Source organism: Paenibacillus sp. OK003, from assembly GCF_900109515.1.
Taxonomy (GTDB): domain Bacteria; phylum Bacillota; class Bacilli; order Paenibacillales; family Paenibacillaceae; genus Paenibacillus; species Paenibacillus marchantiae.
In genome coordinates, this window is the sequence record NZ_FOBD01000006.1 from 57,672 (window position 1) to 115,342 (window position 57,671).

The following is a 57,671-nucleotide window of genomic DNA, read 5'->3' on the forward strand; positions in this document are numbered from 1 at the left end:
TCAACAACTGTCCGTAAAACTGTATGAGCAAGCACAAGCGCAAGAGCAAGCAGCTCAAGGTGCTGAAGAGCAACAAGGTTCTGCAAAACGTGACAACGTCGTAGACGCTGATTACGAAGTTGTGGATGAAGATAAAAAACAAAACTAATTCGCGATTTCTTGTGAATTAATCATCGGTGACGTTCGGATCGAAGGGAAAGTCATAGCCGGGGCTCCCGTGCTTTGGCTTTCCTTTTGTCACGATGTGCGATAAGGTGAATGATATGGGGGTGGAAGAGTGGCTGAAAAACGTGATTATTATGAGGTGCTTGGCGTCGGCAAAAATGCCAGCGACGAGGAAATCAAAAAGGCATACCGCAAGCTTGCCCGTCAGTATCACCCTGACGTAAACAAGGCTGCTGACGCGGAAGCCAAGTTTAAGGAAGTTAAAGAAGCTTATGATGTGGTCAGTGACGGCCAGAAGCGGGCGCAGTATGATCAATACGGTCATATTGATCCAAATCAGGGCGGATTCGGCGGCGGTGGCGATTTTGGCGGCGGCGGCTTTGGCGACATCTTCGATATGTTCTTTGGCGGTGGCGGTGGACGACGTGATCCAAATGCTCCGCAACGGGGGAACGATCTGCAATACACCATGACGATTGAGTTCAAGGAAGCGGTATTTGGCAAGGAAACCGACATTACCATTCCTCGTACTGAAGGCTGTGATACTTGTCATGGCTCAGGTGCGAAACCGGGAACCAAACCAGAAACCTGTTCCGTCTGCCAAGGTAGCGGTCAACAGGAAGTGGTTCAAAATACACCGTTTGGCCGTATGGTCAACCGTCGTGCTTGTTCGAACTGTAATGGTTCTGGACAAATTATTAAGGAAAAATGTACAACGTGCAGCGGCAGCGGTAAAGTACGCAAACAACGCAAAATTCATGTTCGCATTCCAGCGGGTGTAGATGACGGCGCTCAATTGCGTATGACGGGTGAAGGTGAAGGTGGTCTGCGCGGAGGACCAGCAGGAGATCTGTATATTGTTATCCGTGTGAAATCACATGATTTCTTCGAGCGTGAAGGCGATGATATCTATTGCGAAATTCCGCTTACCTTTGCTCAGGCGGCATTGGGAGATGAGATTGAAATTCCAACGCTGTCCGAAAAAGTGAAGCTGAAAGTACCTGCCGGTACACAGACAGGAACGTACTTCCGTCTCAAAGGCAAAGGCGTACCACGCCTGCGCGGTATGGGGCAAGGGGATCAGCATGTGAAAGTCGTTGTCGTTACGCCTAGCAAGCTGAATGACGAGCAGAAAGATCTGCTTCGCCAAATCGCTGCGCTGGATGGAGAACAAACTCATGAGCATGAGCAATCCTTCTTTGACCGGGTGAAACGGGCTTTCCGTGGAGACTGAGTCGTAATCATTTATTTAAAAAGGACACCACAGCGGTTTTTCCGCAGGGTGTCCTTTTTTGCATAATATGGGCACGCTTGCGGAAAGATACCAGACATGAGCATTCAGTGGTTTACTGATGCCGAAACTAGGGAAGCAGGTGAACCGGATGACCGAAAAAAATATTTTGGCTTATTTCCATAGCCCGGAGCAAGCGGAAGGGGCAGCCAAAAAACTGGAGGCATTGCGAGTGGAAGACCTGTCTATCAATCGATTCAGTCGTTATGCGGGTGTCGGGCCAAGCGGAGCATCCTATACACCAGGCGTATCCGGCAGTTTTTCTTCCTGGGTACCAGGTGCCCTGGGCACAAATGCGAGCGCGGGGATCATGGCTGCAGCAGATCCTTCTGCCAGTGGTATGAGCGATGGCGGACAAGAGGGCCCAACAGGCAGAGATGTATTACTGACTGTCGTCGTTGACGAGGCGTTGCATCACCGCGCCCTTTCCATTATCGAACAAGCCGGCGGTATGATTTAGTTTTTCAATTAATTTCTATTCACTGAGCATCTATATAAGTTTCAACCTAAACATTTACACGATAACGGAGAGGACAGAAAAAACTTGGAGAAGCGAAGCGTTCGCCTGAAAGCTTTCGTAAGAAAGCTACTTCGGAAGCATACGCTATCCCTGGATTTTCCCTTTTAAGGAAGGAAATCAAAAAAATCTGGGGATAACAGCGATCGGAAGGTTGTTCTGTCATCGGAGTGTCAGTGTAAATACTCTTTAGTTGAACTTATACAATTTGAAGGAGGAACATAACGATGGCAGAACATGAACGTCCAGGCAAGATTTTAACGAAAACGGAAAAGATGAAGCGAATGCAGTCCGCCAAAAATGAGGATGTGGAATTCAGTGCCGAAGCTGCGGATCATGAAGATATAGAGGCTTTGCGCCGCAGTGAAGCGGCCGATCGTCGTCAGGGTCGGGAGATTCATGACTGAAGATCGCTCTGCAGTGATTATCGAAGCGGTGTTTACGAGCTGGTCCGAGGCTGAATCTGCACGCAGAGCTCTGGAATTGCTGCACCCGAACCAACTGAGTATTGAAAGTCTGAATGATCCATCGTCTTCAGTGGATCTGGAAGCGCCTGAGAGCACAGATAATTCGACTATGGCTGTGATTGGGGGATTCAGTGGTGAGCTGAATGTACTTTCCCTCATTAGCGATGAGACCGAGGTGTTGTCGGGTGGACAAGTGTATGACGATCCGGATGCTGGCTCTGAAGGCAGGTCCAAGCAAGAAATCTTGCTGACCGTATCCGTATCCAGTGACTCTCTCCCGCAAGCTGCAGAGATGATTACGCAGAACGGTGGACGCTTTTGTTAACAAGTTAATCGAGTTTAGTCATAGTTAAAACAGGGTATTCGAGCAGTCAGGCTGCGGGTATCCTGTTTTTGTTGTTTCTTTTACTGCCGCGGTTTTGTACTCCTGCTCGCTTGTGTAGTACAATGGTTGGGATGTTTGAAAAATGAGGAGGAAAAACGAAGTATGTTATGGCATGAACTAACAATACATACCACAGAAGAAGCTGTGGAGATGATTTCAAATTTTTTACATGAAGCGGGTGCTGGAGGGGTCTCCATTGAAGAGTCCGGTACTTTAAATAAAAAACGGGATACAACGTATGGCGAGTTGTACGAGTCTCCATTGAATGATATTCCTGAAGGTTTTGCGGTCATCAAAGGATATTTCTCTGAAGGTACGGACATGGATGCATTGCAATCTGAAGTAAGTCCTCGCATTGCGCAGCTTTCCGAATTCGATATCCAAACGGGTGAGGTTCGTTTTGAGACGCGAACTGTGGATGAAAATGACTGGGCGAACGCCTGGAAACAATATTTTAAGCCAGTACGTGTCTCGGAACGTCTAACCATTAAACCGACATGGGAAGAGTATACGTCGGAAAGCCCAAATGAGAAAATTATTGAGCTTGATCCAGGAATGGCGTTTGGTACAGGAACACATCCAACCACTTCGCTATGCCTGCGTACACTGGAATCGGTCATTCAGGGTGGCGAGGAAGTTATTGACGTTGGTACAGGCTCTGGTATCTTGGCCATTGGAGCTGTCCATCTCGGTGCAAAACATGTGCTGGCACTGGACCTCGATCCGGTTGCGGTAGCAAGTGCTAAGGAAAATGTGGAACTGAATGGGCTGACACAACAAATTACGGTGAAAGAGAGTGATCTGCTGTCTGTTCTGGGTAGTCAGGACCCTGCCCTGGGCGTGAAGCTTCCGGTGAAAGTTATCGTTGCCAACATTTTGGCTGAGATTATTATGCTGTTTGTGGATGATGTTTATCATGCGCTTGAGTCTGGCGGCGTTTATATTACTTCAGGCATTTGGAAAAATAAAGAGCAGCTCGTCCATGATGCGCTCGTTGCTTCCGGCTTCGAAATAAGTTCGGTTCATCGCGATGAGGACTGGATCGCGTTTGTGGCCAGAAAGAGGTAACCGATGGACTTAAACTCGTTCTTTCGTTATCCACTGGATCAACTGCCGTTTTTCCTGTTGACGATCCTGATTGCTTTTACGGTGCATGAATTTTCTCATGCGTATTTTGCCAACAAATTCGGTGATCCGACGGCCAAGCTGCTAGGTCGGGTTACCCTCAATCCGGTCGTACACTTTGACTTGTTTGGGGTGCTATTGCTCGTTATTGCTGGCTTCGGTTGGGCACGACCCGTTCCAGTTAATCGGGCGAACTTTGACAAACCAAGATTGATGGGTGTTATCGTCTCTGCAGCAGGGCCACTAAGCAATCTGCTGCTTGCGATTATCGGTACAATTATTTACGCTTCATTGGTTGGTTCGGGAGCGCTGGGGAGTATAGAAAATGAGCGATTGCTCACAGCGATATCCATGTTTTTCTCTATTTTTAACCTGACGAACTTTTTCTTGTTTCTGTTTAACCTTATACCGTTGCCACCCCTGGATGGTTATCGGATTCTTGAAGACGTATTGCCACCATCTATCAGTCGCAAGCTGCAAGGAGTGGAGCAATGGTCGATTTTTATCTTCCTGCTGATTCTGGTTATACCTCCGCTGCAAAATGTGACGATTCAACCGTTGTATGAGTTTGCACAAACGATGTATGTGGATCTGGCAAAACTAATCATTGAATTATATCGATAAGCAACACGTACCTAGGGGTGAAATACTGGTCAGATAGACATAAAAGTTGTATGATCATCTGTGGCGATTGGATTCACGCCTGCCATCAGGCGGGGTGAATTCCAGTCATAACAGGACAGAATGGGTGGATAGACGAATGCAGCGATATTTTGTATCTGCAGAACAGTTTAATGAACATTCCGTGGTCATCACGGGTGATGATGCGCGCCATATCGGTAAAGTGATGCGTGGTAAACCTGGAGATAAACTGATTGTCAGTGACGGAAACGCCAAAGAAGCTTTGGTGGAGATTGAAAGCATCGAAGCCCAGCAAGTAACAGCGAATATTGTGGAATCTCTCGAAATGGACCATGAAGCGCGTTTACGCGTAACCGTGGCTCAAAGCTTGCCAAAAGGCGACAAGATGGAGACAGTCATCCAAAGATGTACAGAGATCGGAGCGGTTTCCTTTGTTCCTTTCCTGTCTGAACGTACAATTGTGCAATATGATGCCAAGAAAGAAGGCAAACGGTTGGAGCGGTGGCGGAAAATCGCCAAGGAAGCCGCCGAACAAAGCCATCGGAACCGCATTCCATCCGTCGAGCAGCCACTTTCCTGGAAAGGGCTGCTATCTTCTTTTGAGGGCTACAGTCTGGTATGTTATTGTTATGAAAAGGAAAACGGCAAGCAGTTAAGAGACGCATTGAAGCCGTTTGTGGAGCAGCTTGCACCTGGTGCGAGCGCTGAAGTGTTGATCGTTGTTGGACCTGAGGGCGGATTCTCGGAGAGGGAAACGATTGAAGCCGATCAGGCGGGTGCTGTATCCGTTGGACTGGGCAAACGCATCTTGCGGGCCGAGACAGCTGGAATGGCGGCGCTAACTTGTGTCTTATATGAATCCGGAGAAATGGGGGGAATGTAATTATGCCATCCGTGGCGTTTTACACCTTAGGCTGCAAAGTTAATTTTTATGATACAGAGGCGATTTGGCAATTGTTCAAAAATGAAGGATACGATCAGGTAGACTTTGACGAACAGACAGCGGATGTATACTTGATTAATACTTGTACAGTAACCAATACCGGCGACAAAAAGAGCCGCCAGATTATCCGTCGCGCCATTCGGCGCAACCCGGATGCGATTGTAGCCGTTACAGGCTGTTACGCGCAAACTTCACCAGCAGAGATTCTGGACATCCCTGGCGTGGATCTTGTTATCGGTACACAGGATCGGGACAAAATCTTGCCATATGTCAATGAAATTCAGGAATCACGTCAGCCCGTCAACGCTGTGCGCAACATCATGAAAACGCGGGTATTTGAAGAGATGGACGTACCGGATTTTGCCGATCGTACCCGTGCATTTCTTAAAATCCAGGATGGCTGCAATAACTTCTGTACGTTCTGCATTATTCCGTGGTCGCGTGGACTTTCCCGTAGCCGGGAAGCAAACAGCATCATCCAACAGGCTCATCAACTCGTACACGCCGGATACAAGGAAATTGTCCTGACAGGCATACATACCGGTGGATATGGGGATGACATGGAGAATTACGATCTGACGGATCTGCTATGGGACTTGGATAAAGTGGAGGGCCTGGAGCGTATTCGAATCAGCTCAATCGAAGCCAGTCAGATTGATGATCGGATGCTGGATGTGATCAAACGTTCAGACAAACTTGTGCGCCACTTCCACATTCCGCTGCAAGCGGGCGATGATACCGTATTGAAACGTATGCGCCGTAAATATACGACCGAAGAGTTTTACAATAAAATGCTTCGCATTCGGGAAGCGATGCCGGATGTAGCGATCACAACTGACGTTATTGTTGGGTTCCCGAGTGAGACGGATGAGATGTTCCGTAATGGCTACGAGCTGATGAAAAAAATTGGTTTTTCCGAAATGCACGTATTCCCATATTCCAAGCGTACCGGAACACCTGCAGCACGTATGGAAGATCAGGTGGATGAAGAAGTTAAAAATGCACGCGTGCATGAACTGATTGAGCTCTCCGAGCAAATGCAGCTGGCATACGCCAAGCAGTTTGTGGGCCAAGTACTGGATGTCATTCCTGAAGGTGAAGCCAAGGGCCGTGAGGGCAGTGGTAAACTGCACGGTTACAGTGACAACTACATTCAGCTGGTCTTTGATGGTTCATTGGATATGGTCGGCAAGGTATGCCGTGTCAAAGTGACCGAGGCGGGTGTGAATGAAAGCCAGGCTACGCTGGTTCGTGTGTTGGAAGAAAATCTCAAGTCCGCAGCGATGTAATCGAGGCGTCAGAAACAAGGATTTCATTTCCTTGGGGAGCGTACCCGTGGAGATGAGGTCCTTCTTTTTCCAAAAAAGATGAAGTCAATTCCGTAATGGGGGAGAGCAATATGAACAAAAAAGAAATTTCAGCAGGCGGAGTCGTCTATCGCACGGGAGAAGACGGAAAGCTCCAAATTCAACTGATTGTAGATCGCTACGGCAAAACGACTCTCGCCAAGGGCAAAATGGAAGCTGGAGAAACGGTAGAACAGACCGCACTGCGTGAGATTCTGGAAGAGACGGGTATGGTCGGCCGAATTGTAGAACCCGTCGATATCATCGCCTATACGTATCAGCATGCTGAGTTTGGTCCGGTGGACAAGGAAGTTCATTATTATCTCGTTGAAGCGGAAAGCGGCGATCTGCAGCCTCAGATTGAAGAAATCAAAGGTGTGGATTGGTACGCTCCGGAAGAAGCTTGGTCCAGACAGCAGCAAAGTGGATACGATAATAACGATGACATTTTACGAGTGGCGCTGAACAAATTAGGCATTAACGTATAGCTGTTTTCTATTGAATGACGTAACGCTACTGTTTGTTGAGAGAGTTTTGAGCATCAGGCCACGGGTGACTTCGCCACTGGGGTGGAGACCGGTGGTTTTTTGTGCCAAATCGGCAAGTAACAGAACGGCAAGGCAAGCAGTGAACTGGTGACGTTAAAAAGGGTCTGGGCATGCGCAATCTGTGCCCCGTTATCCGCTGACAGCCAGGCCGAAGCTGCGTGCAGCTGGCCGATCAGCGGCATAAATAGCAGCGCCCCCGCAATGTTTAATACGACATGGGAGGCTGCGACAAATTTGCCTGCGGATGCTCCGCCAGCGGCTGCAATCACGGCGGTGATACAGGTCCCCACGTTTGATCCGATCACAATGGCGATGCCGATCTCCACAGGCAGTACTCCTGTGGCTGCGAGCGTAATGGCCATGCTGATGACGGCTGCGCTGCTATGAATGAGCGCCGTCAGACAGGCGCCTGCCAGAAAGCCCCACCACAAGCTGTCGGCTGATCGATCCAGAAACCACTGGAATACGCCCATACTACGCAGGGGCACGGCAATGGATTGCATCACTTGAATGCCTGTCATGACGAGGGCAAATCCGGCGGACGCGAGAAAGCTGTATTGTATGGTAAACAGTGTCCGGCGTGTGCGTTCAGGAGCGAACTGATTTCGTTCACCAAGCACAACAAAGACTGCCCAGCCTGTCAGAGACAAGGCAAGCAGAGGCAGGGAAACCCGTCCGATCTGCAGTCCGACCAACTCGGTGGTCAGGCACGTCCCGATGTTGGTACCGAGAATAATACCAAGTGTGCGTCCATAGGTAATCAATCTGGCGTTCGCCAGTCCAATAGTGAGTACGGTGACGGCGGTACTGCTTTGCAGCAGGGCAGTAGCGCCTGCGCTAAAAGCCATGCCTTTCCAGGGAGCAGAGGTAGCTCGGCCCAGCCATCCAGCCAGCATGGGCCCGGCCATCCGCTGTAAGGCTGTTTCCATCAGCTTCATCCCACCAAAAAAGATAAGAAGCCCATATAACAGGGGCAGCACAACATCTCTGAACATGAGTTAACATCATTCCTTCCGTGCATATCCTTATTCTCATCCTATGAGTAAATAAGGACAACCATGACAGGCTAACGGAATTCTGGAGTCAACAGCATTTGAAAGACCGATAATTTATCTTAAAGGTCACCCAAATTTACCGCGCCCCTATTCCAAAGATACGGAGATTCTGCAAACGCAGCGAAGGGAATGGAATTGGAACTGAAGAAGCGAAACGCTTACGCTCATATGGGTTGATCTAAAGATTCACACGATAACGGAGAGGGCAGAAAAAACCTGAAGAAGCGAAGCGCTCGCCTTTATCCCCGGATTTCCCCTTTTAAAAAAGGAATCAAAAAAATCTGGGGATAACAGCGATCGGAAGGTTGTTCTGTCATCGCAGTGGCAAGTGTGGAATTTGAGGTTCATCTGTACAATGATGTAACAGCGATCGAAAGTCCAATCCATCCCCGTAGCGGTCACCTTTGCACCAAACTATCTTTTCAACAACTAACTATGAAAGAAGTGGATCTATCTTGCCATCAGTTACACTGGAACGCAGCCGCAAAAAGCGGCTTGAACACGCACATCCATGGATATATAACAATGAAATCGCCTCTGTTGACGGAAACCCCGAGCCGGGAGATCTGGTCAACGTATTGAACCATCAAGGTCGCTATCTTGCGACGGGATACTATAATCCTGCATCTCAAATCACAGTTCGAGTCGTGGCCTATCAACCATTGGAGTTTGAACAGATGGACACCGCGTTTTTTGCAGCGCGTTTCCGCGATTGCTTGCGCCACCGGGAGCGTTTTATCCAGGATGGAGAGGCATACCGTCTCGTTTATGGGGAAGCTGATTTCCTGCCAGGACTGATCGTTGACCGTTTTGGCAGCATCCTTGTTGTTCAATTGCTCACACTCGGCATGGACCGTTGCCGCGAAGCGATTGTACAAGCTCTAATTGAAGTGATGCAGCCGGAAGGCATCTATGAACGTAGTGATGTGTCCATTCGTGAGCTGGAAGGTTTGGAGCAGACGAAAGGACCATTATATGGGGATTGCCCGCGCCATGTCACGGTAACGGAGAATGGATTGCTCATTAAGGTGGATATCGTAGAAGGCCAGAAGACAGGGTACTTCTTTGACCAGCGCGAGAATCGTGCAGCCATCCAACCACTTATGAAGGGTTGGGGTTACAAGAGTGGTATTACGCTCCAACAGACCGAGCAGGATGGTACGCAGCAGTTGCTTCCTGTGAATAAAAGTGGCAAGGTTGTGACGTTCCCTTATTGGGATGGGGCCACTGTGCTGGAATGTTTCTCCCACACAGGCAGCTTCACATTGAACGCCTGCAAATATGGAGCCAAAAAGGTAACATGCCTTGATATCTCAGAGCATGCGATTGAAAGTGCACGTACTAACGTAGAGCTGAACGGTTTCACTGACCGGGTTGAATTTGTCGTTGCGGATGCATTCCAATACTTGCGTGAGCAGGTGAAAGGCCTCGATGAGCGTAACGTACGTGCACGTGCTGGCGAACAGAAAGTGGATACGTCCAAAGCGCTTGCAGCCGGTGGTAAAACATTTGATGTGGTCATCCTCGATCCGCCAGCCTTTGCCAAAACGAAATCAGCAGTCAAAGGCGCATGCCGTGGATATAAGGATATCAATCTGCAAGGAATGAAGCTGGTGAATGAGGGCGGGTATCTGGTAACGGCAAGCTGTTCATACCACATGCGTCCGGATCTCTTCCTGGAAACCATTGCGGATGCAGCCGAAGATGCAGGCAAAGTACTGCGTCTGATCGACTGGAAAGCAGCCGGTAAGGATCACCCGCAAATTCTGGGCGTAGACGAAGGTCATTACCTGAAATTTGCCATCTTCGAAGTGCGCAGCAAAAAGAATTAATCGAGCGATTTCCATTTTAAATGGAACACATATTTATGCAAGGAGTCCACAGTTTTCATGAGCTGCGGGCTTTTTGCTATGCTCGCGCAGATGAACTATGGAATTGGCGGATAGTGGCAAACGTATGTTCCGAAGCAAGCCAGATATGTTATACTGGGAATTAAAATCTTGTTCGTGATGGTTTGGAGGATTAAACATGTCCGTACGCTTTGTTATTGGCCGGGCAGGCAGCGGCAAGAGTGCGCTGATTACCCGGGAAATCACATCCCTGCTACAAAAGGAACCGCAAGGTAAACCACTGATTCTGCTGGTCCCGGAACAGAGTTCGTTTCGAACCGAACAGTCACTGGTTTCTTCAGGTGCTATAAAAGGTACCATGCGTGCTGAAGTGCTTGGTTTTCGCCGATTGGCCTATCGGGTCATGCAGGAGGCAGGTGGTTCTGCACGTATTCCCATTGGAGCTGAAGGTAAAAAAATGCTGCTCTACAAAGTGCTCCAGCGTCGTAAGGAAGAATTGAAGCTGTTTGGAGCATCAGGCAGTCAGCTGGGATTTATCGGAGACTTGAATGATCTATACAGTGAGTTTAAACGTTATGAACTTGACCCCACTTCACTGGAAGAAGGACTTTCCGCATGGAATACTTCCTCTTCTGCACCGATTCTGGGAGACAAGCTGCATGACTTGCTTCTTATATACCGTGATTATGAAAAGGAATTAACCGAACTATATATCGATGATGAGGACACATTGACTGAACTAACAGAGCGGTTGCCGGAGAGCACGCTGCTGCAAGATGCACAGATCTGGATCGATGGATTTCAGGGATTTACCCCGCAGGAAATGAGTGTCATTGGAAGATTGATGCTGCAAGCTTCTTCCGTCACAATTGCATTGACGTTGGATCGTGCTTACGACCACGGTGCACTTCCAGGAGAACTGGAGCTGTTCCATCCCACAGCGAGTGCATATGCACGTCTTAAAGGCATGGCTGAGGATCTGGGTGTTCTTAATGAGACAACCGTGCTTCAACCGGAAGTTTTGCCAAGATATGAAGGCAGTCCTGGACTGGCGCATTTGGAGGCTGGCTTTGATCGTAGAGTCCGCTGGAAGAGTAATGAGCGTGATGCGGGTGTCCGACTTTACGCCGCTGAGAACCGCCGGGCTGAGATGGAAGGAGCACTTCGTGAGATGCGTCGTCTGGCGCAAGATGAAGGTGCGCGTTATCGAGATATGGCAGTGCTCGTTCGTCAGTTGGATACATATGCCGACATTGCTGAGCCCCTGTTCAGGGACTATGGCGTGCCTGTCTTTCTGGATCGGAGAAGAAATGAACTACATCATCCATTATCGGAATTTATTCGTTCAGCACTTGATATCGTTCGCCGTCGCTGGCGTTATGAGGATGTATTTCGCTGTGTGAAAACGGATCTGCTGCTTCCACGGGGCGGTTCCATTACACGTGAAGATATGGACCAGCTCGAAAATTATATATTAGCTTGCGGAATTCACGGATACCGCTGGACAGATGGCAAGCCATGGAAGTATGTACCCAGCCTGTCCTTGGAAGACAACGATCAGGATGTCCGCAGCCGGGGCCGGGAACAAATGCTGTCCTTAATGGAAAAATGCCGTACGGTGATTGTTGATCCACTGGGTGCTTTTGAGAAACGAATGAGCAAGGCAAAGACAGCTAAAGACCAATGTGCGGCGCTTTACAGATTACTGGAGGATGCCGAGATTCCTTGGAAGCTGGATCAGATGTCTGCAGAAGCCAAGGCTCAGGGTGATCCGGAACGTTCGAGAGAGCATCGTCAAATGTGGGGTGCCGTCCTTGATCTATTAGATCAGATGGTTGATATGATGGGGGCCGAACGGCTGGATATCGATTTATTTGCCGGGCTAATGGAGACTGGGTTAACCGAACTGAAGCTGGGACTTGTTCCTCCAGCGCTTGATCAAGTGTTGGTTGGATCGATGGATCGTACACGTCTTCAGGGTATCAAGTATGTATTTATTCTGGGTGCAGTAGAGGGTGAACTGCCTGCTGTGCCTCAGGATGATGGTGTATTAACTGAGCAGGAACGGCTGCTGTTGACGGAGAGAGGTTTGGGGCTTGGGCCAGGAGCAACAAGACAAATGTTGGATGAACGCTTTCTGATATATACAGCCCTGACAGCGGCGAGCACTCAGTTATGGCTGAGTTATCCCGTTGCAGATGATGAAGGGAAAACATTGCTACCTTCAGAAATTGTACGACATGTACGGAAGATGTTCGGTCTGCATGAGCAGCCATTACTTGCCCAGCCGCCGGTTACAAATGCTGAAGCGGTGCACTGGTCTTATGTTATTCATCCTGGTCAGAGCCTCTCTTATCTCATCGGACAGTTGCGCAGATGGCGCCGTGGAGAAGATATTCCTGAAATGTGGTGGGCGATCTATAACTGGCATGTCTCTCGGGAGACAAGCAGACCTCAGCTGAAACAATTGCTTGGATCGGTCTTTTATCGCAATCGGGCGTTACCTTTGCGTACGGCTACCAGCCGTAGATTATATGGTACAGAGGTAAGGACCAGTGTCTCCAGAATGGAGCGTTTTGTGGCGTGTGCGTTCTCCCATTTTGCATCCCATGGGCTGCGACTGAAAGAGCGCCAGTTGTACCGCTTGCAAGCCCCTGATATAGGACAATTGTTCCATGCTGCCTTGAGTCAGCTTGCGATGCGTTTGCGAGAGCAGAATCGCAGTTGGGGCAGTCTGTCTCCGGATGAATGTCGGAAGGAAGCGGAGCACACCGTGGAGCAGATTGCACCACAGTTGCAGGGAGAGATTTTGCTTAGCACGAAACGGTATGGTTATATCTTCCGCAAGCTGAAGGATATCGTTAGCCGGGCGTCGGTTATTCTGGGTGAACAGTCCAGACGAGGAAGCTTTGAACCGATTGGGTTGGAGCTTGATTTTGGGCCAGGTAAACCCCTGCCACCGCTTCGTTTTGAATTGGAAAATGGCTGTGTGATGGAGATTGTGGGGCGGATCGACCGCGTGGATGTGGCCGAAGGAGAGAACGGCCTGCTGCTGCGGGTTATTGATTACAAATCGAGCCAGACCGATCTCAAGCTGCATGAGGTGTATTATGGCCTGTCATTACAGATGCTCACGTACTTGGAGGTGCTGCTTAGTGCTGCCGAGGACTGGCTTGGAGAATCGGCGATGCCTGGAGGAACACTCTATTTCCATGTGCATAATCCATTGCTTCAATCCGCGAACGGCATGACTTCTGAGCAGGCAGGACAAGAACTGCTGAAACGGTTCAAAATGAAAGGCTTGCTGCTCGCGGATCGGGATGCGATCGCTCAAATGGACAATACCCTGGACAAAGGCTACTCAGCTATTATTCCAGTTGCGCTTAAGGCGGATGGCAGCTTTTATAGTAGTGCTTCTGTAGCTACGCCGGAGCAATGGGATACATTGCTTGCTTCAGTTCGCAGCAATATACGTGAGATTGGCACCCGGATTACGGACGGGGACGTGGCGATTGAACCTTACCGTATCCAGCAGGAGGTTGCATGTACCTTCTGTCCGTACAAGCCAGTCTGTCAATTTGATGAAAATATCGAAGGTAATGAATATAATCTGTTGTCCAAACCGGGCAAACAGCAAATCTGGGACATGCTGTCTCATGGCAAAGGAGGGGAAACATCATGACGAATATGCCAAAACCGGAGGGAAGCTTCTGGAGTGATGACCAATGGAGTGCCATCTCACAGAGTGGGGAAGACATCCTGGTTGCTGCTGCAGCGGGTTCCGGGAAGACGGCCGTATTGGTTGAACGAATTATTCGCAAGATTGCAGACCCTTCCCGTGGATTCAGCGTAGATCGTTTGCTGGTTGCGACATTTACGAAAGCTGCTGCGGCCGAGATGAAGCAGCGGATAAGGGAAGCACTGGAACGTGCACTTGAAGAGCAGCCTGCCGAAGAACATCTGCGCAAACAACTGTCATTGCTCGGGCGAGCATCCATTACGACACTGCATTCATTCTGTATGGAAGTCATTCGTCGTTATTATCAGCAAATACCGCTAAACCCGGCTTTCCGAATTCTGAATGAAAATGAAGCCGAAATTATGCGGCAGGAATTGTTGGAGCAGTTGTTTGAGGAAAAGTATGGGGAAGAAGACGAAGGCAGTACATTCCGTGAATTGGTGGATTGGTTCACTGGGGAACGGAACGATGATGCCATGCATCGACTTGTGCAGCGTTTGTATGATTTCTCACGCAGTCATTCTTGGCCGGATCATTGGCTTGCAGAGATGGCATCTGCTTTTCAAGTGGAAAGTGTCGAGGCACTTGGACATTCTGCATGGGTTCAGAGTATTTTGCGTGATGCCGCTCTTGCCCTGAGTGGTGCGGCTGGTCTGCTGCGTCAAGGGATCAGCATATCGATGCAGCCGGAAGGTCCGAAACCTTATGCAGATACATTAAAAGAAGATTTGGCAATGGTCGAAGAGCTTCTGTCAGCTGTTGAGGTCATGCCGTGGGAAAGATTGCCTGAAGTGTTTCAGCCAGCAGCTTTTGGCAAGCTGAAGCCTTGCAAAAAGGACCAGACAGACCCGGGGTTACAAGAACAGGTCAAGGAACTGCGTGAGGCTGCGAAAAAAGCCGTGACGGACCTGAAAGGGTCATTGTTTGGAAGAAGTGCATTTTCGTTCTGGCAGGAGCTGGAGCAGGCGGCACCACTAATGCAGGAGCTATCCAAGCTGGTCAGTGCATTTGGAGAGCGATACCGACAAGCCAAGCAGGAGCGCGGTCAGGTCGATTTTAGTGACCTGGAGCATTACTGTCTTCATATTTTGCGCCATGAAGATTCAACCCCCGAGCTGTCCATGCCTTCGGATGCAGCAATGGAATACCGGGCACGTTTCGATGAAGTGCTGCTGGATGAATATCAGGATACCAATACGGTGCAGGAAGATATCGTCAGATTGATCTCCAGAGAAAATCCTGGCAACCGCTTCATGGTTGGTGATGTAAAACAGAGCATTTACCGCTTTCGTCTGGCCGAGCCAGGTCTGTTTCTGAACAAGTACCGTCAATATGCAGCGAATACGGATATGGATGCAGATGAAGAGAGCAGCTCATTACGCCCTGGAAGACGTATTGATCTGGCGCGTAACTTCCGCAGTCGTGCAGAAGTGGTTCATTCGGTCAATATGTTGTTCAAACAGCTCATGAATGAAGGGGTAGCCGAGATTGCGTATGATGAACGAGCGCAGCTCGCTTATGGGGCTACTTTCCCGGCAGAGACGCTTGGAGATGAGGCATACACACCTGAACTCATATTGATCGATCGTCAAGGCGGAGGACCTGATCTGACGGAAAGCACGGATGAGAATGGGGATGCGTTACCTTCTGCTGAGCTGGAGAGTGCCGAGCTTGAAACCGCTCAGCTGGAGGCTCGGGCCATGGCTCGCCGTATTCGTGAAATGGTCGGAGATACGGATAAACCAGCCCTCAACGTTTATGATAAAGCCCTCAAATCCATGCGACCTGCGCGTTACGGAGACATTGTTATTTTGCTGCGTTCTGCCCTGATGTGGGCTCCACTCATGATTGAGGAATTCAGACAGCAGGGTATTCCTGCCGGAGGGGAGCAAAGCAAAGGGTATTTTCAGGCGACGGAAGTGGAAGTGATGTTGTCCTTGCTGCAGATTGTGGATAATCCAAGGCAGGATATACCGCTTGCTTCTGTGCTTCGTTCGCCGATTGTCGGACTGGATGAAGAGGAACTGGCTCAGATTCGCCTTGGGGACAAGCGACAGTCTTTCTATGATGCTGTTGTATCAGCTACAGGAGCATTCACTAGTTCGTTGAATGTTTTCGGGCAGCATGGTGAGAAAGCTTCGAATCCGGATTCATCTGCAATCCAGCTGCAATGGCCGGAAGCCTGGTCAGAAATGGAACAGGGTCACCGGGAGTCGGCAGTATCCGCCGAAGCAGACGTTATCGAACGTATACATGAATCCTCTGTACATGCAGATAAAGATGAGCTTCTGGATGCTGGTATAGATGCTGGTATAGATGCAAGTATGGGTGGAGGTATAAGCGACGATGCGGATAGGGACAACGGTACGAGCACAGAGCTGCAACAAAAGTTAATTCGCTTTATGCGTCAGTTGGAACATTGGCGACTTGAAGCCAGACAAGGCAGCTTGAGTGAACTCATTTGGCGCATGTACCGGGAAACGGGTTACCTGGACTGGGTTGGCGGCCTACCTGGAGGCATGCAGCGTCAAAGTAATTTGAAGGCTCTCTATGATCGTGCGCGGCAATATGAGGAGGCAACGGCCAATCGTGGATTGTTCCGCTTCCTGACCTATGTATCCAGACTACGTGAGAACGGGGGAGATCTTGGCACCGTAGCAAGTGGTTCTGGTGAGCAGGACAATGCGGTACGCATCATGACGATTCACCGGAGTAAGGGCTTGGAATTCCCTATTGTTTTTGTCGGGGGTATATCCAAGATGTTCAATCAGCAGGATCTGAACTCGCCGTTTCTGATGCATAAGGAGCTGGGGTTTGGCCCTAGGTTTGTAGACCGTGAGAATCGGGTTGCCTATCCAACCTTGGCGAATCTGGCGATTCGTCGTCGTGCCCAGTTTGAGCTGCTTGCCGAAGAGATGCGGGTGCTCTATGTGGCTCTGACCCGTCCAAAAGAGAAAATGATTTTGGTCGGTACGGTAAAAGATGTTGTTAAAAAGGCAGTGGCCTGGTCTCAGATTAAGGACAGTCCGGAACGGGTATTGCCTGACTATCTGCTTGCAGCCGGACGGAGTTATCTGGACTGGATCGGTCCATCCCTGATGAGACATCCAGACGCAGCTTTGCTGCGTGAACTTGCGGGAGGCACTGATTCATATGCTGCCTGTCTTGTGGATGATGAATCACGCTGGGGCATTTCCGTCATTTCTGCTGATCAAGTATCCCGGGAAATATTTGTGGATCAGACACTTGGTGAAGAAGACGGTATGACAGAAGTGCGGAAAGATCGAATTGCTGCCCTAAAAGCCGTTCAGCCTGTGGCGCTGTTTCCTTCCTCAACTGAAGAAGAGATGAGCGAGGATACACAAGATACAACACCACGAGACATCGGTGAGGGAGATGTATTATCAATAGGTGAGCAAGAGGGTCTACAACTGCTTCGTGAAGTAGATAAACGGCTTTCATGGACATATCCTCATCAAGCAGCAACGCAAGTAGCTGCCAGCACATCGGTTACCGAACTGAAGACATTGCTTGCCATGCAGGACCACCAGTCGTTACAGATGATGGAGGAAGTTGAAGAACAATCTGAGGCGTCCGTGGATTCTGAGGGGTATGAAGTGAAGGATGGAGGCTCGTCCTATAAATTGCATCTGCGTCGTCCCAAATTCATGGAGGAGAAACAATTGACTGGAGCCGAGCGAGGAACGGTGTATCATACGTTGATGCAGCATCTTCCTGTAGATGGTTCACCCGTTGATTCGCAAATCGTTGAGCAGACACTTTTGCGGTTAGTTGAGCTCCAGATTTTGCTCCCCCATCAGGCAGAGGTTATTGAATCTGATCAACTGGCCGGATTCTTCAATACAGAGCCTGGGACAGAGTTGTTGCGTGCGGAGTGGGTGAAACGGGAGATCCCGTTTATTTATGGACTCCCGGCACATCATTCTCCTGCGGAATGGCTCCATAGTCTGTCACCAGATGCAGGTATGCAAACGTTGGAGGAAGACGGTAAGATGCAGGCATCACTAGAAAATGAGACGGTGCTGGTACAGGGGATTATTGACTGCCTGTATGAGGTGGATGGCGAGCTTGTTTTGCTAGATTACAAGACAGACCGGGTGTTGGAGCATCGCGGTGGACTGGACAAACTGACGGAAAACTATCGTTTCCAGCTGGAGCTGTATGGCCGGGCTATTGAAGATATTCTGGGTCGGAAAGTCGACCGGAAGTGGCTGTACTTTTTTGATGGCGGACATGCTGTGAAACTATAAAGTGAAATTTTAAAACGGCCGGATGGAATTTGTATCATCGGATTTTGCATGAGAGAGGGGTTGAACGGACGATGCGTATTTTGCACACAGGGGACTGGCATCTGGGGAAAACGCTGGAGGGACGGAGCCGGCTGCGAGAGCAGGAGGATTTTGTGGATGAGCTTGTTAGACTCGCGGATGAGCAGCAGGCAGATGCCATATTGATGGCTGGAGACGTGTATGATTCTGTAAATCCGCCTGCATCGGCGGAACAGCTTTTTTATGAGGCTGCGGCGCGTCTGACAGAACAAGGAAGACCACTTGTGGTAATTGCCGGGAACCATGATCAGCCAGAGCGAGTGGCTTCGGTGACCCCGCTTGTGAACAGACAGGGAATTACACTTGTAGGTATGCCTACTTCAGAAGCAGTCACGATCCATGCGAAGAGAACTGGAGAGACTGCGCAGATTGCTGCATTGCCATACCCCTCGGAAGCGCGACTGAATGAACTGCTGACAACGGATGGGGATGAGAATGTGCTTCGCCAGGCATACAGTCGCCGGGTGGGCATGTTAATGCAGCGTCTGGCTGCTTCTTTTCGTCCGGATACGGTGAATTTGGCAATGAGTCATATTTATGTTCTGGGCGGAGTGGAAAGTGATTCGGAACGTCCCATTCAGGTAGGGGGCGCCTATACGGTTGATCCTTCTGCTTTGTCGACAGGTGCGCAATATACAGCACTGGGGCATCTCCATCGTGCGCAGGCAGTTAAAGGAGAAGGTGTGATTCGTTATAGTGGCTCTCCACTCGCCTACAGTTTCTCCGAAGCGGGGCAGAGTAAGTCCGTCACCATGGTTGACGTGGCACCAGGGGGAGCCGCAAACGTGGAAGAAGTGCTGTTGACCTCCGGACGTCCACTTGTGCGTTGGAAGGCGCGTGGCGGTCTGGCTGAGGTTTATCGGTGGCTGGATGAAGGACGTGATCCTCAGGCTTTTATTGATATGGAAGTATGGCTGGATGACGCCATGTCTCTGAAAGAAATCCAGCAGCTCCGTAAGTCGCATGACGGGATCATCCATATCCGGCCGGTGTATCCCGAGATGGCAGCGGCAGGGCTTTTGGAGCAACGGTCCGAGCTTCCGGTACATGAGCTTTTTCGCAAATTTTATCAGCGTCAGACAGGTGGGGCATTACCTGAAGACAGTCTGGTTCAACTGTTCCTGGAACTCGTCGATGAGGACGAGCCGGGTGTGCGTGAGGAGGTCGAGGGAAATTGAAGCCAATTTTATTGAAAGTCGCAGGTCTGCAAAGTTATCGGGAGACTCAGGAGATTGATTTTACCGTATTGACGGAGACGGGACTGTTCGGCATTTTTGGTCCTACAGGCAGCGGGAAATCTTCTTTGCTCGACGCAATTACGCTGGCGATGTACGGAAAAGTGGAACGGGCTGTTAATGGTACCCAGGGAATCATGAACCACGCTGAGGATTCGTTGTCCGTTGCTTTTACATTTGAACTTGTATCGGCGGAAGGCACAAGAAGATTTCGGGTGGAACGACGTTTCAAACGAAATAATGAGGTTTCGGTGAGCAACACCATCAGCAAATTCATTGAGACCGTCAACGGAGAGGAACAGGTGCTGGCTGATAAACTGGCAGACGTGAACCGCTGCGTTGAAGATGTAATCGGATTGAAAATGGATGATTTTACGCGGGCCGTTGTGCTTCCACAAGGGAAATTCGCTGAGTTTCTGTCACTGAAAGGCAGTGAACGACGCCAGATGCTGCAACGTTTATTCCATCTGGAGAAGTATGGAGATCAGCTTGCCATCAAGCTCAGCCGGCGGGTGAAGGACAATGATATGGTTCATCAGTCATTGGCCGCGGAGCAGCAGGGGCTTGGGAATGCCAGCAAAGAGACGTTGGCAGAAACGGAGCTTCTTCTTCAAGCTGCTGTGAAACAGTCTGAATTGTCACGCAAAACGCTTGATGAAGCGATGAAGGAAGCCGAGCAACTCGGTAAAGTCCGTGAGTTAAGCCATGAACGCCAGGCTCGTATGGAGGAACACGAAAAGCTGAAAGCACGTGCACCACAGATCGAAGCTGGGGAACAACGGCTGAAACTGGCCGGGGCGGCAGACGCGATACTGCCTTCATTGCAGACGATGCGTGACGCAGCAGCACAGCAGAAGTTACGTGAGGATGCAGCCGGGATTGCTCACCAGCAAGCGGTGGAACATGAACGGCTGTCTGTACTGGAAGCCGAGAAGGCCGAAACGGCCCGTGTACAGATGGCTGAGGAAGAACCCAAGCTGCTGCTTCGATTGGAACAGCTGGAACAGGCCAAGGAGTTGCAACGGGAACGGGATGGGCTACGAGAGGATCGTACCCGTCTTAAGCAGCTTTTGGACAAAGGACAGGCTGAACAGAGTGTCATCGGACAGCAGCTGGAGAAGGAAAAAGAACTACAGCAGCGCGGCCGCAAACGTCGGGAAGAATTACAGGAAAGCCTGAAGCCGAATGAAGTGAAGTCCGAAGAACGCAGGCAGCTGCAGGCTGCACTGGAATTGAAGCATCGTTTGGATACTGCGGCGGAGCAATTGCGCCAGAACAAGGCTGAGATGGAAGCCAATAAGCAGTCGGCTGAACAGGGGGCAGACCGGCTGAAGCTGGCTGCCCAGGAAGAGACCCGTCTGAGTGAACAGCGTCAGCATCTGATCGAACAGGCGGCAGCGGGCCTTGAGGCCTTGCTTGCCTGTGAGCAGGACATTGGCCGCGAACAGAGCCTGCTGGCCAGGGCGGAGGAGCAGCTGCGCGGAACCATGCGTGAGCAGGAGCTGCATAGGCTCTCCTCCGCCTTGCGTGCCGAGCTCCGCGATGGTGAGCCATGCCCGGTGTGCGGCTCCGCACACCACCCGCTCCCGGCTGCGCCGCCGGGAGAAGGTCCGCCCGCAGGCGATGCGGACCTGGAACTACTGCGCAGCCTGCACGCGGAGCTGCAGGAGCTGCGCTTTGGGCTGCGCCAGCAGCTGCACGAACGTCGCAGCCTGCTGACGCAGCTTGGCGCTGCGGCCGGCGAAGCCCCGGCCACAGCCGAGGCCGCGCCTGCGGCTGCGGAGCCGGAGCCCGCCGGTTCGCCCGTACACGGGCGCTCCCCGGCGGACTGGGCGGAGCGTGCCGCCGCACTGCGCGAAGCCGCGCGGGCGCTGGCCGCTGCCGCAGCGCCGCTGCAAGCGGAAGCCGCCGCGTTGCAGCAGGCGGCTGTGGGCGCGCAGCAGCGCCGCATGGAAGCGGCTGCTGCGCAGGAGGCCGGCCAAGCCGGACTCGCCCAGGCGGAGCGCCGGTTGGCCGAGAGTGAGGCCGCCGCAGCCGCATTGCACGGCCGCTGGGCCGCGGAACTGCCCGGCATCGTTCAAGAGCAGGCCATGGCCCTTCATCAGGCGATGCAGGAGCGCGACGCGCGCGCAGAAGACATCAAGGAACGGCTGAACAAGAGCGTGACGTTCCTTGAAGAAAAGGAACAGTTGGTACAGTCCCTCCAGCAGAAGCTGGTTGAATTGGACAAACAGCTGATTCAATGGCAAACGGAATGGCAAGGCAACAGCAAACAGCTTGTGGAGAAGGAAGAACGTCTGCGTCAATGGGTTGGCGAGCAGCGAGTCGAGGATTTGATTGCTGCGGCCCAGAATCGATTGGATGAGCTTCGGAAAAATGCTGCCGATTCAGCACAGCGTTTCAAGGAAGCAGATGCGTTAAAACAGGAATCAGCCAAGAAGGATGTCATGGCTCATCAAGCAGCAGCCTCGGCAGCAGAACATTTGCAGCAGGCACAGGAACGCTGGAAGCAATTGCTGGATCAATCGCCATTTGACTCCGAGAATGACGTTGTGGAAGCAGCCCTTCCTTCCCAAGAAGCAGAGCGGCTGGCGGCGGAAATTCAGCAGCATCGTGATCGTGATCGTGAACTTGTTTCTCAATTGCGTGAGCTCGAACAAAAACTGGGCGGAGCCGTTGTATCCGAGGAACAATGGCTGGCATGCACAGAACGACTGAAACTGTCTCGTGCAGAGGATGAAGCGGCTCTTCGAGCCAAGGCGCGTGCAGAACGGGATCTGGAAGATGTGCAGCAGCGACACGTTCGCTGGACCGAGTTGGAGAACAAACGGGTGGAAGTGAGCCGACAAGGTGAGATGCTTAGCAAACTGCAAGCAGCTTTTAGAGGTAATGCATTTGTCGAGTACATTGCAGAAGAACAGCTGATGCAGGTTAGTCAGGCTGCTTCACAGCGTCTGCGCTTCCTGACCAAACAACGTTATTCACTTGAGGTGGATTCAGGCGGGGGCTTTGTCATCTGTGACGATGCCAATGGTGGAGTTAAACGTCCGGTGTCCACCTTGTCTGGTGGAGAGACGTTCCTGACCTCATTGTCACTGGCACTGGCTCTGTCTGCCCAGATTCAGCTGCGCGGCCAGTACCCGCTGCAATTCTTCTTCCTGGATGAAGGGTTTGGCACATTGGATCCTGAACTGTTGGATACCGTCATTACATCATTAGAAAAACTGCATGATGACCGTCTTGCCGTCGGTATTATCAGTCACGTTCCGGAGCTGCGAGCACGCTTGCCACGCAAACTTGTGGTGATTCCAGCAGGCGAGGCCGGAGCTGGATCTCGCGTAGTATTGGAAACTTTATAGGGACTTGAACACAGAACACATACGATTGAATGAGTGCAAATTGAGTTCCCCTCAGAAACCAGTCATACAAGATTGTTTCTGAGGGGGAAATCTCTGATTGATTGAGTGTTTTTGGTTTGAATCTCATTTATATTCTCGGTGAGTCAGATGAGTGAGATTGCTCACAGATACAGGTTCATCCTGTTGTTATACTACAGTTAAGCCGACAAACTTATGTTAAGCACCCCGGCGGACGTCTGATCAGGAATAATCCTGGTCAGACGTCCGTGATAGCAGTCTTCCACATGGGAAGCTGCAAAGGGGTGCTTCTTTTTTTGCAAGTAAATATTTCCTGACATCATTCATGTTTCATTAAAATTTCGCAGGTACAACTTCTATACTCATATCACTCCCTAGGCAGTTATCTTGAAACTCTTGTCATTCACAGTGTCATTTCGCCCAGATCTGAATACGATGAAAGGGTGATGAAGAGCAGAACAGATTCGGGAGGCGATCGAACGTGGAAAAGGTAGAAGCGAAGAAACTGTGTAAGGAACACATGCATCGCTATGTATGTATACAGATGCATGACGGTGCCCATTATGATGGCATTGTGGAAAATGTGGATGATGACATGATTTATTTGGCTGTTCCGGTGGGGCACGAAGCTGTGGTTAATCATGCAAATGCAAACGCAAACTGGGGACCGAATATGATGCCAGTTCCTTATTCTGCACATGAGCGGGGATTTTTCCCGGGCTATGGCTACCCATACCCTTATTACGGTTATGGTCGCAGACGGTTCAATAGGCTGGTTCTTCCGTTGGTCGGCCTGACTGCATTATCTTTGTTACCTTATTATTAATAGGACTCTGAAAGCATTAAATTTTACCAATGAAAATCGAACCTTTCACATCTTCGGTGTATTCTTTCACTTCACTGAGATATGAGAGGTTCTTTTGTTGCTTTTATTATGAATTGAAACAGGTTAAATTGGACGTGAGTTTTCAGTTCCGGTATGATAGAAGGGTATACATAATTTTTAAATCGAAGGAGGGTATGAACAATGGATTGCTTATTTTGCAAAATTGTAGAGGGCAGCATTCCCTCCAATAAGGTACTGGAGAATGACCATGTCATCGTCTTTCATGACATCCAGCCCGCTGCACCGACCCATGTACTCGTTATTCCCAAGAAACATATTGCTTCTATGAATGAAGTAACGACGGAAGACTTGCCGTTGATCGGTGAGATTCACCTGGCTGCGCAGGAAGCGGCCAAGCGTCTCGGCGTGGAAGAAACAGGTTACCGACTGATTAATAACTGCGGCAAGGATGGAGAACAGACCGTTCATCATCTGCATTATCATTTGCTTGGTGGGACCCGACTTGGGGTGCTGACAAGTTTGTCAGACTCACACAAATAAACGATCTAAGGCACCCTAAATCAGGGCTGAGCCGTATATGCATAAAAGGCATGAATATGGAGCTGAAGTTCACATAAAATAAATGATCATTACGTTAAGGTTGACACCTTTATTACCTTTCGCCTATAATGAAAGGTGATGAACCGTGTTATTGCTCTTGGACGGTCTGGTCGGAGGGAGGGAAAACTGGTGTCTGAAACTAAAGTTCGCAAAAACGAGACTATTGATGCTGCACTTCGTCGCTTTAAACGTTCCATCGCAAAAGATGGCGTATTGGCTGAGGTGAAGAAACGTAAGCATTATGAGAAGCCAAGCGTAAAGCGCAAGAAAAAGTCCGAGGCTGCTCGTAAGAGAAAGTTTTAGGAGGATTTTAACTACATGAATCTTAGCGAACGATTGAACGAAGATATGAAGCAAGCGATGAAGAGTAAGGACAAGTTCAAGCTCTCCAACATTCGGTTGATTCGTTCGACGATCAAGAATCTTGAAATAGATTTGAAAAGAGATTTGGATGATAACGAAGTGCTTGATATTCTGAGTCGTGAAATCAAACAGCGCAAAGATGCCCTCCAAGAATTTGACAAAGCGGGCCGTGAAGACCTCGCGGCAAATGCAAAAGCGGAAATTGAATTACTCAGTCAGTACCTTCCCGCACAGCTTACCGAAGAAGAAATTAAAGTTATTGTACAGCAGACCATCCAGGAAACCGGTGCTTCTTCGAAAGCCGAGATGGGGAAAGTCATGTCTGCCCTTATGCCGAAAGTTAAAGGCAAAGCGGATGGCAAACTGGTAAATCAAGCAGTTCAACAATTTCTGCAATAAAGCAAATCAATAAACACCTCCTGACTTGTCAGGGGGTGTTTTTTCCATGTTAAATCAATTTTACATCATTGATACGGTAATCCGTTTCCACAGGAATATGAAGTGTGATGGGGAATCCGTTCATATATTCAAGAAAATTCACAAATACTGCTTTTAAATGGATAATATATATGATTATGGATCTAAAATGTTGCAATTGCTTCCCGTTTCAAATATAATTTTAAGATTTTGAAACGAAATGTTGCATTGTACGTAATAAATACCATAAGCTGGACAGTATAACATTAATGGAAAAGGGGGGACTATTTGTGAAGGGAAAGCGCCGGAAGAAGCTTACGGGGCCATTGATGCTCATGATGCTACTGACGCTGCTGCTTCCTGTCTGGATTGGATCACCGTCAGCGCATGCAGCTGAGAAAAGTGGCGCCGTATATATCATTCCGGTGGATAAACCAATTGAGCAGGGACTTGGCAAGTTCATGGAACGCGGGTTCAAGGAAGCAGAAGAGATGAATGCTGGCCTGATCGTACTGGATATCAATACGCCGGGAGGGCGTGTCGACACGGCAGAAGAACTGGGTACATTAATTAAGGAAAGCCCAATTGAAACCGTTGCATTTGTCCGTGGAGATGCTGCCTCGGCCGGAAGTTTTCTGGCTTTGAATGCAGATAAGATCGTAATGTCGCCAGGCAGCATGATTGGTGCGGCAGCGATGGTGGACAGCACGGGTAAACATGTCGATGATCCAAAGCTGGTTGCATTCTGGAAGAGCAAAATGCAGGGAGCGGCTGAGAAAAGTGGCCGAGACGGCAAAATTGCAGCCGGAATGACGGATGTTAATATGGTTGTGGAGATGCCTGAGATTAATAAAACCAAGCAAAAAGGTGAAATTATTGCTCTCTCGGCTGAAGAAGCGCTGAAAGTGGGTTATGCGGATCATATCAGCAACACGCCGGAAGAAGCTGCAGCCTGGCTTGGTTACAGTCAGGATGATGTGTTCACCGTTCAGAGAACAACGGCAGAGAACATATCCACATTTCTCACCAATCCTGTCGTCATGACGGTATTGCTATTCCTCGGAATAGCCGGTGTGATCATTGAGTTGATTGTACCTGGGTTCGGAGTGCCGGGTATTGTTGGTATCGTGTGCTTTGTGCTTTATTTCTCAGGCAATTACATCGCTGGTTTTGCCGGAGCGGAGACATGGGTGTTATTCACTGTTGGACTCATCATGATGATCCTCGAGATGTTTATCCCAAGCTTCGGTATTCTGGGTATTTTGGGATCGATTGCGCTTGTCGCTGGCGTCGTGCGAGCCGCCTATGATACAAGTGATGCATTTATATCATTAGGTATTGCTTTTGGTGCCGCGCTGGTAGTCATTGCAATCGTTGTTATTCTTTTTAAGGATCGAGGCATATGGAATCGGTTCATATTAAGTGACAGGCTGTCTGCTGATCAAGGATACTCTTCGGCGACAGAACGCAAAGAGTTGATCGGTTTGCAGGGCATCAGTCTGACTCCACTTCGTCCCTCGGGAACAGCGATGTTTAATGGAGAACGCGTCGATGTGGTGTCGGATGGAGATTTCATTCCGATTGATACACCAATTATAGTGATCAAAGCGGAAGGTACCCGGATTGTGGTTCAACAAGCCTTACCGGTGTAACCCGCTCTGTTGCCGGAGTTAGTTAAAGCTTCGGCAATGTACATAACCATTCTGCGGAGGCTGCGAGTGGAGTGGTGTCAATCAATGCAAAGCAGCAAAGTTCCACACCGTTTTTATCCTGTTTCTTACAAAAATTAAATTGCAAATGGAGGAATTTTGACTATGGAACCAACCTTGATTACGTTTTTGCTTATTGCGGTAGTTGCGATTATCGTATTGAGCGTATTCTTCAGCTTTTTCCCGGTGATGCTCTGGATCTCAGCCCTTGCATCGGGCGTACGCGTGGGGATTATCACGCTGGTAGCGATGAGACTAAGACGTGTAACACCTAGCCGGATCGTAAATCCACTGATTAAAGCAACCAAAGCTGGACTTCGATTGACAATGAATCAACTGGAGAGTCACTTCCTGGCCGGTGGTAACGTAGACCGAGTGGTCAACGCCCTGATTGCTGCACAACGTGCGAACATTCCACTCGAATTTGAACGCGCTGCTGCGATCGACCTTGCAGGTCGTGATGTATTGCAAGCCGTACAGATGAGTGTAAACCCACGTGTTATTGAAACGCCGATTGTTTCTGCGGTAGCTAAGGATGGTATCGAAGTTAAAGTAAGAGCACGGGTTACAGTTCGTGCCAATATTGACCGCCTCGTCGGTGGTGCGGGTGAAGAGACGATTATCGCCCGTGTCGGCGAAGGTATCGTAAGTACGAACGGTTCCTCGAATTCCCATAAAGACGTCTTGGAAAATCCGGATCTGATCTCTCGTACCGTATTGTCCAAAGGTCTGGATGCAGGTACCGCTTTTGAAATCCTGTCTATTGATATCGCGGACGTGGATGTAGGTAAAAACATTGGTGCCTTCCTGCAAACGGAGCAGGCAGAGGCTGACAAACGTATTGCACAGGCAAAAGCGGAAGAGCGTCGGGCAATGGCCGTAGCCCAAGAACAAGAGATGAAAGCGCGCGTAGTGGAAATGAGAGCGCGTGTAGTTGAATCCGAATCCCAAGTACCTCTTGCTATGGCTGAAGCACTCCGTAGCGGTAAAATCGGTGTAATGGACTACATGAACCTGAAAAACATTGAAGCAGATACTCAAATGCGCAACACATTAGGAAAACCTGGTGAAAATACAAACTCCAACGATCACGGTGATTCCAAAAACGGAAGATAGGCGGTGAGTGCATATGGGCCTATTTGAATGGATTTTTAACAATCTGTATATTGTAGCAGTCATCGCTTTTGCACTCTTTTCCTTCCTTGGAAAAGCAGCAAAGTCCGCTGATCCGAACAAAAAGCGTGCAAATAACGGGATGCCAACGTTTGGAGGGAGTGGTGATTCGGACCGGAATGATCGCTCGCGGGGGAATACTGCATCGCAGCAGTCATCGGGTCCTTCAGATCCCCGCTATGATGAGCAGTACGATGAGCGGTATGATGACGATCAGTATGATGATCGATATGATCAAACCTATTCGCAGCCAGCAACGACATCTGCCCGTCCCGTGAATGACGACTTTGGAGGGCAGAGTTCTCTGGGTGGAATGGAAAACTCCCTCGAAGAACAAATGAAAGTGATGGAGCAACGACAACGTGAAATTCGGGAGCGACTCGATCGTATTTCTACTGCAAATACACCGGTTGTGTCTGACTCCAGTTGGGATGAAGTTCCATCCAGCGAGTCTGGACCGTCCCAGCTTCGCCGGGAAGACATTCGTACTGGTGTGTTGTGGGCAGAGGTTCTCGGTTCTCCGCGCTCTAAACAACCCTTTGGAACACGAGGCAAACTATAACTTCATATGGTTTTAAAAAGTGAAAAGCCGTCTCTGGTGAGCATAAATCCAGACGACGGCTTTTTTCTGTCTCGGTCTCTTTTTATTTTCACAGCTAACACGTTCCGTAGTTTTCATAATTTCAGGAATCTGCGCATAAGTTGAACTGTAGAGGAAGGGGGAAGACCTTCGAATGACCCGGATCAGCCGCAAGCTGCGCAGATGGACCAGTGAAGTTCTGGATCTGCCGCAGGACGTGCTTTACGATATGCCACGGTTAACCCTGATCGGCACAAAGCAATTGTATATAGAGAATCATCGTGGTGTCATTCATTTTACACCGGATCGCATCGTTCTGGCTCTTTCACAAGGCCAACTGGAGATCAAAGGAACTGAACTGATGATTCGCAATATTTTGCCGGATGAAGTGGCTGTTGAAGGAACAATTCTGGATATTCATATGAATGGAGCGGAGGGGAACAGATGAAGCAGCCCAGTCTGTACAAACTGCGCGGAGCAGTCCGAATCACGGTCACTGGGGGGGATATTGCAGCATTAATCAATACGGTGGCAGAGCAGGGACTGGAAGTATGGGACCTGCGTGCCCATGACGGACGCAAGGCAGAAATGAATATTCTGCTACCGCATTTTTTCAGGCTGCGTCCTTTGCTGAAACGGACAGGCTGCCGGGTAAAGGTGACACACCGGAGTGGATTTCCTTTTTTTGCAGCCCGTTTACTGAGAAGGAAGTTCTTTCTGGGCGGCATGCTGTTTTTTGTAGCAGCTCTGTTTGCATTATCATCGATGGTTTGGAATGTAGAAGTCAAAGGCAATGTGACAATTCCTACGGATGAAGTGCTCGCAGCAGCAAAGAAAGAAGGCATCTACCCCTTCCAGTGGGGATTTCGGCTACAAAGCCAGGACAAGCTCTCCAGACAGCTCGCTCTCGCTCTGCCAGATGTAACCTGGATTGGAGTGAGCAAAGAAGGGACAACCATCACCATCCAGGTCGTGGAGTCGGCACAGCCCAAGCGTGAACCGTTGCTGAACCCAAGACATCTGGTTAGTAAAACAGACGCTGTAATCACTCAAATTTACGCGGAGCAGGGGCGCCCTGTTGTGCAGAAGGACATGCGTGTCAAGAAGGGACAGGTACTGATATCAGGTATTTTGGGAGATGAAGAGAATACAAAGACCATTGTAGCCAAAGGGGAAGTACGCGGACTGGTATGGCGTGAATATCAGGTTGAAGTCCCTCTTGTGCAGAAACATAATACGATGACTGGAGATAGCAAGGAACGTTTTTACATTGTGCTGGGGAAATGGGCGATACAACTCTGGGGATACGGGAACACGCCTTTTACCACATTTGATACCGAAAGTGATCATAAACCGCTGACCTGGAGATCCTTCACACTTCCCATGGGATGGCTGACAGAGAAAGATTTGGAAACTCGGGAACAAGAGGAACAACATACTGTTGAATGGGCTAGAACGAAAGGATTGGAAGGAGCAAGAAACGATATTATCGCCAAAAACGGCAAAGGAACGAAAATTTTAAGTGAAAAAATTTTGCATGAGAAGAAAGAGAATGGTAAAGTTTATATGAAAGTATTATTTGAAGTGGAAGAAAGCATTGCGGAAGAACTTCCGTTAGTCCATAGTCAAGGAGAATGAGGCTATTTGTCAGAGCAAACACGCAGCATACGAATCTCCCTCCAAAGTGCGGGAGAGGGTCAATCTCTTTTTGGACCCCAAGATATTTTCCTGAAACTGATTGAATCCGAGATTCCCGCCCAGATCGCATCCCGTGAAGCGGAGATTGTGATCCATGGCAACGTTCAGCATGTGGAATCGCTTGAACAATTATTTGATGTGTTGTTGCAATTGGTACGTAACGGATATGTGTTAACCGAAAGGGACGTTAAGTATGCCATTGAGCTTGCAAAGGAACTGCGTGCAGACCAGCTTCTGGATCTGTTCAAAGGCGAGATTACAACGACCTACCGTGGGAAGCCGATCCGGGTTAAAACGATTGGACAGAAACACTATGTAACTACAATTAAAAAACGAGATGTTGTATTTGGTATCGGTCCAGCCGGTACAGGTAAAACGTATCTTGCTGTTGTGCTGGCTGTGGCAGCACTCAAGGAAGGCAGCGTCAAGCGGATCGTGCTCACAAGACCTGCTGTTGAAGCGGGAGAGAGTCTTGGTTTCTTGCCTGGTGATCTTCAGGAAAAAGTGGATCCTTATTTACGGCCGCTGTATGATGCTTTATACGATGTTATGGGACAAGAGCAGACTGCGAAAGCGCTGGAGCGCGGTTTGATCGAAATTGCACCTCTGGCCTATATGCGGGGACGTACACTGGATGATTCGTTTATCATCCTGGATGAAGCCCAGAATACGACACCGGAGCAGATGAAAATGTTTCTGACCCGTCTCGGTTTTGGCTCCAAAATGGTCATTACCGGTGACGTGACACAAATTGATTTACCGCGCGGCAAAAAGTCAGGGCTTGTGGAAGCAAATACGATATTAGGGCAAGTGGAAGAGATTGGATTTGTCTATTTTGCCGAGCAAGACGTTGTACGGCACTCCCTCGTCCAGAAAATCATCGTCGCCTATAACCACGCCGCAGAAAATCAAGAATAGAAAGGGATTGTCTCGATGACCTCGAAGGAACTGTCAAAAGGCAAATCTTTTCAAAATAGAGCTACAGGATGGAAGTATAGCGTGTGGGCACGCTATCTTCTGTTTTTGTTTCTGGTGATCCTCTTCTACGTGAGTCTTGCTTCCAAGCTGCTCCCAGAGCGGTATGATATTCAGGAAGGCACACGAAGTGAAGTGAATATTGCTGCGCCCATGCAGATCCCGAATACCAAGGCCACACTGAAAGCGCAGGAAGAAGCCGCTGAACGTGTACAGCCGATGTTTCAGATCGTGCAGATGCGGAACGAAAATTTGATGACGACTCTGTTAGATCGTATTGATCGACTGAATCAGGATGATCAGATTTCCAGTCAGGACAAGATTGACATCTATCGTGATGAAATACCGCAGCGTCAGAAAGACTTTGTTTCCAATTTTATTAACAACAACCGGAAAGCGGGTACATACTCCGAAACTCTGTTGGAAGAGATCAGAAATGTGGTACAGGAGCAAAGCTACCGTATCCCGGAAGAGACATATATCAAAATTTCACGTCTGACTTCGGATGATATTCAGGAGATGAAGGCCGTTGCTAGGGATATCGTCTCCAGATTAATGACCGACCAGATTAGCGAGGCTACAACAGCTCGTGCCAAAGTGGCCGAGATGGTGAGTGTGAGCTCTTTAAGCAAGCGTACGCAGCGTGAGGTTGTCCAGGAGCTTGCTCGTCTTGTGGTAACGTCTAACCGCTTTTACGATGAAGAGGGTACAAAAGAAGCTAAAGTACAGGCTCGTGAGAACACTCAAACGGTCTTTATCAAGCAAGGAGATACGCTTGTTGCCAAGGGTGAGATGATTACCCCGGAGATGTACACCCTTCTGGGCGAGAACGATTTGCTGAAAAACGAAGTGAACTATTGGCCTCAGCTTGGACTGCTTATGCTGTCCTGTCTGTTGTCGGCAGCGATTCTCATGTATATTCAGCAATTCAGCGGAACGCATTTCAAATATAATAATGCTCAGCTGCTGATGCTTGTTCTCATATTTATTATTACGATTGTGGTTATGCATGTTACTGCAATACTTCAGACCAGTGAGAATTCATACGTAGGCTTTCTTGCTCCTGTTGCCGTAGGCGCCATGTTAATTGCATTGCTGCTGGATACATCGCTAGCCTTTGTCTGCTCGATTATTATCGGCATGCTGTCGAGCATTATTTTGAATACACATCAGGGTCAGATTTTTGACTTTGAACTTGGATTCTTCGCGGTGTTGGTGTCGTTTGTTGCGATCTTCGCCACCCATCGAGCAAGTCAGCGGTCTACGATCCTGAAAGGCGCCATTATGGTCTGCCTGTTCGGATCGATCGCAGTCTTCACGCTGGCTTTGATTGACTCAAGTGACTGGAACCGGACGACAACGCTGTATGGTATTGGATTTGCATTTGCCGGTGGTGTATTGACCGCCATATTGGTTATTGGGCTGATGCCATTTTTCGAAACCTCATTTGGCATCTTGTCTGCACTGAAACTGGTGGAACTGTCTAATCCCAATCACCCGCTACTACGCAAATTGCTAACAGAGACACCAGGCACGTATCACCATAGTGTGATGGTAGGAAACCTGTCAGAAGCCGCAGCGGAGGCAATCGGTGCCAACGGGTTGTTATGTCGGGTCGGCTCGTATTACCATGATATTGGCAAGACCAAGCGACCGATTTATTTTATTGAAAATCAAAACAATATGGAAAATCCGCATGATTCGATTGATCCAAAGCTGAGCAAGTCCATTATCGTTGCTCACGCACGCGATGGTGTGGAGATGCAGAAGGACTACAAGCTGCCAAGGCCTATTCGGGACATTGCTGAGCAGCATCATGGAACAACCTTCCTGCATTACTTCTATCACAAAGCACTGCGTCAGGCTGAGGAAGCTGGAGTGGAACCTGATTTCACGGAAGATGATTTCCGTTATCCGGGTCCCAAGGCTCAGTCCAAAGAGTCGGCGATAGTTGGTATTGCTGACAGCGTGGAAGCTGCGGTCCGTTCCTTGCGGAAGCCTACTGTGGAACAAGTGGAATCCATGATCGAGAAGATTATTAAAGGTCGACTGGACGATCATCAGTTTAACGACTGTGATCTGACAATGCGGGAGCTGGATATCGTCGCCAAGACCCTTAAGGAAACCGTCATGGGCATATTCCACTCCAGGATTGAATATCCGGAAGAAATGAAGAAACCGAAGCCAACCTCGCCTGAAGCGGGTTGATTCGCGAATATGAGAAGACAGGAGTATGAAAGAATGAGTCTTAACCTAGCTTGGAATAATGAACAACAGGATAAAGAAATCACCGAACCGATGATCGCAATGCTGGAGCAGCTGCTGAACCTTGCAGGGGAAGCAGAGGGGGTTGCGGACGGGGAAGTGGCCCTGACTTTTGTAAATGATGAGCAGATTCATGAGCTGAACCGTGACTATCGCGGCATTGATCGTCCAACAGATGTCTTGTCTTTTGCCATGAATGAGACTGTGGATGAGGAACTGGATATCATCTACGAACTGGACGAAGATGAAGAAATGGAAGAAATGCCGGATGTTCTGGGGGATATTATTATTTCTGTTCCACGGACCATCCTGCAGAGTGAAGAATATGGGCATTCATTTGAACGTGAGCTCGGGTTCCTGTTTGTTCATGGCTTCTTGCACCTGCTTGGATATGATCATCAGGATGAAGCCAGCGAAGCCGAAATGATGGGCAAACAGGAAGCGGTACTCGCCCAAGCTGGGTTGACACGATAATGAAAAGGCGCTCCTGGGGGATGGTATTCCGCAATGCTGCGGAAGGAATCGTATACGGGCTGCGGACTCAGCGGAATGTAAGAGTTCATACAGGAGTCGCCATTTTGATGTGTGCAGCCGGCTTTTTTTTCGGGATCTCCAGAACGGATTGGATGTTTGTACTGACAGCCGTGTTTCTGGTTCTTGTGACGGAGCTGATGAATACAGCCGTGGAAGCTGCTGTAGATCTGGCGCATCCGCATTTACATCCGCTGGCAAAAGCGGCGAAGGACACCGCGGCCGGTGCAGTTTTGCTGGCTGCGGTGTTCGCCGTCATCATCGGGAGTATCGTTTTCATTAAGCCGGTGATGAGGTGGCTGGGTTTGCTCTGATTTTGTTTTTGTTTTGATTTTAATATTACACACAAATTATAAAGTTGAACTCATTTTTAAGTTGAACTTCTGGTTTGCACAATAACGGAGAGGTAAGAAATAACCTGTAGAAGCGAAGCGTTCGCCTTTATCACCGGATTTTCACTTTGGAAAAGGGAATCCATAAAATCCGGGGATAACAGCGATCGTAAGGTTGTTCTGACAGCGGAGAGGCCAGTGCAAATATTTTTAAGTTGAACTTAACTCATTGAGTGCAACTTTATATACACCCTAAGGGAGAGATTAATTATGGATAATGGTTTGTTGATGCAAGAAGCAATTAAGGCACGTACGAAAGCGTATACGCCTTATTCCCATTTTGGTGTAGGTGCAGCTTTGCTTGACAGTGAGGGACATGTGCATCATGGTTGTAATATTGAGAATGCTGCTTATACGCCAGGCAACTGTGCTGAGCGTACAGCTATGTTCAGTGCGATTGCAGGAGGTAAGCAACCACGCAGTTTCAAAGCCATTGCCATTGTAGGAGATACTGACGGCCCGATTGCCCCATGCGGCGTATGTCGTCAAGTGATGTATGAACTGTGTGAACCAGATATGAAAGTTATTCTGGGTAACATGAAAGGTGATCTGCAGGAGACTACAGTTGCCGAACTATTGCCATGGGCTTTTGGACCATCTGATCTGAACTCTGCTAAAAAGTAAAAAATAATACATTCCAGGCCTAGGCGCCTGAGGAGGAACATATGAAAAAACAAGCATTTAAATCCGGCTTTGTAGCCATTATTGGACGTCCCAATGTAGGTAAATCCACACTGATGAACCAAGTCATTGGACAGAAGATTGCAATCATGTCGGACAAGCCACAAACGACGCGTAATAAGATTCATGGTGTATATACATCCGAACATCAGCAAATCGTTTTCCTTGACACGCCGGGTATTCACAAACGTCAATCCAAGCTGGGCGATTACATGAACCAAACCGCTTTGAACACGCTCGGAGAAGTCGAAGCTGCTCTGTTCCTGATCGATGCTTCTGAAGGCATGGGCGGTGGTGACCGTTATATTGCTGAGCAGTTGAAAAATATTCGCACGCCTGTCATTCTTGTCATGAACAAAATTGATAAAATTGAGCCGGAAGCTCTGCTGCCACTCATTGAAGAATATCGCAAGCTGCACAATTTTGCCGAGATCGTCCCGGTATCAGCCAAGCTCGGTAGTAATGTCAACACATTGCTGGAGCAGCTCGGCAAGTATTTGCCAGAAGGTCCACAGTACTATCCAGATGACCAGGTTACAGACCATCCGGAGCAGTTCGTTTGTGCCGAGTTGATTCGGGAGAAGATTTTGCAAATGACACGCGAAGAAGTGCCCCACTCCATTGCGGTAACGATTGAGGATATGAAAGTACAGGACAACGGCGTCGTTTATATTTCTGCCGTCATTTTTGTGGAGCGTGATTCACAAAAAGGGATCATCATCGGGAAACAGGGTGCCTTGCTCAAAGAAGTGGGAAAACGTGCCCGCCAGGATATTCAAAACCTGTTAGGTTCCAAAATCTTCATGGATCTGTGGGTTAAAGTGAAAAAAGACTGGAGAAATCAGGATCGAGTTCTGCGTGACCTTGGCTTTGGCCGCGACTAATCGTCGGAATTGTATCCAGTAATTGCAACACATAGTTTACCTTGCAAGACTCCATCCTATCTGGTAGAAGCAGACGTCATTTCCGAAGAGAGGATGAAATTCCGATGCGAGATTTTTCGTGGAAGGTTTTTGCGATGACGGGGGATGTGGAATCCTATCTGTTGTATGCCGAGTCGTGTGGTTCGTTGGGACAGGAGTCGGAACCTGCAAGGGAAGTGATTGAAGATGAAGAAGCCGAAGGTTAATTGGCTAATTCGGGAATGGTTAGGTGACGAGGCATGCTATATAGGGTGGAAGGGATTGTCATCCGCAGCATGGACTACGGCGAGGGAAACAAAATCATTACGCTTTGCACCGAAAGCGGCGGGAAAGTAGGGGTACTCGTCCGCGGTGCCAAAAAGCCCAAAAGCCGACATGCTGCACTGGTGCAGCCATTTACGTACGGTCAATATGTATATTTTCGTAACACCGGTCTGGGAACACTAAACGCAGGTGAGATCATCGAATCTTATCATGAGCTGCGTGAAGATCTGATTAAGGCCTCCTATGCATCTTATGCTTGTGAACTGCTGGATCGTGTGTTGCAGGATGAAGAGACAGGTACGTTCTGGTTCAAACAGTTGAAAGCCTGTCTTCAGGCGTTGAAGGAAGAGAAAGATCCGGTCGTCATCACAAGCCTGTATGAAATGAAAATATTACAGGCAGCCGGGTACGGACCCCAGCTTGATGAGTGCATTTCTTGTGGTCATGAACGTCCGGATGAACAATTATTTGTTAGTCCAAGACTTGGCGGTGTTCTGTGCCGTGCTTGCAAACACTTTGATCCTCCGGCGATGTCCGTGAGTCCGAAGGCGTTGAAGATCTTGCGTCTGTTTGCACAGCTGGATCTGCAAAGGCTTGGTAATATATCGGTGAGCGAAGGCACCCGGGATGAGATCAAAAAAATCATGCGGGCCTTTATGGATCATCAGCTTGGCTTGAATCTGAAATCCCGTTCTTTTCTTGATCAAATGGAAAAGTACGGGATTTGAGTCGTCTTGAAACGATAATAAGTAATATATCTTGACTTCGTACTTATTTTTATATATTATGAACTATAATTTCTCTTTTGGAGACATGCATTGAACGAGAAAGTAGGAGACTGGATTTATTACATTCAGGAGCAGAAGAGGTCGGTTGACCTTACTAATCCTGTGTGAGCGAGCCGGGGATGGTGGGAGCCGGGTTGAATCGGTCTGTGAAATGGCACTCGGGAGCATGAATGACACGGAAAAGTGGGCTTGAATGAACAGGATTTCCTGTTTATATCTAAGCCAAGTAGGGTGGAACCGCGGGAATAGCTCTCGTCCCTATGTCTGTATAACAGGCGTAGGACGGGGGCTTTTTATTGTCTGTACCGTTCTAGGCTTGTTCATCACAAACCATCGAAAAGGAGCATGATTATGAATTTTCAGCAGATGATCCTCACGCTGCAACAATTCTGGGCCGCGCACAACTGTATTATTGTTCAACCATATGATACGGAAAAAGGGGCAGGTACGATGAACCCGATGACCTTTTTGCGTTCGCTTGGACCGGAGCCTTGGAAAGTGGCTTATGTAGAGCCTTCCCGCCGTCCTTCGGATGGTCGTTATGGAGAAAATCCAAACCGTCTCTATCAGCATCATCAATTCCAGGTTATTATCAAGCCTTCACCGGACAACATTCAGGAGATTTACCTGGAAAGTCTGAAGCAGTTGGGCATTGATCCGCTCAAACATGATATTCGGTTTGTTGAAGACAACTGGGAGAACCCTTCCCTCGGCTGTGCGGGTCTTGGCTGGGAAGTATGGCTGGACGGTATGGAAATCACCCAATTTACGTATTTCCAACAAGTCGGCGGAATCGAGACGAATCCGGTAGCGGTTGAAATTACGTATGGTATGGAGCGTTTGGCTTCGTACATTCAGGAAAAAGAAAATGTGTTTGAACTGGAATGGGTAGACGGCATTACATATGGCGATGTGTTCCGTCAGCCTGAATTCGAACACTCCAAATATACGTTTGAAGTATCTGATGTCAAAATGTTGTTTACGCTCTTCAACATGCATGAAGAGGAAGCGAACAAGGCAATGGCACAGAATCTGGTTTTCCCGGCATATGACTATGTGTTGAAATGTTCACACACGTTCAACCTGTTGGATGCGCGCGGAGCAATCAGTGTAACGGAGCGTACTGGGTACATCACTCGTGTCCGTAATCTGGCTCGTCAAGTAGCTGCAACATATGTCGAAGAGCGCGAGAAGCTCGGCTTCCCGCTGATTAAGAAAGGGGGATCTGAGCATGTCTAAGGATCTTTTATTTGAAATTGGTCTGGAAGAAGTGCCTGCACGCTTCATGAGAGCAGCGATTGAACAGCTGCAGGATCGTGTTGTGAAATGGCTGGATGCATCCCGCATTGCTTATGGTGAAGTGAATGCCTATGCTACACCGCGCCGCCTGGCTGTTTTGATCAAGGATGTTGCCGAGAAACAGGAGGACGTGGAGGAAGAAGTAAAAGGACCTTCCCGTAAAATAGCACTGGATGACAGTGGCAACTGGAGTAAAGCTGCACTCGGATTTGCCCGTAGTCAGGGTGTTGAACCGGATCAGTTTACATTCAAGGAACTGAGCGGCGTGGAATATATTTACGCGACCAAGAGCAGCAAAGGCGTTGAAACGTCCTCTGTAATCGGTCAGGGTTTGCTGGCTATATTGCATGCCATGACGTTCCCGAAATTCATGCGTTGGGCTTCGTATGATTTCAAATTTGTACGTCCGATTCGCTGGATTGTCGCTCTGCTCGGCAGCGATGTTATTGAGTTGGAAGTTGCAGGCGTAAAGTCTGGCAATGTAACACGTGGACATCGTTTCCTCGGTAAAGAGGCGGTTATTTCGGACCCCGCTTCGTATGTGGAAGTGCTTCGTTCCGAGCACGTCATAGCGAATATCAAAGAACGTGAGCAGATGATTGTATCCCAGATCCAGGCACTGGCTGCCGAGAAAAAATGGGATATTGCCATCAAGGAGGACTTGCTGGAAGAGGTTCTGTTCCTGGTTGAAACACCAACGGTGCTGTTCGGAACATTCGAATCATCATTTTTGAATATTCCACAAGACGTGCTGATTACTTCGATGCGCGAGCATCAACGTTATTTCCCGGTGCTTGATAATGATGGACAATTGCTGCCATACTTCGTTACGGTTCGTAACGGCGGCAGTGATTCACTGGATGTCATTGCGAAAGGAAACGAAAAGGTACTTCGTGCACGTCTGTCTGATGCCAAGTTCTTCTACGAGGAAGACCAGAAGCTGGAGATCAAGGATGCATTATCGAAACTGGAAAGTATTGTCTTCCAGGAAGAGCTGGGAACGGTTGGAGATAAAGTTCGCCGTATTCGCAAAATTGCGGATGGTCTGGCTAACAAGCTGCAAGTATCTGCTGATGTAGCCGAAGCGGTGAATCGTGCTGCGGATATCTGCAAATTCGACCTGGTTACACTTATGGTGGGAGAATTCCCTGAATTGCAAGGTGTGATGGGTGAAGACTATGCCCGTAAAGCTGGTGAAAAAGAAGAAGTGGCCAAAGCGGTATTTGAGCACTATCAGCCACGTTTCGCCGGCGACCAATCTCCTGCTTCGCTCGTGGGTGCTATTGTGAGTGCTGCGGATAAAATGGATACGATTGTAGGTTGCTTCTCGATCAATATCATTCCTACAGGATCTCAAGATCCGTACGCACTGCGCCGTCAGGCAGCAGGGATCGTTCAAATTTTGCTGGATCACAATCTTCCGCTGACATTGTCCGATGTGTTCGGTGTTGCACTTCAAGTGCATGCTCAGATGAACCTGTTGAAACGTGCGGATGAAGAGGTGCGTAAAGATTTGCAGGACTTCTTCGGTCTTCGTGTGAAAAAACTGTTGTCGGAAACGGTCCGTTATGATGTTGTGGACGCAGTGATTTCTTCCGGATTTGATGATATCAGCGCGGTAGTTCCAAAAGGTGAGGCACTCATGGCAGCTGTTCAAACGGGAGATGCCTTCAAAACAACCGTCGAATCCTTCAACCGAGTCGGTAATCTGGCTGCCAAAGCATCCAATGCTTCGGTTCATGCAGAACTCTTCACTGAAGAAGGAGAGCGCCAGCTGCATGAAGCATGGAGCAAAACCAATGAGGAATATCGTCAGGTATTGTCTCAGCATGCTGCTGCTGAAGCGCTCGCGATTGCATCGGCTTGGAAGGAAGCGATCACCGTATTCTTCGATTCGGTTATGGTTATGGCTGAAGATGAGGCTGTGCGTGCGAATCGTCTGGCATTGCTTGCAGCCATTGACCGTGATCTGAAAGCTTTTGCTGATTTCTCCAAATTGGTCTGGTAGTCTGGTCCTTTTCTGCTCCGAATGGACAGATCTACGGCAAAGCATAAATTCAGTATTAAAGAAGGATATATGAGGGTATAAATATACGGAACGGATTGTGAAAAATTTATATTTACAGCCGTTCCGTATTTTAGCCTTTGATTTCCATAGACCGGTCAGAAGGATTTTGACTGGCTGGGGTCGTATATTACAATATGCAGCTATTTTATGAAACCGGGTGGTCTGGCTTTGAGTGAGTTGAATGTACGCCACATTGTTGTGGATGGTGATGCTTGCCCGGTCAAGGCTGAGATCGCAGAAACAGCTCTCCGATTCAAAGTTCCTGTGTTGCTGGTTTCTTCATTTGACCATTTTCTTCAGGGCGGAGAAGGCGTGCGCACCGTTCAGGTAGATCGAAGTGATCAGAGTGCAGACCTGTACATTGCCAATCACATCAAGCCGTACGATGTGGTCATAACACAGGATTATGGACTGGCGGCGCTCGCACTTGGCAAACGTTGTTATGTTTTATCATTTCGTGGTCGTGAGTTTAATGATCGTGACATTGATTTCATGCTGGATTCCCGTCATACTGCAGCCAAAGCTCGAAAAAGAGGGCATTATGGAAAAGGCCCAAAGCCCTTCACAGAGCAGGATCGGGAAATTTTTCAACATAAACTGACAAAACTTTTGAAAGATTTGCAGGAGAATGTGTAAGTTTATCGAATAATATTTACGTGTTAAAGAGATGAAGGTGGACCAAGATGAGTACCGGACAAGGCGGTATACCCGAAAGCATTATTGAATCGGTGTTACAGCAGCATGATATCGTCGATACGGTGAGCCGATTTGTACATCTGACCAAACAGGGGAAATATATGAAAGGCCTCTGTCCTTTTCATTCTGAGAAGACGCCTTCGTTTACAGTGACGCCTGAGAAACAAATTTTCTATTGCTACGGTTGCGGCACGGGTGGAAATGCCATCAAATTCAGGATGGAAATCGAAGGGTTATCCTTTCCCGAGGCTGTCAAGACGATGGCAGAAGAAAGCCACATTTCAATGGGGGACTGGCAGGGGCGTGAATCTGCTCATGTTAATCCAGAGACTGAACGTTTATTGGAAGCCTATGAGCTTACCGCGAAGCTGTATCATTTCTTATTGAAAAATACAGAGCACGGTAAAGTGGCTATGGAATATTTACGTTCACGTGGGTTTAGCGACAAACTCATTGACCAATTCCAGATTGGCTATGCGCCGAATCGCTGGGATACCTTGGTACAATTTCTGGAAAAGCGCGAATTTCCGCTTGAAGAGATGGAAAATGGTGGTTTACTGTCACCGCGAAACGAAGGTCAGGGGTATGTCGACCGTTTCCGAGACAGGGTCATGTTTCCGATTAATGGCAGGAGTGGAAAGCCGATTGCATTTGCAGGTCGCATTTTGGGAGACGGGCAACCGAAGTACCTAAATTCACCGGAAACCCGGTTATTTAACAAAAGCCGTGTTCTCTACAATCTGCATCATGCCAAAAATGCAATTCGTAAACAAAGGCAGGCCATATTGTTCGAAGGCTATGGCGATGTTATCTCCGCCTGGGATCAGGATATCCAGAATGGTGTAGCGGCAATGGGTACCGCGCTCACTGAGAATCAGGCATTGATGCTTAAAGGCATGTGTGATGAAGTCATTGTGTGTTATGACGGTGATCGGGCAGGACAGGCTGCCGCACTCAAAAACTTTCCTATTCTTGAGGAAGCGGGATTGCGGGTTAAAATTGCTCTGATACCGGATGGGCTCGACCCGGATGATTTTATCCGCAAGCATGGTGGGGAGCGGTTCCGAAACCAGATTGTGGACGGCGCCGTAACGACTACAAAATTTAAGCTTATAAACCTAAAAAAAAACCATATACTGCTAGAAGGCGGCGGACAAATCGCTTATTCGAAAGAAGCGGTGAAACTTATTGCTCCTTTGTCTTCTCCTACAGAACGGGAAGTATATCTTCGGGAACTGGCTGCGGAAGTGGATGTATCATTTGAAACACTGAAGCAGGAGTGTAATGAAGAACGGGAGGCCATGAAAAATAACCTCCAGTATGGGGATAATAACCCGAAAAGGTGGAATAATGGTAGGCAACAAAATAGGCAGGTGCCTACACCCAATCTGTTGCCGGCTTACCACGCTGCTGAACGCAAACTGCTCGCCTGGATGCTTCAGGATGATGAGGCTGCCCAGTACGTGAATGAGCATCTTGGTGAAGCTTTTAACTTGGATGATCATGCAGCTATTGCTGCTTATCTATATGCCTATTATGCGCAAGGCAAACCGTCGGATACAAGCCGTTTTATGTCTTCACTGCATGACGACCGACTCGAAAAGACAGTCAGTTCAATCTCGATGATGGATGGTCCAGGTGAATGGAGTATTCAAATGCTCGATGATTGCATCAGGGAAGTGCTGAAATATCCGCGTAAGAAAGAGTACGATCTGAAAAAAGAAGAAATGATTGCTGCAGAGCGGGCAGGTGATTCTGTACGCGCGGCACAAATTGCAATTGAAATGATTGCCCTAGAGAGACAGTGAACGTCTGAATGTTGGATGTTTCTAGGGAGGAGGGAGTCGAGTTATGGCGAATGATCAGCATACTGAACTAGAAACAGAATTGACGCTGGATCAGGTTAAAGATCAATTGATTGAATCAGGTAAGAAAAGAGCTTCGTTGAACTACAAGGAAATTATAGAGAAACTCTCCCCATTTGAGCAAGATGCAGAACAGATGGATGAGTTCTATGAACAACTGAGCGACCTGGGTATTGATGTCGTGAACGAAAATGATGAAGAGGTAACCCTTCGCCCTAGTGAAGATTCCGAGAACAACAGCAGAGAGGGAGACGATGAATTCCATTTTGATGATGATCTGAGCCTTCCACCAGGAATCAAAATCAACGACCCTGTTCGTATGTATCTCAAAGAAATTGGCCGTGTACCTTTATTATCTGCGGATGACGAAGTAGAACTGGCTAAACGAATTGAAAACGGGGATGAAGAAGCGAAACGTCGTTTGGCTGAAGCTAACCTTCGTCTCGTGGTCAGTATCGCCAAGCGTTATGTTGGACGCGGCATGTTGTTCCTGGATCTGATTCAGGAAGGTAACATGGGTCTGATCAAAGCGGTTGAGAAGTTCGACCACAAAAAGGGTTATAAATTCAGTACGTATGCGACATGGTGGATTCGCCAAGCGATCACCCGTGCGATTGCGGACCAAGCGCGTACGATTCGTATCCCTGTGCATATGGTGGAGACGATTAATAAGCTGATCCGGGTATCCCGTCAGCTGTTGCAGGAACTTGGGCGTGAACCGACACCAGAAGAAATCGCTGCCGAGATGGATCTGAGTGTGGAAAAAGTTCGTGAAATTACGAAGATTGCTCAGGAACCGGTTTCCCTGGAAACACCAATTGGTGAGGAAGATGATTCCCATCTGGGTGATTTCATCGAGGATCAGGAAGCATTGGCTCCGGCGGATGCTGCTGCTTATGAGTTGCTGAAAGAACAGCTCGAAGATGTCCTGGATACTTTGACTGAGCGTGAAGAGAACGTGCTTCGTCTGCGTTTTGGTCTGGATGATGGACGTACAAGAACGCTGGAAGAAGTGGGCAAGGTATTTGGTGTTACGCGTGAGCGTATTCGTCAAATTGAAGCCAAGGCTCTTCGTAAATTGCGTCACCCTAGCCGCAGTAAACGGCTTAAAGATTTCCTCGAATAACATCACTATGGGAGACTTTCCGCAAGACGCTTAAGCGGCGGCGGGGTCTCCTTTATTTTTAAATTGAATATCTAAATTTCTTGGTTTTGGTAATTCATCCTTGAAATGTTTTATTGGATTTCATTTTATCGCTTTTCGTTGTTCAATGCAAATCAATAAATTAAATGAATGGTGTAGGTGCTTCATGAAACTTTCGAATCGATTACAGCGGATACATGATCAAATTCCCGAAGGCAGCCGCTTGGCTGACATTGGCTCAGACCACGCTTTGCTTCCGGTAGCGGCAGTACGCAGCGGGAAAGCAGCAGGTGCAGTAGCCGGAGAAGTCAATCCCGGTCCTTATGAAGCTGCATGCAAGCAAGTCAGCGATGCTGGCCTGAAGGAACGAATTACAGTACGTCGTGGTGATGGCTTGGATGTCATCTCTGCAGGAGAAGTGGATGTTATCACCATTGCCGGTATGGGAGGGGCACTCATTGCCTCCATTCTGGATCGTGGCCTCTCCAAACTGGATGGGGTCAAGCTTCTTATTTTGCAGCCTAATGTGGGTGAGGATATTCTCAGACGTTGGTTGTTGGAGCACCACTGGGTGGTCGTTGCAGAACAGCTGCTTGAGGAAGATGGCAAAGTGTACGAGATTATTACAGCAATGCCGCAAGAACTCAGTCCAATCGCCAATGAGGAAGTGTATCGCGCACGTCCGCTTGAAGGCGGAGTGGAATTGACATCAGATTTGCTGCTGCGCATGGGGCCTTATTTAACAGACCGTCCTACGGATGTGTTCTTTGCCAAGTGGGAGAGCGAAATCGTCAAGCTGCAAAGTGTTGTGCAGTCCATCTCCAAATCCGATCAGGATTCCTCACGGGACAAGGCGGCTGAGGTGGAGCGTCTTATTGTGAACTTGAAGGAGGTACTCTCATGTTTGCCAAAGGTCAAACTGTAATTCAATTGATGGAGCAGCTTGCTCCCAAACATCTGGCCGTGCCGGACGACCGGATTGGTCTTCAGCTTGGCAGCTTGCAAAAGGAAATTACGCACGTTCTTATCGCACTTGACGTTACGAACGAAGTTGTAGACGAGGCCATTCGGATTGGAGCCAATCTGATTATTGCGCACCATGCCATCATTTTCCGTCCGGTCAAATCATTGAATACCGACACACCCATGGGGAAACTGTACGAGAAGCTGATCAAGCATGATATTGCGGTGTACATTAGTCATACCAATCTGGATGTGGCTGAAGGTGGCATGAATGACTGGATGGCCGAGGCTATTGGAATAGAGAGCAAGGAATCACTTGAGGATGTACATACAGATCATCTGTTCAAACTGGCTGTATTTGTACCCCGCACCCATCATGAGCAGGTGCTACAGGCAATTCTCGAAGCCGGTGCTGGCAGTATTGGTCAGTACAACAAGTGCAGCTTCAACACCGAAGGCACAGGTACTTTTGTACCGGGTGAGGGGACACAGCCTTTCATCGGTACAAATGGACAGATGGAGCGTGTAGAGGAAATGCGGATTGAGACCATCGTACCGCAGAGTCTGCGCAGCAAGGTTGTACAAGCGATGCTGAAGGCTCATCCATATGAGGAAGTGGCCTATGACCTGTATGCAATGGATTTAAAAGGCCGTACGCTGGGTCTGGGGCGCTTGGGACCACTCAAACAACCAAAGACACTCGGTGAGCTGGTAGAGGTCGTTAAGGCCCAACTGGATGTGCCATACGTTAGGGTGGTAGGCGATCTCAATCGACAGATCAAAAAAGCAGCAGTGCTTGGTGGCTCAGGTAGCCGTTATACCCTTCCTGCACGGTTCAAAGGTGCCGATGTCATCGTAACTGGAGACATTGATTATCATACGGCTCATGATGCACTGATGGCGGGCATGTGTATCATCGACGCCGGGCATAATGCCGAGAAAATCATGAAGCCGAAAACTGCGGATTGGCTGCGCTCACGTTTGGAAGACAAACGTTATGCCACGCAAGTGACTGCATCCGAGGTAAATACGGAAGTATTCCAATTTATCTAAAAGCACTCGGGTTCAATGCTTCCTGTAAGATTAAGCTTGTTTGTAAACTCAAATGCCTGTATACTATGTAATGTTGTTCGGAAAGCTTGACAGACAATCGCTGGTGGCCTTTGTTGCCACGAGAGGAAAGTCCGGGCTCCACAGGGCAGGATGCTGGATAACGTCCAGTCAGCGCGAGTTGAAGGATAGTGCCACAGAAATGGACCGCCGATGGCTGGATTTTCCGGCACAGGCAAGGATGGAACCGAGGTGTAAGAGACCCCGAGGAACGCTGGTGACTTCGTTCCTGGTAAACCCCATCTGGAGCAAGACCTAATGGGACACAGTCGACTCTTCGGAGAAGGCAGCCTTAGCCCGAGGTGTGTCTAGGTTGGTCGCTTGAGCTGTGCAGCAATGTATGGCCTAGATAGATGATTGTCGCTTGTGGTGGGAGGGTAGTTCCCGTCTGAACCACGAAGAGCACAGAACCCGGCTTACGGTAAGCTTTCCTAACTACAACACAAACAGTAACAAGTGCAGCCCACTATCAGTCACGAGCAAACAGAACGATTGTACCTGATGTGCCTGACTGATCAGAAGGATGCGATTAAACTTCAAAAGAATTCCTGCACTTGCAGGTCATATAAATAAGGCGTCAGACTTCGAGCTTTCTCGGGTCTGACGCCTTATTTTTGTGTTACTCGTTGGAATGAGAAATTGTTCCTAATGATACAGTGGATGACAGTTCGTTACAGTGTAACTACACTGTCTGACTGCAATGATGCATGCCAGCGTTGAATGGCACGATCCATACGCTCTACAGCCTCTGGAAGCAGATCTGGATCCGTATGAGTAAAGTTGATCCGCATACGGTTCAGCTCCGGTGTACCCGCATAGAAGGAATCCCCTGGTACAATGCATACTTTCTCCTGAATTCCATAGGTGAACAGATTGCTGGCCAGCATGCCCTCAGGCAGTTGCAGCCATAGGAACATTCCGCCCTGCGGCGAGTTCCAAGAGATACCTTCCCACGATTTTGCAGCCATGAGAGTGGTCATTTTTTTCATCCGTTGTTCATAATCCTGTGAGATATTGCGAATATGCCCGTCTAGATCGAAAGACTCCAATAGTGCATGAAGTGCTCTTTGGTCGATGCTGCTGGAATGCAAATCTGCCCCCTGTTTGGCGCGGGCAGCTATTCGGATAACATCAGGAGCAGCCAGTATCCAGCCAGTGCGGAGACCTGGAGCTACGGTTTTGGAGAATGTGCTGGTGTAGATGACATTGGATGGACCCTCATAGGATGCTGCATCCAGTTGCGCTAATGCAGGGGCATCCAGCTGTTCCGGTTTAAAGCGGATTTCACCATAGGGATCGTCTTCCAGGATCAATACGCCATATTTCCGGCACAGATCCACAGCTTGCTGCCGTCTACCGCGACTCCATACTTTACCTGACGGGTTGGAGAACGTAGGGTTAATGTAAACGAGCTTGGGACGATGCAATTGCAGTTGTTCTTCCAGTGATTCAGGCAACATTCCATCATCATCACAGGCAACACCGTGTGCCTCAGCCTGATAGGAATGAATGACCTGAAGGGCAGCCAGATAGGTTGGTGATTCAACCAATACGCTGTCACCTGGATCGAGCAAGATGCGGCACACCAGGTCAATGGATTGCTGAGATCCGGTAGTCAGAAGCATATGATCAGGCGAAGCAGGAATGCCCTTGGATTCAAGACGTTCGCCAATTTTGGCACGTAGTGGTCGAAAACCTTCCGTCTCTGCATATTGAAGAGCCGCTGAACCACCCATGAATACCTTTTCGTATGCGTCACGGATGGCTTCAAGCGGGAATGATGACGGGGCAGGTAAACCGCCGGCAAGAGAAATCATTCCGGGTGCCTGTGCAGCCTGCAACATGTCGCGAACGACAGAGGACGGGGTATTTTGTGCCATTTTGGACCAAGGGATATTCATCGTATTCTCATCTCCTGTTATTCACTGTTATACTTATATTATAAATATAATAGACGGAATGCAGTATAACAGTAAAATGCTGATCATAACAGTTGGGAGGGTGCATGTGTGCATATTGAATTAAATCGGGGAAGCAGCACCAAATTGTATGTTCAGATTGCCCTTACACTAGCTGACCGAATAAGGTCTGGACTAATCGAGCCTGGGACCCGTCTGCCCTCGGTTCGTAAAATGACCACAGATCTGGGCGTCAGCCTGGTTACCGTGTCCAAAGCCTATGCCGAGCTCGAAGCCATACAGCTGGTAACCTGCTCCCAGGGGAAGGGTTGTTATGTGCGGGGGGCGCAGGAGCTGGAGATAACGGAGGATATGGAGAGGACTCACCGTACTCATGCAAAGAATGAATCCAGCACACCTTGGAACTGGCAGATGGCCCTTGTGGATTATTTGCCACGAGCACAGCTCTGGAGACATTTTGATGCATCTCCTCAAGTTAAATATGAGCTGCACATGTCGGCAATTCAGCCTGAATTGTTGCCAACGCGAGAGATTATCGATAGTGCGTACCGACTTTCCTCGGATCATCCAGAGCGCATGGCTACTTACGGGTCCTTTCAGGGAGATCGGGAACTGCGTCAGACGTTTTCCGGTCATTTTGCGGAAAGAGGGTTGCGGGTAATGCCCGAACGGATGCTGATTACGAGCGGTACCCAGCAGGGAATCGATCTTGTCGCGCGTACGTTTGTTGGTCCTGGTGACGTCGTATACATGGAAGCACCAAGCTATACCGGAGCAATAGATGTTTTTACAAGCAGAGGAGCGAAGATCATAACAGTGCCGATGGATAACGATGGTATGCGTATTGATTTGTTAACTCGGTTATGTGATACATACCCGCCCAAGTTGATATACACCATTCCTACGTTTCACAATCCTACAGGCATTACGATGAGTGCCAAGCGGCGTGCGCAACTGCTTAATCTTGCTCAAAGTTATCATTGTCTCATCCTGGAGGATGATCCGTTCGCCGATCTGTATTTCCGTGATCCGCCCCCTGCTTCCATTAAATCGATGGATGGGACGGGCCATGTGGTATATATCAAAAGCTTCAGCAAAGTACTGTCTCCCGGCTGCCGTGTGGCGTGTGCGGTTGCAGACGGAAGTGTGCTCACCCGACTTGTTGCTGCCAAATCCACTGCGGATCTCGGCAGTCCGCTGCTTACACAAAAGGCATTGCAATCATTCATACAGCATCAATACAGTGCGTATACAGCGCGATTGAGGGATGAATTATATTCCCGGCTGCTTGCCGCATCAACAATACTGGAGGAACATGGTTCTCCCGGGATGTACTGGACTTTGCCTGATGGAGGACTAAACTTGTGGCTGCAATTGCCTGATGGTTTGGATATGCGTGAGCTGCACCGCCAGTCTCTTGCCGCAGGTGTTTCCTTTTTGCCGGGCTCTGCCTGTTATGTGGGGGAAACGGATACGGCGAGTCTGCGGATCTGCTTCACGGTTACGAATCAGGAGCTGTTATGTGAAGGTCTACGGGTTTTATGCAGGGTTATTAAGAGCATTACACCGCAACAGGGTGGGGCAACGGCGGACAGGCTCCCGCTTATTTAATTTTTCGAATACGGACATACATCCAATCCACATCGGACCCAGCGCAATACGTTATAGTATCACTTGAAAGGGAGTTGGTTTGAAATGAACCATTTCTGTCCACCGCTTTGTCCGATTGTATGTGACCCAATCCAGGTTGTTGAAGATTACTACATCCCACAAATCGTACCCGTAATTCACCCGATCGAAGTCATCAAAAAACATCACTGTGTGCCAATCCATCATCACATGTATCCTGTCGTGGTCAAAGAAGAAGATCCTTGTTATGTTTCAAGCCACAACGGCAAGAAAAAATCTGTAAAAAAATCAGGCAAATCCCGCACAACTTCTCGCAAGCGCTAGTCGCAGCGAGTGCCCCGGGGGAATAGGTAAATATACCAAAGAGCAGCATACGCCCCGGGGCGCAGCTGCTTTTGTTTTTTTTATCCATTTTTCGGTTATTGTTTGATGTACTTTTTCATTGTATTATCCATTTGCTGTCTCACATGCTGCGGCCAGAATTGAAGTGGGGCACTGTTGCCAGAGGCCGCCTCCAATGCTTTAAACACATCGATTTGACCATAACCGAAATACTTGTCATGACCTGGGTCACCAAGATCTATAACGCTTTGACGCATCAGATCCATGACCTCTGTGTTGGTCAGATCGGGATTTAACGAGCGAATCAAGCCAGCAAGTGCCGCTACATGGGGGCTTGCCATGGACGTTCCGGACAAGGCTGCATATTGGTTTTTGGGATACGTACTTGCAATGCTGGAGCCTGGAGCCGTCACATCGACGTAATCCCCGTAGTTGGAATAGGAAGCTTTGTTCATGTCCGCATCCGTAGCGGATACCGCAAATACTTCTGGATAAGCGGCAGGGTATCCCGGACGCTCCGTATTGTCGTTACCGGTCGCTGCAATTAATACGATGTCGCGATCAAAAGCGTATTTGATAGCATCATGAAGAAATTGGGCATCGGCGTAGTTACCCAGACTCATGTTAATGACCTTGGCTCCATGATCAGCGGCCCAAATGATGCCTTCTGCTACAGCATAGGTTGTGCCTGAACCCGAATTGTCGAGCACTTTAACAGGTAGTACCTTGTTATACCAGCTCATGCCTGCTACACCTTCGTTGTTATTCACAACAGCGCCGATGATGCCAGCTACATGTGTACCATGGCCCACGTCATCAAGCGGTTTGCTCGCTGGATCGACAACGTTATAACCTTTCAGCAGCTTGCCCTTCAAATCAGGATGAGTCAGATCGACGCCGGTGTCTACCACGGCAACGATAACATCCTTGTTGCCCTTTGTAATATTCCAGCCACGGTTAGTCTCAATGGCGGGCAGGTTCCATTGGTAGTCGGAGAACAAAATATCATTGGGCACGGTTACATCTTTTTGTTCAGGTACGGTTTCATTGGTTAAATACATGTAGTGGGGTTCCATATACAGCGGATTCCATTTACGTTCGAAATAGGCATGTAATTGTTGATAATTCATATGTTCCGACCGAAAAACATACGTGTATCCCAGCTTGCGTGCCGATTGCGTCCGCAGGTCAGATTTAATGATGCGCATATCCCGTTCACCTGGATCCTGACGGAAACGGATGACGATTTCATTTTCGTAAAAATGGCTGGCATTGGCATTATCATGTCCTGTTTTTACAGTAATTTCTTTTAGGGTGTCGGGGTGCACAGACTCGATTTTGAATTTACCTTCACGCGGATAAGGGATCATGCGCAAATTTTTGCGCTGATGCTGTTCCACGGCATTCAGTACATTTTGGCTAAACAGAGCGATGACGGCACGTTCTCCATCCTTGGAAGGCTGCGCCATAACAAAAAACTTTTCCTTACCGAGAGGAAAGGAAGAAGATTCGAAGCTTTGACGTTTGCTCACAGCTTTCTTGGCCAGGGCGAGAGAATGTTCCAGCTTTTGCTGTTCCATCTTGCTTCCTTTTGCAGCTGTTTTGTCAAAGTGCCGACTGCGTGATCCTTTGGTATTCATTACATCAATAGAGCGAATATGATCATGTGTTTGTTGAAGTTCTTTAACGTATTGGCTTATCTGCACATCATTCATTTTGGAGGTTTTCTCAAGCATGATGTTAAGGTGTTGTTTGGCATCCGCACGGGTCAGCAGATCGGTTGATTTTACATCCTGAACTTTAAGACGTTGTTTGCTCGCATGCTCCTCGTGTGGAGAATCGGGCATGGCACTCGGAGCAGGAACAGGGCGATTGGACGTCGGAAGCAAAAGCGTCAAGGCAAGTGCGCCCGCACCCGCTGCAATGGCCCAGTTAACCCATTTCGGTCTGGACATAGGGGATGGAACCTCCTCGTTTATTTTGATAATTATCTAACAGTGCTCTGATTCATCGTTGTCACTGGATATATCTATCGTTAGGAAAAGCGGTTATTTTTATGCAGGTGAACATCAGGTGAGCTGTGTGTAACGGGCATGTTCAGGAACAGAAAGGGAAAGCCTGATTAAGGGATACCGCTCGTCATCTTTTTATGGTAGGATAGTACCTGAGAATTCAAGGTCAGGGGAGAACCTCCCGTTGGCCGATCTATATGTAAGGACTTATTTAAGGGGGAGCTACCTTTATGTCAGCAGCCAATGTACAGAAAACATGTGAGTCAACTAGGGAAAAGTTAAAACCGGCTATCGATCGGATCGAAAAATTTTTGAATGAAAATGCCTTGCCTGAACTGGATCAGAATCAGACGGAGGAGTCATCAGCCTTCTACAAAGGATTTCTTTCGGATCTCCGTCATTTGCTCGTTTTTTCTGAAGTTTCTTACGAAAAACTTGGCGTTGTGCTGCGTCGTGCCAATTTTGATGTTGATTTTGCCGAAAAGGCTCTCTATAACACATACCATCAAAGCATAAACAGCTTTTTTTATCCTAAAAATGAATGTTACTCCGAAGATGGAAGATATGCTTACACTGGTCAGGATGCGATCCGATTCCGTGATAAGCCCATTCGTGCAGTACGGGATGTTATTCTTGAAATATCAAAAACGTACGAAGAATTGCGTGATGATCTGGCCTTTTATGAAAGTGACTACCTCACGCAGCGTCGGATGCAAAATCAACGCAATCACGCGTAAATACATTTTTTAACTTATATGCGAATTGGACAAAACCGCCCTTGTGGCGGTTTTTTTGCGTGTTCTTTCAACTGGCATCGCGGATAAAGGAGCATGTCATCATCTGGCATTTCGTTGGAGAATAGCCGATTTACGGTGCGGAGACAATAGATGTCGAGGTGATAAAAATGAGCCAAGAGAAGCCGATCGTCAAATGCAGTGTTGCTAACTGCCACTTTTGGGGAGAAAACAATTTCTGCCAGGCTGATGCCATCATGATTGACATTGACCAACATGCCACCCGTCGCTTACATGAGGAATTTGCCGGAGAGACCTTTGATTCCGATCATCATGATCATGCGCGTACATCTTCTGCAACATGCTGCCACACATTCAAACCGAAATGAGCAGTCATTCCCATGGATATGGAGGTGCTTTGCATTGAATAATGACCGAAGAGATGATCACCCGCTGCAACGTCCAAAAACGACTCCGTTAGATGAAAAGCAGCGTCAGCGTGTAGACTATCCAAGACGTAGCCACAGGGAAGAGTATGGTGCAGAGGTAGCGCCACCAACTGGTTCTATTCGAACAGAACCTACGGAAAGAACCGATCATACCCCTGTGAAGCGTGAAGATGACGACGGTGTCATGAAATCTACTGGCCGAATCTCCGGATATATGGGTCTGGCCTTTGGTATCGCATCCTTATTTATGTGGTCCATTGTCCTTGGTCCAGCTGCAGCGGTACTTGGTTACTATGCCTACGTCAACGGCCGGAAAACGGCTGGTGCGTGGTCCATCGGACTTGGCGCAGTGGCAACACTTAGCTATTTCTTCATGATTCCATTCGCCCGTTAAAAAACATGATCTGATTATCGGTACAAAAAATGATAACCGAACTGGATATGAGTTGGTTATTTGCAGCCTTCTGCTTCCACCTTACTTAAGGGGGATTGCAGAAGGTTTTTTCGCATATACGCAATGAAGTTGTAAAATTGGTCTATTTTTTTGAAAACAATGGAACCTGCCTGTAAAATAATGTAGAATAAAGTCATAATCTACGTTTACATTATACGGGAGTGAATATAACTCATGCAGATTGATCCGCGCTCGTCGCGGCAGTTGCTGGAACTGCAATTGTCCAATAGTCTCAACGAAACAAATGCATCGGATGGTAATTCAGATTCAACAGTGGATTTTGCCAGTATGATGGACGGGCTGCTCGGGACGAATTCAAATACTTTGAACAATACGAGTAGCGTAGGCGAAGACGTGAATTCTGCTGCGATCTCCAAACGATCCAATGACGGTCTGTTGTGGCTGCAATTGGGCAGCATGTATAACCCGGATGCAAGTTCTGTTTCTTCCTCGAACAGTAATGTGGTTTCTTTATCTTCCCTGTTAAACTCTGGAGCAGTGGATTCGGGTGCATCTGTACCTACAGATTTTGAATCTTTGATTGCCTCAGCGAGCGCCAAATATGGGGTGCCTGAATCTTTGATCAAGGCGGTTATTGATACAGAATCCGGTTTCAATCCGAATGTAGTGTCTTCCGCAGGTGCCAAAGGACTAATGCAGCTGATGGATGGGACGGCAGCAGGGTTGGGAGTAAGCAACGCTTACGATCCCGCTCAAAATATAGATGGTGGAACCAAATACCTTTCACTCCAGCTCCAGCGTTTTGGTGGCGAGGTGAAAATGGCACTTGCTGCTTATAATGCCGGACCGGGACGGGTTTCGAGTCTGGGTGTATCGAGTGACGCTGAACTGATGAGTGTACTGAACCGTCTTCCTGCAGAAACACAGGCTTATATTTCCAAAGTGGAGAAGGCGCAGTCGAAATATACGGTATAAATAGCATAGACCGAAGAAATGGCAACACAACAGTACGTTCTGGAAGAGATCAAACGCGGGAACAGCGCCCTTAAATGTGCTTGGTTCCTGTTTGGTCTTTTTGTGTTGGGCAGGGATCGTGTTACAATGCTCACTGTAGATTCCACAACGAAGAGACAAGGAGGGGAACCTCATTTGAAATATTTTGATTATGCAGCAACGACGCCTCCTCATCCGGATGTCGTTCGTACAATGGCCGAGATTATGGAGGCGCAATTTGGGAATCCGTCATCAATTCATGGTTACGGTGAGCGTGCTCATCAATTGTTGCGCCGAGCGCGAGCTGCTTGTGCCGCTGCTATTGATGTGAATTCGGAAGAAATCGTATTTACCTCAGGCGCAACCGAGAGCAACAATCTTGCCATTAAAGGCGCGGCATTGCGGTATCAGTCACGGGGCAAACACATCATTACAACTGCAACGGAGCATGCTTCGGTATACGAGAGTTTTGTGCAGCTACAGCAGTGGGGATGGGAGGTCACTTGGCTTCCTGTGGATTCCGATGGTATAGTTAGCGCCCAGCAGGTAGTGGATGCCATAAGATCGGATACGGTGCTTGTGAGTCTGATGCATGTGAACAATGAAACAGGAGCGATACATCCAATTGCTGAAATCGGTGCACGACTGAAAAAGGAAGCACCAAAGGTGCTTTTTCATGTAGATGGTGTGCAGGGTTTTGGCAAGATGGAAGCTAAACCTGCGGCATGGGGCGCGGATCTGTACAGCTTGTCTGCTCACAAGATTCGTGGTCCCAAAGGAGCTGGACTTCTTTACGTACGAAGTGGAGTCGAGCTTACGCCTTTACTGTCAGGGGGTTCCCAAGAGCAGGGACTAAGAGCGGGTACTGAAAACGTACCTTTGCTTGTGGGTATGGCCAAGGCGATGCGTCTCGCTGCGGAACGTCAGGCTGACTTTGCACAGCGTACAACGATTTTGCGAGATCGTATTATGGAGGTCATAGATACGATTCCCGGACTTGTGCTAAATAGTCGTAAGGAGGGTGCGCCGCACATTGTTCATTTTTCCTATCCTGGAATGAAGGCAGAAGTGGCGCTGCATACCCTTGAACAACTTGGAGTAACTGTTTCTACACAATCTGCCTGCTCTTCGCGATCGGCTGAACCCAGCAGGGTATTGCTTGCCATGGGCAGGGATCATGCTTGTGCTGCTGGTGGATTGCGTATTAGTCTTGGAGATGAACATACAGAAGAAGATGTGGCACTGCTGGAGCAGGCTTTACATCAGATGGTGGCGCAGCTGCGCCCGTTGGAAAGGCGGATGTGATTTTAGATGAAATATGATATGCTGCTTCTCCGTTTCGGAGAGTTTATGTTAAAAGGAAAAAACCGTGCCCGGTTCGAAAAAACAATCATCACCCAGGTACGTTCCCTGCTCAAACCTTATCCAGGTGCAAGTCTGCGGAAGGAGTTTGGACGGTTGTATGTTGATCTGGGTGGCGAATCTCATACAGAGCTGATCGCTGTGCTGAAACGAGTATTCGGCGTTATGTCGATCAGTCCGGTTAAAGTGACCCCATCGGAGACTGACCAAATCGTGGAGACAGCCGTTGCTTTTATGGATGAAAGAGAGTCTGAATTCAAAGACGGTACCACGTTTAAAGTTAATGCACGGCGTGTTTGGAAAGAGTTCCCCAATTCTTCGCATGAAATGAACCATCTGGTAGGTTCTCCGATTCTTCGGAAATTCCAGCAGTTAAGCGTTGACGTGCGTCAACCTGACATTGAACTGCGTGTGGAAATTCGGGATCAGGGTACGTATATCTTCAGTGAGGTGATTCCGGCCGTAGGCGGGTTCCCCCTTGGCACAAATGGAAAAGCGATGCTGTTATTATCGGGTGGAATAGACAGCCCTGTAGCGGCATGGTCTTCGATGCGTAGAGGCCTGGAAGTGGAATGTGTACACTTTTACAGTTATCCGTTCACAAGCCAGCGTGCCAAAGAAAAGGTCATTGATTTGGCCCGAGCACTTGCTGATCATGCAGGTACAATTAAGCTGCATCTGGTTCCTTTTACGGAAATTCAAACTGCATTTACCCAACTGGGACAGGATAACTTGATCATCACACTGATGCGCCGCTCCATGTTACGTATTGCAACCAAGCTGGCTGAACGTGAACGTGCGCTTGCACTGATTACCGGAGATAGTCTGGGTCAGGTAGCAAGCCAGACCCTGCCAAGCATGAATGTCATTGGACGTGCGACGGATCTGCCGCTGCTGCGACCACTTGTCATGATGGACAAACAGGAAATTATAACTCTATCCAAACAGATCGGAACGTACGATATATCGATACTGCCATATGAGGATTGTTGTACTCTTTTTGTACCTAAATCCCCAACAACGAATCCGAATCTTCGCATTGTGGACAAAATTGAAGCGACCATGAGTCAGCTACCGGAATGGGTGGAGCAGGCGGTGGAGAAGACAGAAACCATTACGCTGCATGCAGGCGAGAACTTTATGGTAACCAATGAGGATGAAGTTAATGACATGAAAGAAGAGTGGTTCTGAGGAGCCGCATTCTGGATTGAATGACATAATAAGGACTATGTTATCTTCACGAAGAAAAAGGACTGGCCGATATATTAATCGGTCTAGTCCTTTTTTATGCTTGTGTTTGATGGGAATCCCATTTAATAAAGCTTAGGAATAGGAGTGCTGCCGTTCTCCACCTGGTTTATTGCTGCTTGCACGTTTGCGATATCCTGCAAATACAACACCAGCAGTAACGAGAACGATAAATAAGATTCT

Annotated in this window: 51 protein-coding genes and 1 other RNA gene (2 of these 52 cut by a window edge); 48 read left to right on the forward strand and 4 right to left on the reverse strand. The window is 48.5% G+C overall.

All coding sequences use genetic code 11. The features are described 5' to 3' along the window. From dnaK to BMW94_RS10530, 10 genes are all read left to right on the forward strand, one after another. Positions 1 to 148: the final stretch of a molecular chaperone DnaK gene (dnaK, locus tag BMW94_RS10485; RefSeq protein ID WP_090998045.1), read on the forward strand. Its footprint begins 1,697 nt before the window's first position; 148 of the gene's 1,845 nt are visible here — the last part of the coding sequence; its start codon lies off the left edge, out of view; the stop codon is at positions 146 to 148. A 129-nt stretch (positions 149 to 277) separates the two neighbouring features. Further along, positions 278 to 1,399 carry a molecular chaperone DnaJ gene (gene dnaJ / locus BMW94_RS10490; protein ID WP_063567290.1) on the forward strand — a complete coding sequence of 374 codons (1,122 nt, stop codon included), beginning with the start codon at positions 278 to 280 and terminating at the stop codon, positions 1,397 to 1,399. Between the two features lie 148 nt (positions 1,400 to 1,547). Further along, the gene (locus tag BMW94_RS10495) at positions 1,548 to 1,916 is read left to right on the forward strand and encodes a hypothetical protein (RefSeq protein ID WP_090998048.1); all 369 of its coding nucleotides are present in this window, start codon (positions 1,548 to 1,550) and stop codon (positions 1,914 to 1,916) included. A gap of 284 nt (positions 1,917 to 2,200) precedes the next feature. After that, positions 2,201 to 2,380 (forward strand): YfhD family protein, encoded by a 180-nt coding sequence (locus BMW94_RS10500; RefSeq protein WP_024628492.1) that lies wholly within the window; start codon positions 2,201 to 2,203, stop codon positions 2,378 to 2,380. Next, a complete protein-coding gene (locus BMW94_RS10505) occupies positions 2,373 to 2,765 on the forward strand; it encodes a hypothetical protein (protein ID WP_090998050.1) in 393 nt (130 codons plus the stop codon). The genes BMW94_RS10500 and BMW94_RS10505 overlap by 8 nt, the downstream gene beginning before the upstream one ends. A 162-nt stretch (positions 2,766 to 2,927) precedes the next feature. Next, entirely contained in the window at positions 2,928 to 3,893 is a 966-nt protein-coding gene (gene prmA, locus BMW94_RS10510; RefSeq protein WP_090998053.1) for a 50S ribosomal protein L11 methyltransferase, read from the forward strand. Between the two features lie 3 nt (positions 3,894 to 3,896). Continuing rightward, positions 3,897 to 4,574, forward strand: coding sequence for a site-2 protease family protein (locus tag BMW94_RS10515; RefSeq protein WP_063567293.1), 678 nt, complete (start codon positions 3,897 to 3,899; stop codon positions 4,572 to 4,574). Positions 4,575 to 4,710: 136 nt separating this feature from the next. Then, a complete protein-coding gene (locus BMW94_RS10520; RefSeq protein WP_090998056.1) occupies positions 4,711 to 5,475 on the forward strand; it encodes a 16S rRNA (uracil(1498)-N(3))-methyltransferase in 765 nt (254 codons plus the stop codon). A gap of 2 nt (positions 5,476 to 5,477) precedes the next feature. Then, positions 5,478 to 6,824, forward strand: coding sequence for a tRNA (N(6)-L-threonylcarbamoyladenosine(37)-C(2))-methylthiotransferase MtaB (mtaB, locus tag BMW94_RS10525; protein ID WP_090998059.1), 1,347 nt, complete (start codon positions 5,478 to 5,480; stop codon positions 6,822 to 6,824). A 110-nt stretch (positions 6,825 to 6,934) separates the two neighbouring features. After that, on the forward strand, positions 6,935 to 7,369 hold the full coding sequence (locus tag BMW94_RS10530; RefSeq protein WP_090998062.1) for an NUDIX hydrolase: 435 nt from the start codon (positions 6,935 to 6,937) through the stop codon (positions 7,367 to 7,369). A gap of 53 nt (positions 7,370 to 7,422) precedes the next feature. Here the strand turns inward: BMW94_RS10530 and BMW94_RS10535 are convergent, their stop codons facing one another. Beyond that, positions 7,423 to 8,424: a Na/Pi cotransporter family protein gene (locus BMW94_RS10535; RefSeq protein WP_090998066.1), complete on the reverse strand. Its 1,002-nt coding sequence runs from the start codon at positions 8,422 to 8,424 to the stop codon at positions 7,423 to 7,425. Positions 8,425 to 8,939: 515 nt separating this feature from the next. Between BMW94_RS10535 and BMW94_RS10540 the strand changes: the two genes are divergently transcribed. The 30 genes from BMW94_RS10540 (at position 8,940) to rnpB (ending at position 46,819) form a co-directional block, all read left to right on the forward strand. Beyond that, positions 8,940 to 10,316 carry a class I SAM-dependent rRNA methyltransferase gene (locus tag BMW94_RS10540; RefSeq protein WP_090998068.1) on the forward strand — a complete coding sequence of 459 codons (1,377 nt, stop codon included), beginning with the start codon at positions 8,940 to 8,942 and terminating at the stop codon, positions 10,314 to 10,316. 196 nt (positions 10,317 to 10,512) lie between these two features. Then, on the forward strand, positions 10,513 to 14,016 hold the full coding sequence (addB, locus tag BMW94_RS10545; RefSeq protein WP_090998071.1) for a helicase-exonuclease AddAB subunit AddB: 3,504 nt from the start codon (positions 10,513 to 10,515) through the stop codon (positions 14,014 to 14,016). Continuing rightward, positions 14,013 to 18,344 carry a helicase-exonuclease AddAB subunit AddA gene (gene addA / locus BMW94_RS10550; RefSeq protein WP_090998074.1) on the forward strand — a complete coding sequence of 1,444 codons (4,332 nt, stop codon included), beginning with the start codon at positions 14,013 to 14,015 and terminating at the stop codon, positions 18,342 to 18,344. Before addB ends, addA begins: the two co-directional genes overlap by 4 nt. Before the next feature lie 71 nt (positions 18,345 to 18,415). Continuing rightward, complete coding sequence (locus tag BMW94_RS10555) at positions 18,416 to 19,600, forward strand: exonuclease SbcCD subunit D (RefSeq protein WP_090998077.1); 1,185 nt, start codon at positions 18,416 to 18,418, stop codon at positions 19,598 to 19,600. After that, positions 19,597 to 23,016 (forward strand): SbcC/MukB-like Walker B domain-containing protein, encoded by a 3,420-nt coding sequence (locus BMW94_RS10560; RefSeq protein ID WP_090998080.1) that lies wholly within the window; start codon positions 19,597 to 19,599, stop codon positions 23,014 to 23,016. Before BMW94_RS10555 ends, BMW94_RS10560 begins: the two co-directional genes overlap by 4 nt. A 538-nt stretch (positions 23,017 to 23,554) precedes the next feature. Next, entirely contained in the window at positions 23,555 to 23,860 is a 306-nt protein-coding gene (locus BMW94_RS10565) for a hypothetical protein (RefSeq protein WP_254790214.1), read from the forward strand. Between the two features lie 201 nt (positions 23,861 to 24,061). Beyond that, positions 24,062 to 24,421, forward strand: a complete 360-nt coding sequence (locus tag BMW94_RS10570) for a histidine triad nucleotide-binding protein (protein WP_090998086.1) — start codon at positions 24,062 to 24,064, stop codon at positions 24,419 to 24,421. 189 nt (positions 24,422 to 24,610) lie between these two features. Continuing rightward, positions 24,611 to 24,784, forward strand: coding sequence for a 30S ribosomal protein S21 (rpsU, locus tag BMW94_RS10575; RefSeq protein ID WP_005547957.1), 174 nt, complete (start codon positions 24,611 to 24,613; stop codon positions 24,782 to 24,784). A 15-nt stretch (positions 24,785 to 24,799) separates the two neighbouring features. Beyond that, positions 24,800 to 25,243 (forward strand): GatB/YqeY domain-containing protein, encoded by a 444-nt coding sequence (locus BMW94_RS10580; RefSeq protein WP_053781272.1) that lies wholly within the window; start codon positions 24,800 to 24,802, stop codon positions 25,241 to 25,243. Positions 25,244 to 25,590: 347 nt separating this feature from the next. Continuing rightward, positions 25,591 to 26,913 carry an NfeD family protein gene (locus tag BMW94_RS10585; RefSeq protein WP_090998485.1) on the forward strand — a complete coding sequence of 441 codons (1,323 nt, stop codon included), beginning with the start codon at positions 25,591 to 25,593 and terminating at the stop codon, positions 26,911 to 26,913. 162 nt (positions 26,914 to 27,075) lie between these two features. Beyond that, positions 27,076 to 28,086, forward strand: coding sequence for a flotillin-like protein FloA (floA, locus tag BMW94_RS10590; RefSeq protein WP_175480648.1), 1,011 nt, complete (start codon positions 27,076 to 27,078; stop codon positions 28,084 to 28,086). A gap of 13 nt (positions 28,087 to 28,099) precedes the next feature. After that, positions 28,100 to 28,705: a hypothetical protein gene (locus BMW94_RS10595; protein WP_090998092.1), complete on the forward strand. Its 606-nt coding sequence runs from the start codon at positions 28,100 to 28,102 to the stop codon at positions 28,703 to 28,705. A 172-nt stretch (positions 28,706 to 28,877) separates the two neighbouring features. Beyond that, entirely contained in the window at positions 28,878 to 29,171 is a 294-nt protein-coding gene (gene yqfC, locus BMW94_RS10600) for a sporulation protein YqfC (protein WP_090998094.1), read from the forward strand. Then, positions 29,168 to 30,361 carry a sporulation protein YqfD gene (yqfD, locus tag BMW94_RS10605; protein WP_090998096.1) on the forward strand — a complete coding sequence of 398 codons (1,194 nt, stop codon included), beginning with the start codon at positions 29,168 to 29,170 and terminating at the stop codon, positions 30,359 to 30,361. Before yqfC ends, yqfD begins: the two co-directional genes overlap by 4 nt. Positions 30,362 to 30,367: 6 nt before the next feature. Continuing rightward, on the forward strand, positions 30,368 to 31,339 hold the full coding sequence (locus tag BMW94_RS10610) for a PhoH family protein (protein WP_090998097.1): 972 nt from the start codon (positions 30,368 to 30,370) through the stop codon (positions 31,337 to 31,339). A 15-nt stretch (positions 31,340 to 31,354) separates the two neighbouring features. Next, positions 31,355 to 33,604 (forward strand): HD family phosphohydrolase, encoded by a 2,250-nt coding sequence (locus BMW94_RS10615; protein WP_063567029.1) that lies wholly within the window; start codon positions 31,355 to 31,357, stop codon positions 33,602 to 33,604. Positions 33,605 to 33,637: 33 nt separating this feature from the next. Next, on the forward strand, positions 33,638 to 34,135 hold the full coding sequence (gene ybeY, locus BMW94_RS10620) for an rRNA maturation RNase YbeY (protein ID WP_036674804.1): 498 nt from the start codon (positions 33,638 to 33,640) through the stop codon (positions 34,133 to 34,135). Beyond that, positions 34,135 to 34,506 carry a diacylglycerol kinase family protein gene (locus tag BMW94_RS10625; protein ID WP_090998100.1) on the forward strand — a complete coding sequence of 124 codons (372 nt, stop codon included), beginning with the start codon at positions 34,135 to 34,137 and terminating at the stop codon, positions 34,504 to 34,506. Before ybeY ends, BMW94_RS10625 begins: the two co-directional genes overlap by 1 nt. Before the next feature lie 288 nt (positions 34,507 to 34,794). After that, positions 34,795 to 35,208 (forward strand): cytidine deaminase, encoded by a 414-nt coding sequence (locus tag BMW94_RS10630; protein ID WP_090998102.1) that lies wholly within the window; start codon positions 34,795 to 34,797, stop codon positions 35,206 to 35,208. Positions 35,209 to 35,249: 41 nt separating this feature from the next. Then, positions 35,250 to 36,149 carry a GTPase Era gene (gene era / locus BMW94_RS10635; protein WP_090998104.1) on the forward strand — a complete coding sequence of 300 codons (900 nt, stop codon included), beginning with the start codon at positions 35,250 to 35,252 and terminating at the stop codon, positions 36,147 to 36,149. A gap of 104 nt (positions 36,150 to 36,253) precedes the next feature. Continuing rightward, the gene (locus BMW94_RS10640; RefSeq protein WP_090998106.1) at positions 36,254 to 36,394 is read left to right on the forward strand and encodes a YqzL family protein; all 141 of its coding nucleotides are present in this window, start codon (positions 36,254 to 36,256) and stop codon (positions 36,392 to 36,394) included. A 33-nt stretch (positions 36,395 to 36,427) separates the two neighbouring features. Beyond that, positions 36,428 to 37,180 carry a DNA repair protein RecO gene (gene recO / locus BMW94_RS10645; protein WP_090998108.1) on the forward strand — a complete coding sequence of 251 codons (753 nt, stop codon included), beginning with the start codon at positions 36,428 to 36,430 and terminating at the stop codon, positions 37,178 to 37,180. 411 nt (positions 37,181 to 37,591) lie between these two features. After that, positions 37,592 to 38,479, forward strand: a complete 888-nt coding sequence (gene glyQ, locus BMW94_RS10650; RefSeq protein ID WP_090998111.1) for a glycine--tRNA ligase subunit alpha — start codon at positions 37,592 to 37,594, stop codon at positions 38,477 to 38,479. Continuing rightward, on the forward strand, positions 38,472 to 40,547 hold the full coding sequence (glyS, locus tag BMW94_RS10655) for a glycine--tRNA ligase subunit beta (RefSeq protein ID WP_090998114.1): 2,076 nt from the start codon (positions 38,472 to 38,474) through the stop codon (positions 40,545 to 40,547). Before glyQ ends, glyS begins: the two co-directional genes overlap by 8 nt. 207 nt (positions 40,548 to 40,754) lie before the next feature. Then, positions 40,755 to 41,243, forward strand: a complete 489-nt coding sequence (locus tag BMW94_RS10660) for a YaiI/YqxD family protein (protein WP_175480649.1) — start codon at positions 40,755 to 40,757, stop codon at positions 41,241 to 41,243. Between the two features lie 47 nt (positions 41,244 to 41,290). Then, a complete protein-coding gene (gene dnaG, locus BMW94_RS10665; RefSeq protein WP_090998117.1) occupies positions 41,291 to 43,111 on the forward strand; it encodes a DNA primase in 1,821 nt (606 codons plus the stop codon). 43 nt (positions 43,112 to 43,154) lie between these two features. Further along, positions 43,155 to 44,294 (forward strand): RNA polymerase sigma factor RpoD, encoded by a 1,140-nt coding sequence (gene rpoD / locus BMW94_RS10670; RefSeq protein ID WP_090998120.1) that lies wholly within the window; start codon positions 43,155 to 43,157, stop codon positions 44,292 to 44,294. 184 nt (positions 44,295 to 44,478) lie between these two features. Then, positions 44,479 to 45,237 (forward strand): tRNA (adenine(22)-N(1))-methyltransferase, encoded by a 759-nt coding sequence (locus BMW94_RS10675; protein WP_090998123.1) that lies wholly within the window; start codon positions 44,479 to 44,481, stop codon positions 45,235 to 45,237. After that, on the forward strand, positions 45,213 to 46,328 hold the full coding sequence (locus tag BMW94_RS10680) for a Nif3-like dinuclear metal center hexameric protein (protein WP_090998126.1): 1,116 nt from the start codon (positions 45,213 to 45,215) through the stop codon (positions 46,326 to 46,328). The genes BMW94_RS10675 and BMW94_RS10680 overlap by 25 nt, the downstream gene beginning before the upstream one ends. Positions 46,329 to 46,409: 81 nt before the next feature. Further along, an RNA gene (rnpB, locus tag BMW94_RS10685) (RNase P RNA component class A) lies at positions 46,410 to 46,819 on the forward strand. A 237-nt stretch (positions 46,820 to 47,056) separates the two neighbouring features. On the opposite strand, the gene BMW94_RS10690 is transcribed toward rnpB, so the two are convergent. Further along, complete coding sequence (locus tag BMW94_RS10690; protein ID WP_090998129.1) at positions 47,057 to 48,286, reverse strand: aminotransferase-like domain-containing protein; 1,230 nt, start codon at positions 48,284 to 48,286, stop codon at positions 47,057 to 47,059. Between the two features lie 108 nt (positions 48,287 to 48,394). On the opposite strand from BMW94_RS10690, the gene BMW94_RS10695 reads away from it, so the two are divergent. Both BMW94_RS10695 and BMW94_RS10700 read left to right on the forward strand, forming a co-directional pair. Then, positions 48,395 to 49,915 carry a MocR-like pyridoxine biosynthesis transcription factor PdxR gene (locus BMW94_RS10695; protein WP_090998132.1) on the forward strand — a complete coding sequence of 507 codons (1,521 nt, stop codon included), beginning with the start codon at positions 48,395 to 48,397 and terminating at the stop codon, positions 49,913 to 49,915. Positions 49,916 to 49,999: 84 nt separating this feature from the next. Continuing rightward, complete coding sequence (locus BMW94_RS10700; RefSeq protein ID WP_090998137.1) at positions 50,000 to 50,257, forward strand: hypothetical protein; 258 nt, start codon at positions 50,000 to 50,002, stop codon at positions 50,255 to 50,257. 95 nt (positions 50,258 to 50,352) lie between these two features. Here BMW94_RS10700 and BMW94_RS10705 read toward each other — a convergent pair whose 3' ends face one another. Beyond that, positions 50,353 to 52,230 (reverse strand): S8 family peptidase, encoded by a 1,878-nt coding sequence (locus tag BMW94_RS10705; RefSeq protein ID WP_090998140.1) that lies wholly within the window; start codon positions 52,228 to 52,230, stop codon positions 50,353 to 50,355. Between the two features lie 287 nt (positions 52,231 to 52,517). Between BMW94_RS10705 and BMW94_RS10710 the strand changes: the two genes are divergently transcribed. The 6 genes from BMW94_RS10710 (at position 52,518) to thiI (ending at position 57,431) form a co-directional block, all read left to right on the forward strand. Continuing rightward, positions 52,518 to 53,024: a YpuI family protein gene (locus BMW94_RS10710; RefSeq protein ID WP_063567014.1), complete on the forward strand. Its 507-nt coding sequence runs from the start codon at positions 52,518 to 52,520 to the stop codon at positions 53,022 to 53,024. Positions 53,025 to 53,191: 167 nt separating this feature from the next. Further along, entirely contained in the window at positions 53,192 to 53,410 is a 219-nt protein-coding gene (locus BMW94_RS10715; protein ID WP_064636410.1) for a DUF1540 domain-containing protein, read from the forward strand. Between the two features lie 64 nt (positions 53,411 to 53,474). Further along, the gene (locus tag BMW94_RS10720; protein WP_063567041.1) at positions 53,475 to 53,864 is read left to right on the forward strand and encodes a hypothetical protein; all 390 of its coding nucleotides are present in this window, start codon (positions 53,475 to 53,477) and stop codon (positions 53,862 to 53,864) included. Positions 53,865 to 54,098: 234 nt separating this feature from the next. Next, positions 54,099 to 54,860 carry a lytic transglycosylase domain-containing protein gene (locus BMW94_RS10725; RefSeq protein ID WP_090998144.1) on the forward strand — a complete coding sequence of 254 codons (762 nt, stop codon included), beginning with the start codon at positions 54,099 to 54,101 and terminating at the stop codon, positions 54,858 to 54,860. Positions 54,861 to 55,034: 174 nt separating this feature from the next. Continuing rightward, positions 55,035 to 56,183 (forward strand): cysteine desulfurase family protein, encoded by a 1,149-nt coding sequence (locus tag BMW94_RS10730; RefSeq protein WP_090998147.1) that lies wholly within the window; start codon positions 55,035 to 55,037, stop codon positions 56,181 to 56,183. Between the two features lie 6 nt (positions 56,184 to 56,189). Next, positions 56,190 to 57,431, forward strand: coding sequence for a tRNA uracil 4-sulfurtransferase ThiI (gene thiI, locus BMW94_RS10735; protein WP_090998150.1), 1,242 nt, complete (start codon positions 56,190 to 56,192; stop codon positions 57,429 to 57,431). Positions 57,432 to 57,563: 132 nt separating this feature from the next. Here thiI and BMW94_RS10740 read toward each other — a convergent pair whose 3' ends face one another. Next, a protein-coding gene (locus tag BMW94_RS10740; RefSeq protein WP_090998152.1) for a TerC family protein crosses the window boundary here: on the reverse strand, positions 57,564 to 57,671 show its 3' end. The gene runs 594 nt beyond the window's last position; 108 of the gene's 702 nt are visible here — the last part of the coding sequence; its start codon lies off the right edge, out of view — the gene reads right to left on this strand; it ends in the stop codon at positions 57,564 to 57,566.

Excerpts from the sequence above, each read along its gene's own strand:
- BMW94_RS10495 (WP_090998048.1), top strand. The coding sequence starts at position 1,548 with ATGACCGAAAAAAATATTTTGGCTTATTTCCATAGCCCGGAGCAAGCG.
- BMW94_RS10500 (WP_024628492.1), top strand. The coding sequence starts at position 2,201 with ATGGCAGAACATGAACGTCCAGGCAAGATTTTAACGAAAACGGAAAAG.
- BMW94_RS10505 (WP_090998050.1), top strand. The coding sequence starts at position 2,373 with ATGACTGAAGATCGCTCTGCAGTGATTATCGAAGCGGTGTTTACGAGC.
- prmA (WP_090998053.1), top strand. The coding sequence starts at position 2,928 with ATGTTATGGCATGAACTAACAATACATACCACAGAAGAAGCTGTGGAG.
- BMW94_RS10515 (WP_063567293.1), top strand. The coding sequence starts at position 3,897 with ATGGACTTAAACTCGTTCTTTCGTTATCCACTGGATCAACTGCCGTTT.
- BMW94_RS10520 (WP_090998056.1), top strand. The coding sequence starts at position 4,711 with ATGCAGCGATATTTTGTATCTGCAGAACAGTTTAATGAACATTCCGTG.
- mtaB (WP_090998059.1), top strand. The coding sequence starts at position 5,478 with ATGCCATCCGTGGCGTTTTACACCTTAGGCTGCAAAGTTAATTTTTAT.
- BMW94_RS10530 (WP_090998062.1), top strand. The coding sequence starts at position 6,935 with ATGAACAAAAAAGAAATTTCAGCAGGCGGAGTCGTCTATCGCACGGGA.
- BMW94_RS10535 (WP_090998066.1), bottom strand. The coding sequence starts at position 8,424 with ATGTTCAGAGATGTTGTGCTGCCCCTGTTATATGGGCTTCTTATCTTT.
- addB (WP_090998071.1), top strand. The coding sequence starts at position 10,513 with ATGTCCGTACGCTTTGTTATTGGCCGGGCAGGCAGCGGCAAGAGTGCG.
- addA (WP_090998074.1), top strand. The coding sequence starts at position 14,013 with ATGACGAATATGCCAAAACCGGAGGGAAGCTTCTGGAGTGATGACCAA.
- BMW94_RS10555 (WP_090998077.1), top strand. The coding sequence starts at position 18,416 with ATGCGTATTTTGCACACAGGGGACTGGCATCTGGGGAAAACGCTGGAG.
- BMW94_RS10565 (WP_254790214.1), top strand. The coding sequence starts at position 23,555 with ATGCATCGCTATGTATGTATACAGATGCATGACGGTGCCCATTATGAT.
- BMW94_RS10570 (WP_090998086.1), top strand. The coding sequence starts at position 24,062 with ATGGATTGCTTATTTTGCAAAATTGTAGAGGGCAGCATTCCCTCCAAT.
- BMW94_RS10580 (WP_053781272.1), top strand. The coding sequence starts at position 24,800 with ATGAATCTTAGCGAACGATTGAACGAAGATATGAAGCAAGCGATGAAG.
- BMW94_RS10585 (WP_090998485.1), top strand. The coding sequence starts at position 25,591 with ATGCTCATGATGCTACTGACGCTGCTGCTTCCTGTCTGGATTGGATCA.
- floA (WP_175480648.1), top strand. The coding sequence starts at position 27,076 with ATGGAACCAACCTTGATTACGTTTTTGCTTATTGCGGTAGTTGCGATT.
- BMW94_RS10595 (WP_090998092.1), top strand. The coding sequence starts at position 28,100 with ATGGGCCTATTTGAATGGATTTTTAACAATCTGTATATTGTAGCAGTC.
- yqfC (WP_090998094.1), top strand. The coding sequence starts at position 28,878 with ATGACCCGGATCAGCCGCAAGCTGCGCAGATGGACCAGTGAAGTTCTG.
- yqfD (WP_090998096.1), top strand. The coding sequence starts at position 29,168 with ATGAAGCAGCCCAGTCTGTACAAACTGCGCGGAGCAGTCCGAATCACG.
- BMW94_RS10615 (WP_063567029.1), top strand. The coding sequence starts at position 31,355 with ATGACCTCGAAGGAACTGTCAAAAGGCAAATCTTTTCAAAATAGAGCT.
- ybeY (WP_036674804.1), top strand. The coding sequence starts at position 33,638 with ATGAGTCTTAACCTAGCTTGGAATAATGAACAACAGGATAAAGAAATC.
- BMW94_RS10625 (WP_090998100.1), top strand. The coding sequence starts at position 34,135 with ATGAAAAGGCGCTCCTGGGGGATGGTATTCCGCAATGCTGCGGAAGGA.
- BMW94_RS10630 (WP_090998102.1), top strand. The coding sequence starts at position 34,795 with ATGGATAATGGTTTGTTGATGCAAGAAGCAATTAAGGCACGTACGAAA.
- era (WP_090998104.1), top strand. The coding sequence starts at position 35,250 with ATGAAAAAACAAGCATTTAAATCCGGCTTTGTAGCCATTATTGGACGT.
- BMW94_RS10640 (WP_090998106.1), top strand. The coding sequence starts at position 36,254 with ATGCGAGATTTTTCGTGGAAGGTTTTTGCGATGACGGGGGATGTGGAA.
- recO (WP_090998108.1), top strand. The coding sequence starts at position 36,428 with ATGCTATATAGGGTGGAAGGGATTGTCATCCGCAGCATGGACTACGGC.
- glyQ (WP_090998111.1), top strand. The coding sequence starts at position 37,592 with ATGAATTTTCAGCAGATGATCCTCACGCTGCAACAATTCTGGGCCGCG.
- glyS (WP_090998114.1), top strand. The coding sequence starts at position 38,472 with ATGTCTAAGGATCTTTTATTTGAAATTGGTCTGGAAGAAGTGCCTGCA.
- BMW94_RS10660 (WP_175480649.1), top strand. The coding sequence starts at position 40,755 with ATGAAACCGGGTGGTCTGGCTTTGAGTGAGTTGAATGTACGCCACATT.
- dnaG (WP_090998117.1), top strand. The coding sequence starts at position 41,291 with ATGAGTACCGGACAAGGCGGTATACCCGAAAGCATTATTGAATCGGTG.
- rpoD (WP_090998120.1), top strand. The coding sequence starts at position 43,155 with ATGGCGAATGATCAGCATACTGAACTAGAAACAGAATTGACGCTGGAT.
- BMW94_RS10675 (WP_090998123.1), top strand. The coding sequence starts at position 44,479 with ATGAAACTTTCGAATCGATTACAGCGGATACATGATCAAATTCCCGAA.
- BMW94_RS10680 (WP_090998126.1), top strand. The coding sequence starts at position 45,213 with ATGTTTGCCAAAGGTCAAACTGTAATTCAATTGATGGAGCAGCTTGCT.
- BMW94_RS10690 (WP_090998129.1), bottom strand. The coding sequence starts at position 48,286 with ATGAATATCCCTTGGTCCAAAATGGCACAAAATACCCCGTCCTCTGTC.
- BMW94_RS10700 (WP_090998137.1), top strand. The coding sequence starts at position 50,000 with ATGAACCATTTCTGTCCACCGCTTTGTCCGATTGTATGTGACCCAATC.
- BMW94_RS10705 (WP_090998140.1), bottom strand. The coding sequence starts at position 52,230 with ATGTCCAGACCGAAATGGGTTAACTGGGCCATTGCAGCGGGTGCGGGC.
- BMW94_RS10710 (WP_063567014.1), top strand. The coding sequence starts at position 52,518 with ATGTCAGCAGCCAATGTACAGAAAACATGTGAGTCAACTAGGGAAAAG.
- BMW94_RS10715 (WP_064636410.1), top strand. The coding sequence starts at position 53,192 with ATGAGCCAAGAGAAGCCGATCGTCAAATGCAGTGTTGCTAACTGCCAC.
- BMW94_RS10725 (WP_090998144.1), top strand. The coding sequence starts at position 54,099 with ATGCAGATTGATCCGCGCTCGTCGCGGCAGTTGCTGGAACTGCAATTG.
- thiI (WP_090998150.1), top strand. The coding sequence starts at position 56,190 with ATGAAATATGATATGCTGCTTCTCCGTTTCGGAGAGTTTATGTTAAAA.